Annotated in this window: 56 protein-coding genes, 1 tRNA gene and 1 pseudogene (1 of these 58 cut by a window edge); 26 read left to right on the top strand and 32 right to left on the bottom strand. The window is 73.3% G+C overall.

Features of this window, described 5'->3' with window-relative positions; genetic code table 11:
* The 4 genes from ACI79D_RS13410 to ACI79D_RS13395 form a co-directional block, all read left to right on the top strand.
* Positions 1-423: the 3' portion of a TasA family protein gene (locus tag ACI79D_RS13410; protein ID WP_456918916.1), read on the top strand. The gene continues 198 nt to the left of window position 1, outside the view; only the last 423 of its 621 coding nucleotides appear in the window; the start codon falls outside the window, past its left edge; it ends in the stop codon at positions 421-423.
* 34 nt (positions 424-457) lie between these two features.
* The gene (locus tag ACI79D_RS13405; RefSeq protein ID WP_456918915.1) at positions 458-1,066 is read left to right on the top strand and encodes a signal peptidase I; all 609 of its coding nucleotides are present in this window, start codon (positions 458-460) and stop codon (positions 1,064-1,066) included.
* Positions 1,063-1,659, top strand: coding sequence for a hypothetical protein (locus tag ACI79D_RS13400; protein ID WP_456918914.1), 597 nt, complete (start codon positions 1,063-1,065; stop codon positions 1,657-1,659). The genes ACI79D_RS13405 and ACI79D_RS13400 overlap by 4 nt, the downstream gene beginning before the upstream one ends.
* Before the next feature lie 129 nt (positions 1,660-1,788).
* Entirely contained in the window at positions 1,789-2,382 is a 594-nt protein-coding gene (locus ACI79D_RS13395; RefSeq protein ID WP_456918913.1) for a hypothetical protein, read from the top strand.
* 66 nt (positions 2,383-2,448) lie between these two features.
* Here the strand turns inward: ACI79D_RS13395 and ACI79D_RS13390 are convergent, their stop codons facing one another.
* The 3 genes from ACI79D_RS13390 to ACI79D_RS13380 form a co-directional block, all read right to left on the bottom strand.
* Positions 2,449-3,147, bottom strand: coding sequence for a response regulator (locus ACI79D_RS13390; RefSeq protein WP_456918912.1), 699 nt, complete (start codon positions 3,145-3,147; stop codon positions 2,449-2,451).
* 222 nt (positions 3,148-3,369) lie between these two features.
* Positions 3,370-4,083: a class I SAM-dependent methyltransferase gene (locus tag ACI79D_RS13385; RefSeq protein WP_456918911.1), complete on the bottom strand. Its 714-nt coding sequence runs from the start codon at positions 4,081-4,083 to the stop codon at positions 3,370-3,372.
* Positions 4,070-5,737, bottom strand: coding sequence for a DUF222 domain-containing protein (locus ACI79D_RS13380; RefSeq protein ID WP_456918910.1), 1,668 nt, complete (start codon positions 5,735-5,737; stop codon positions 4,070-4,072). The genes ACI79D_RS13385 and ACI79D_RS13380 overlap by 14 nt, the downstream gene beginning before the upstream one ends.
* A 349-nt stretch (positions 5,738-6,086) precedes the next feature.
* On the opposite strand from ACI79D_RS13380, the gene ACI79D_RS13375 reads away from it, so the two are divergent.
* Positions 6,087-6,380 carry a flagellar FlbD family protein gene (locus tag ACI79D_RS13375; protein WP_456918909.1) on the top strand — a complete coding sequence of 98 codons (294 nt, stop codon included), beginning with the start codon at positions 6,087-6,089 and terminating at the stop codon, positions 6,378-6,380.
* Here ACI79D_RS13375 and ACI79D_RS13370 read toward each other — a convergent pair.
* Positions 6,358-6,600, bottom strand: a complete 243-nt coding sequence (locus ACI79D_RS13370; RefSeq protein WP_456918908.1) for a hypothetical protein — start codon at positions 6,598-6,600, stop codon at positions 6,358-6,360. The genes ACI79D_RS13375 and ACI79D_RS13370 overlap by 23 nt on opposite strands.
* Positions 6,601-6,914: 314 nt before the next feature.
* On the opposite strand from ACI79D_RS13370, the gene ACI79D_RS13365 reads away from it, so the two are divergent.
* Positions 6,915-9,122 (top strand): SpoIIE family protein phosphatase, encoded by a 2,208-nt coding sequence (locus ACI79D_RS13365; protein WP_456918907.1) that lies wholly within the window; start codon positions 6,915-6,917, stop codon positions 9,120-9,122.
* Between the two features lie 4 nt (positions 9,123-9,126).
* On the opposite strand, the gene ACI79D_RS13360 is transcribed toward ACI79D_RS13365, so the two are convergent.
* The 10 genes from ACI79D_RS13360 to ACI79D_RS13315 form a co-directional block, all read right to left on the bottom strand.
* Positions 9,127-9,339, bottom strand: a complete 213-nt coding sequence (locus ACI79D_RS13360) for a hypothetical protein (RefSeq protein ID WP_456918906.1) — start codon at positions 9,337-9,339, stop codon at positions 9,127-9,129.
* A complete protein-coding gene (locus tag ACI79D_RS13355; protein ID WP_456918905.1) occupies positions 9,336-10,382 on the bottom strand; it encodes a helix-turn-helix transcriptional regulator in 1,047 nt (348 codons plus the stop codon). Before ACI79D_RS13355 ends, ACI79D_RS13360 begins: the two co-directional genes overlap by 4 nt.
* A complete protein-coding gene (locus tag ACI79D_RS13350; protein WP_456918904.1) occupies positions 10,337-10,576 on the bottom strand; it encodes a hypothetical protein in 240 nt (79 codons plus the stop codon). The genes ACI79D_RS13355 and ACI79D_RS13350 overlap by 46 nt, the downstream gene beginning before the upstream one ends.
* Before the next feature lie 357 nt (positions 10,577-10,933).
* On the bottom strand, positions 10,934-13,087 hold the full coding sequence (locus ACI79D_RS13345; RefSeq protein WP_456918903.1) for a putative bifunctional diguanylate cyclase/phosphodiesterase: 2,154 nt from the start codon (positions 13,085-13,087) through the stop codon (positions 10,934-10,936).
* A gap of 261 nt (positions 13,088-13,348) precedes the next feature.
* Positions 13,349-14,245 carry a LysR family transcriptional regulator gene (locus ACI79D_RS13340; protein WP_456918902.1) on the bottom strand — a complete coding sequence of 299 codons (897 nt, stop codon included), beginning with the start codon at positions 14,243-14,245 and terminating at the stop codon, positions 13,349-13,351.
* Between the two features lie 67 nt (positions 14,246-14,312).
* Positions 14,313-14,987 (bottom strand): DUF1345 domain-containing protein, encoded by a 675-nt coding sequence (locus tag ACI79D_RS13335; RefSeq protein ID WP_456918901.1) that lies wholly within the window; start codon positions 14,985-14,987, stop codon positions 14,313-14,315.
* A gap of 91 nt (positions 14,988-15,078) precedes the next feature.
* Positions 15,079-16,245: a zinc-dependent alcohol dehydrogenase gene (locus tag ACI79D_RS13330; RefSeq protein WP_456918900.1), complete on the bottom strand. Its 1,167-nt coding sequence runs from the start codon at positions 16,243-16,245 to the stop codon at positions 15,079-15,081.
* A 5-nt stretch (positions 16,246-16,250) separates the two neighbouring features.
* Positions 16,251-16,736 (bottom strand): hypothetical protein, encoded by a 486-nt coding sequence (locus ACI79D_RS13325; RefSeq protein WP_456918899.1) that lies wholly within the window; start codon positions 16,734-16,736, stop codon positions 16,251-16,253.
* Positions 16,733-17,308, bottom strand: a complete 576-nt coding sequence (locus tag ACI79D_RS13320; RefSeq protein WP_456918898.1) for a type 1 glutamine amidotransferase domain-containing protein — start codon at positions 17,306-17,308, stop codon at positions 16,733-16,735. Before ACI79D_RS13320 ends, ACI79D_RS13325 begins: the two co-directional genes overlap by 4 nt.
* Position 17,309: 1 nt before the next feature.
* Positions 17,310-18,464 carry a glutathione-independent formaldehyde dehydrogenase gene (locus ACI79D_RS13315; protein ID WP_456918897.1) on the bottom strand — a complete coding sequence of 385 codons (1,155 nt, stop codon included), beginning with the start codon at positions 18,462-18,464 and terminating at the stop codon, positions 17,310-17,312.
* A gap of 443 nt (positions 18,465-18,907) precedes the next feature.
* Between ACI79D_RS13315 and ACI79D_RS13310 the strand changes: the two genes are divergently transcribed.
* Both ACI79D_RS13310 and ACI79D_RS13305 read left to right on the top strand, forming a co-directional pair.
* On the top strand, positions 18,908-19,144 hold the full coding sequence (locus ACI79D_RS13310; protein WP_456918896.1) for an ANTAR domain-containing protein: 237 nt from the start codon (positions 18,908-18,910) through the stop codon (positions 19,142-19,144).
* Positions 19,145-19,309: 165 nt separating this feature from the next.
* Positions 19,310-19,417 (top strand): annotated as a pseudogene (locus ACI79D_RS13305) (hypothetical protein); the annotation flags it as partial.
* A 274-nt stretch (positions 19,418-19,691) separates the two neighbouring features.
* Here the strand turns inward: ACI79D_RS13305 and ACI79D_RS13300 are convergent.
* From ACI79D_RS13300 to ACI79D_RS13290, 3 genes are all read right to left on the bottom strand, one after another.
* Positions 19,692-20,294 carry a hypothetical protein gene (locus ACI79D_RS13300; RefSeq protein ID WP_456918895.1) on the bottom strand — a complete coding sequence of 201 codons (603 nt, stop codon included), beginning with the start codon at positions 20,292-20,294 and terminating at the stop codon, positions 19,692-19,694.
* A 16-nt stretch (positions 20,295-20,310) separates the two neighbouring features.
* The gene (locus ACI79D_RS13295; RefSeq protein ID WP_456918894.1) at positions 20,311-21,459 is read right to left on the bottom strand and encodes a zinc-dependent alcohol dehydrogenase; all 1,149 of its coding nucleotides are present in this window, start codon (positions 21,457-21,459) and stop codon (positions 20,311-20,313) included.
* A 296-nt stretch (positions 21,460-21,755) separates the two neighbouring features.
* Positions 21,756-22,523, bottom strand: a complete 768-nt coding sequence (locus ACI79D_RS13290; protein WP_456918893.1) for a glycerophosphodiester phosphodiesterase — start codon at positions 22,521-22,523, stop codon at positions 21,756-21,758.
* 518 nt (positions 22,524-23,041) lie between these two features.
* On the opposite strand from ACI79D_RS13290, the gene ACI79D_RS13285 reads away from it, so the two are divergent.
* The gene (locus ACI79D_RS13285) at positions 23,042-23,797 is read left to right on the top strand and encodes a type 1 glutamine amidotransferase domain-containing protein (protein ID WP_456918892.1); all 756 of its coding nucleotides are present in this window, start codon (positions 23,042-23,044) and stop codon (positions 23,795-23,797) included.
* Between the two features lie 192 nt (positions 23,798-23,989).
* On the opposite strand, the gene ACI79D_RS13280 is transcribed toward ACI79D_RS13285, so the two are convergent.
* Positions 23,990-26,530 (bottom strand): ATP-dependent Clp protease ATP-binding subunit, encoded by a 2,541-nt coding sequence (locus ACI79D_RS13280; protein ID WP_456918891.1) that lies wholly within the window; start codon positions 26,528-26,530, stop codon positions 23,990-23,992.
* A gap of 302 nt (positions 26,531-26,832) precedes the next feature.
* Between ACI79D_RS13280 and ACI79D_RS13275 the strand changes: the two genes are divergently transcribed.
* From ACI79D_RS13275 to ACI79D_RS13260, 4 genes are all read left to right on the top strand, one after another.
* Positions 26,833-27,006, top strand: coding sequence for a hypothetical protein (locus ACI79D_RS13275; protein ID WP_456918890.1), 174 nt, complete (start codon positions 26,833-26,835; stop codon positions 27,004-27,006).
* 445 nt (positions 27,007-27,451) lie between these two features.
* Positions 27,452-28,480: a hypothetical protein gene (locus ACI79D_RS13270; RefSeq protein WP_456918889.1), complete on the top strand. Its 1,029-nt coding sequence runs from the start codon at positions 27,452-27,454 to the stop codon at positions 28,478-28,480.
* Positions 28,481-28,771: 291 nt separating this feature from the next.
* Positions 28,772-29,311 carry an SRPBCC family protein gene (locus tag ACI79D_RS13265; protein ID WP_456918888.1) on the top strand — a complete coding sequence of 180 codons (540 nt, stop codon included), beginning with the start codon at positions 28,772-28,774 and terminating at the stop codon, positions 29,309-29,311.
* Positions 29,308-30,483, top strand: a complete 1,176-nt coding sequence (locus ACI79D_RS13260; protein WP_456918887.1) for a zinc-dependent alcohol dehydrogenase — start codon at positions 29,308-29,310, stop codon at positions 30,481-30,483. The genes ACI79D_RS13265 and ACI79D_RS13260 overlap by 4 nt, the downstream gene beginning before the upstream one ends.
* On the opposite strand, the gene ACI79D_RS13255 is transcribed toward ACI79D_RS13260, so the two are convergent.
* Entirely contained in the window at positions 30,473-31,426 is a 954-nt protein-coding gene (locus tag ACI79D_RS13255; RefSeq protein WP_456918886.1) for a LysR family transcriptional regulator, read from the bottom strand. The genes ACI79D_RS13260 and ACI79D_RS13255 overlap by 11 nt on opposite strands.
* A gap of 198 nt (positions 31,427-31,624) precedes the next feature.
* Between ACI79D_RS13255 and ACI79D_RS13250 the strand changes: the two genes are divergently transcribed.
* Both ACI79D_RS13250 and ACI79D_RS13245 read left to right on the top strand, forming a co-directional pair.
* Complete coding sequence (locus ACI79D_RS13250) at positions 31,625-32,638, top strand: response regulator transcription factor (protein WP_456918885.1); 1,014 nt, start codon at positions 31,625-31,627, stop codon at positions 32,636-32,638.
* A gap of 177 nt (positions 32,639-32,815) precedes the next feature.
* Positions 32,816-34,183, top strand: coding sequence for a DUF2254 domain-containing protein (locus ACI79D_RS13245; RefSeq protein WP_456918884.1), 1,368 nt, complete (start codon positions 32,816-32,818; stop codon positions 34,181-34,183).
* On the opposite strand, the gene ACI79D_RS13240 is transcribed toward ACI79D_RS13245, so the two are convergent.
* The 4 genes from ACI79D_RS13240 to ACI79D_RS13225 form a co-directional block, all read right to left on the bottom strand.
* Positions 34,180-36,357: a fibronectin type III domain-containing protein gene (locus ACI79D_RS13240; RefSeq protein ID WP_456918883.1), complete on the bottom strand. Its 2,178-nt coding sequence runs from the start codon at positions 36,355-36,357 to the stop codon at positions 34,180-34,182. The two genes, ACI79D_RS13245 and ACI79D_RS13240, sit on opposite strands and share 4 nt — an antisense overlap.
* 578 nt (positions 36,358-36,935) lie before the next feature.
* A complete protein-coding gene (locus ACI79D_RS13235; protein WP_446766332.1) occupies positions 36,936-37,217 on the bottom strand; it encodes a winged helix-turn-helix transcriptional regulator in 282 nt (93 codons plus the stop codon).
* On the bottom strand, positions 37,214-37,618 hold the full coding sequence (locus ACI79D_RS13230) for a VOC family protein (protein WP_446766331.1): 405 nt from the start codon (positions 37,616-37,618) through the stop codon (positions 37,214-37,216). The genes ACI79D_RS13235 and ACI79D_RS13230 overlap by 4 nt, the downstream gene beginning before the upstream one ends.
* An 89-nt stretch (positions 37,619-37,707) precedes the next feature.
* Entirely contained in the window at positions 37,708-38,580 is an 873-nt protein-coding gene (locus tag ACI79D_RS13225; protein WP_456918882.1) for an alpha/beta fold hydrolase, read from the bottom strand.
* A gap of 480 nt (positions 38,581-39,060) precedes the next feature.
* On the opposite strand from ACI79D_RS13225, the gene ACI79D_RS13220 reads away from it, so the two are divergent.
* The 3 genes from ACI79D_RS13220 to ACI79D_RS13210 all read left to right on the top strand — a co-directional run bounded on the left by ACI79D_RS13220 (position 39,061) and on the right by ACI79D_RS13210 (position 41,764).
* A complete protein-coding gene (locus ACI79D_RS13220; protein ID WP_456918881.1) occupies positions 39,061-40,287 on the top strand; it encodes an epoxide hydrolase family protein in 1,227 nt (408 codons plus the stop codon).
* A gap of 266 nt (positions 40,288-40,553) precedes the next feature.
* A complete protein-coding gene (locus tag ACI79D_RS13215) occupies positions 40,554-41,252 on the top strand; it encodes a maleylpyruvate isomerase family mycothiol-dependent enzyme (RefSeq protein ID WP_456918880.1) in 699 nt (232 codons plus the stop codon).
* 107 nt (positions 41,253-41,359) lie between these two features.
* Positions 41,360-41,764 (top strand): tyrosine-type recombinase/integrase, encoded by a 405-nt coding sequence (locus ACI79D_RS13210; protein WP_456918879.1) that lies wholly within the window; start codon positions 41,360-41,362, stop codon positions 41,762-41,764.
* On the opposite strand, the gene ACI79D_RS13205 is transcribed toward ACI79D_RS13210, so the two are convergent.
* The 4 genes from ACI79D_RS13205 to ACI79D_RS13190 form a co-directional block, all read right to left on the bottom strand.
* Positions 41,756-41,828 (bottom strand) — tRNA-Ala (locus ACI79D_RS13205). The genes ACI79D_RS13210 and ACI79D_RS13205 overlap by 9 nt on opposite strands.
* Before the next feature lie 84 nt (positions 41,829-41,912).
* Entirely contained in the window at positions 41,913-42,326 is a 414-nt protein-coding gene (locus ACI79D_RS13200) for a VOC family protein (protein ID WP_456918878.1), read from the bottom strand.
* Between the two features lie 20 nt (positions 42,327-42,346).
* Positions 42,347-42,754 (bottom strand): helix-turn-helix domain-containing protein, encoded by a 408-nt coding sequence (locus tag ACI79D_RS13195; RefSeq protein WP_456918876.1) that lies wholly within the window; start codon positions 42,752-42,754, stop codon positions 42,347-42,349.
* A gap of 23 nt (positions 42,755-42,777) precedes the next feature.
* The gene (locus tag ACI79D_RS13190; protein WP_456918875.1) at positions 42,778-43,545 is read right to left on the bottom strand and encodes a M23 family metallopeptidase; all 768 of its coding nucleotides are present in this window, start codon (positions 43,543-43,545) and stop codon (positions 42,778-42,780) included.
* A 405-nt stretch (positions 43,546-43,950) separates the two neighbouring features.
* On the opposite strand from ACI79D_RS13190, the gene ACI79D_RS13185 reads away from it, so the two are divergent.
* From ACI79D_RS13185 to ACI79D_RS13170, 4 genes are read left to right on the top strand one after another with little or no spacing between them, the layout of a single operon-like run.
* The gene (locus ACI79D_RS13185) at positions 43,951-45,534 is read left to right on the top strand and encodes a mannitol dehydrogenase family protein (protein ID WP_456918874.1); all 1,584 of its coding nucleotides are present in this window, start codon (positions 43,951-43,953) and stop codon (positions 45,532-45,534) included.
* A gap of 20 nt (positions 45,535-45,554) precedes the next feature.
* On the top strand, positions 45,555-46,340 hold the full coding sequence (locus ACI79D_RS13180) for an HAD family hydrolase (RefSeq protein ID WP_456918873.1): 786 nt from the start codon (positions 45,555-45,557) through the stop codon (positions 46,338-46,340).
* Complete coding sequence (locus ACI79D_RS13175; RefSeq protein WP_456918872.1) at positions 46,337-47,464, top strand: CDP-glycerol glycerophosphotransferase family protein; 1,128 nt, start codon at positions 46,337-46,339, stop codon at positions 47,462-47,464. The genes ACI79D_RS13180 and ACI79D_RS13175 overlap by 4 nt, the downstream gene beginning before the upstream one ends.
* Complete coding sequence (locus ACI79D_RS13170) at positions 47,454-48,269, top strand: phosphocholine cytidylyltransferase family protein (protein ID WP_456918871.1); 816 nt, start codon at positions 47,454-47,456, stop codon at positions 48,267-48,269. The genes ACI79D_RS13175 and ACI79D_RS13170 overlap by 11 nt, the downstream gene beginning before the upstream one ends.
* Before the next feature lie 19 nt (positions 48,270-48,288).
* Here ACI79D_RS13170 and ACI79D_RS13165 read toward each other — a convergent pair whose 3' ends face one another.
* The 5 genes from ACI79D_RS13165 to ACI79D_RS13145 are packed head-to-tail and all read right to left on the bottom strand — an operon-like array spanning position 48,289 to position 53,257.
* Complete coding sequence (locus ACI79D_RS13165) at positions 48,289-49,365, bottom strand: hypothetical protein (RefSeq protein WP_456918870.1); 1,077 nt, start codon at positions 49,363-49,365, stop codon at positions 48,289-48,291.
* The gene (locus ACI79D_RS13160) at positions 49,362-50,018 is read right to left on the bottom strand and encodes an SCO family protein (protein ID WP_456918869.1); all 657 of its coding nucleotides are present in this window, start codon (positions 50,016-50,018) and stop codon (positions 49,362-49,364) included. The genes ACI79D_RS13165 and ACI79D_RS13160 overlap by 4 nt, the downstream gene beginning before the upstream one ends.
* Positions 50,015-50,791: a YcnI family protein gene (locus tag ACI79D_RS13155; protein ID WP_456918868.1), complete on the bottom strand. Its 777-nt coding sequence runs from the start codon at positions 50,789-50,791 to the stop codon at positions 50,015-50,017. The genes ACI79D_RS13160 and ACI79D_RS13155 overlap by 4 nt, the downstream gene beginning before the upstream one ends.
* Positions 50,792-50,822: 31 nt before the next feature.
* Positions 50,823-52,616, bottom strand: coding sequence for a copper resistance CopC/CopD family protein (locus ACI79D_RS13150; protein ID WP_456918867.1), 1,794 nt, complete (start codon positions 52,614-52,616; stop codon positions 50,823-50,825).
* A complete protein-coding gene (locus ACI79D_RS13145) occupies positions 52,613-53,257 on the bottom strand; it encodes a zf-HC2 domain-containing protein (protein WP_456918866.1) in 645 nt (214 codons plus the stop codon). The genes ACI79D_RS13150 and ACI79D_RS13145 overlap by 4 nt, the downstream gene beginning before the upstream one ends.
* An 86-nt stretch (positions 53,258-53,343) precedes the next feature.
* Here ACI79D_RS13145 and ACI79D_RS13140 point away from each other — a divergent pair, with 86 nt between their 5' ends.
* The 4 genes from ACI79D_RS13140 to ACI79D_RS13125 all read left to right on the top strand — a co-directional run.
* On the top strand, positions 53,344-53,892 hold the full coding sequence (locus ACI79D_RS13140; protein ID WP_456918865.1) for a sigma-70 family RNA polymerase sigma factor: 549 nt from the start codon (positions 53,344-53,346) through the stop codon (positions 53,890-53,892).
* A 105-nt stretch (positions 53,893-53,997) separates the two neighbouring features.
* Positions 53,998-54,615: a DUF47 domain-containing protein gene (locus tag ACI79D_RS13135; RefSeq protein WP_456918864.1), complete on the top strand. Its 618-nt coding sequence runs from the start codon at positions 53,998-54,000 to the stop codon at positions 54,613-54,615.
* A gap of 6 nt (positions 54,616-54,621) precedes the next feature.
* Positions 54,622-55,623, top strand: a complete 1,002-nt coding sequence (locus ACI79D_RS13130) for an anion permease (protein ID WP_456918863.1) — start codon at positions 54,622-54,624, stop codon at positions 55,621-55,623.
* Between the two features lie 321 nt (positions 55,624-55,944).
* On the top strand, positions 55,945-56,290 hold a 346-nt coding region (locus ACI79D_RS13125; RefSeq protein ID WP_456918862.1), incomplete at its 3' end, for a sulfite exporter TauE/SafE family protein.

Raw genomic sequence — 56,290 nt, 5'->3', positions numbered from 1 at the left:
TCCGACCTCATCCCGGGTGACTCGGTCAACCGCCTGGTGGCCCTCAAGAACGACGGCACCTCGGCGCTGTCCTCGGTGTCGCTGAAGGTCACGTCCAGCACGTCCAACGTGCTGACCACCGACAAGACCAACGGCCTCCAGCTGTCGCTGCAGGCCTGCTCCGGGACCTGGGTCCAGGGCGGCAGCCCGACGGCGCCGAGCTACTCCTGCTCGGGCGGCACAGCGCGCAACGTCCTCACCCCGGGTGGCGTCCTGCGCGCCGACGAGGCCCTGCAGAGCCCGGCCAGCCTGACCCCGGGCAGCACCGACCAGCTGGTCCTGAGCATCTCCCTGCCCACGGGGGCGGGCAACCAGTTCCAGGGCCTGAGCAACACGCTCTCGCTGACCTTCACCGGCACGCAGCGCAACGGCACCGCCCGCTGACCGCCGTCCCGCCGAGCTGACCGGAGAGCCCGACATGACCGCCGTCCTCCCCCTCGCCGCGCCGGGGGCAGCCCGCCCGCTGCCCCCGGTGGCCCGGCCCGCCCTCCGCGTGCTCGCCCCGGTGACCGCCTTCGCCGGCCGCTGGCTGGTCCGGCTGCTGGTCCTGGTGGCGGTCGTGGCCTTCACCGGCCTGGCCATCGGCCCGCACGTGCTCGGCTACCGCACCATGACCATGCTCACCGGCTCCATGGCCCCGGCCATCGACCCCGGCGACGTCGTCATCAGCACCCCCCTCGCCGTCTCCGACGTCACCGAGGGAATGATCATCAGCTACCACATCCCCATCGACGACCACCGCGTCGTCACCCACCGCGTCACCGACGTCACCCACGCCCCCGACGGCACCGTCACCGTCCAGACCCAGGGCGACGCCAACGACACCCCCGACCCCTGGACCGCCGTCCTCCAGGGCGACACCGCCTACCAGGTCCAGGCCGTCATCCCCGAACTCGGCCACCTGCTCACCGCCCTGCGCACCCCCTGGATCAGCCACGCCCTCGTCTACGGCGCCCCCGCCCTCCTGGCCGGCTGGCTCCTGCTCACCATCTGGCGCCCCGCCCGCGACGAGGAGGACGACGCGTGACCACCGTCCGCCGCACCCTGGTCCTGCTCGTCCTCACCGTCGCCGTGGTCGTCGGCGCCTCGCTGCCGGCCCAGGCCCTCTTCGCCGACACCGCCGCCGCGCCGGCGATGAGCCTCGGGACGCTGACCGTCCAGCCGCCGACCGACGTCGACGTGGACACGACCTGCTTCACCACGACCGTGGTCACCAAGCGGACGTACCGCACCAACTCGTGGGGCGGGGACACGCTGACCGGCTACTCCCAGTCCTCCACCACGCAGCGCAGCAACAAGAACGTGGACGGCGAGACGACGGATCGCACCAATGGGCCGGGCTGGAACGAGTACACGATCACGACGACGTCGAAGGACACCGAGCTCTACGCGAGCGCGACCTGGACCCGCAGCACGTCGGCGAAGGTCGCCGGTTACCAGATGACCGCGCACCTGGGCAACGGCCACACGTTCACGATGACGCAGGGCGCCAACGCCACGTCGATGAGCGCCAACGCCGACGCCGACTACCTGTCCACCTCGCTGAAGCTGACCATCGACACGGTCACCACCTACGGCTGGACGGCGAGCTCGGCCCTCTCCAAGACGCTCACCTGCTGAACCGGGCGGCGCAGCCGCGGCCTTGCGGAACTCTTGCGGTTCCCTCGCGCGGTGCGTGCGGTCCGGACAGCAGAGTCGTCCCTGACCGCCGGGACACCGAGTCCCGCACCGGACAGAGAGGGAGGGACCGTGAGCGCCGTCCGCCGCACCGTCGTCCTGCTCGTCCTCACCGTCGCCGTCGTCGTCGGCGCCTCGCTGCCGGCCCAGGCCCTCTTCGCCGACACCACCGCGGTGACGACCGCGCTGGGCACCCGCACCGTGCAGCCGCCCACCAGCGTGCGCGTGGACACGGACTGCACCACGACGACGACCGTCATCAAGCGGTACTACCGGGTCACCAGCACCGGCACCACGATGTACGCCTGGAACCAGACGTCCACCACGGCCACGGCGAAGAGCAACGTGCAGAGCGACACCACGACGCCGCCCACCTGGACGAGCGCCACCGAGTACAACACGACGCAGACGATCAAGGACACCGAGCTCTACGCCACGGGCAGGTGGAAGGGCAGCACCTCGCCCGGCGTCACCGGCTACCGGATGGCCGCGATCATGGCCAACGGCGCCAGCTACCCCCTCGACGACGTCGGTCCGACCGCGACGACCATGGTCGGCCACTACGACGCCGACGTCGTCGACCTCGGGGCGCGGCTGGCGATGGTCACCCTGACCAGCTACGGCTGGACGGCCAACTCGCAGCTGAGCAACGTCGTCACCTGCTGACCGCAGACACACGACGGGCCCGGACCTCAGGTGAGGTCCGGGCCCGCTGTCGTGTCGGAGGACGGGCTACGCCACCAGCCGGTAGCCCACCCCGCGGACGGTGCGGATCTCCGGCGAGCTGAGGCCCGCCGCCTGCAGCTTGCGGCGGAGGTTGGACATGTGCGCCTCGACCAGGCGCACGCTGCCCTCCCAGTCGGTCTGCCAGACCTCACGCAGCAGCGTCTCCCGCTGCAGCACGCGGCCGGGCCGGGAGGCGAGGGCGGCGAGGAGGTCGAACTCGGTGCGCGTCAGGTCGACCACGGCGCCGTCCACCCGGACCTCGCGGCTGTCCTCGTCCACCTCGAGGTCGGCGAGGCGGAGGACGGACTCCTCGACCGGCGCCGGGCGCGGCGCCGGCACGCGCGGCCGGCGCAGCATCGCCTGCACGCGGGCGACCAGCTCGCGCGGGGAGAACGGCTTGGCCATGTACCCGTCGGCGCCGACGGCCAGGCCGATCAGCAGGTCGACCTCCTCGGCGCGCGCGGTGAGCATGAGGACGTAGCACTCGCTCTCGGCGCGGATCTGCCGGCACACCTCGGTGCCGTCCGCGTCGGGGAGGCCCAGGTCCAGGACGACGACGTCGGGCGCCGCGCGCCGGACCTCGGCCAGCGCCTCGGCTCCGGACGCGACCGCACGGACGTCCATCCCCGCGCGGCGCAGGACCGTGCAGACCAGTTCCCGGATCTCCTCGGTGTCCTCCACGACGAGCACGGACTGCTCGGTCACGACCTTCCTCCATCCGCTCGCGCTGGTGGGACCCGGCGACGGAGCTCCCGTCACCTGAGCGGGTGATCGGCGCTGCCTGCGGGTGCCTTGAGCGATGGGGCCGGGGCTCCCCCGAAGGGAGGAGGGCTCCGTGGGGTTGTGACTCCGGTCGCGTCCGAGCGCGCGGGCCGGGGACTCCCCCGCTCGGGCAGGCGTCCCGCCCGACGAGGCGGGAGTCTTCGCTCAGCCCGCGCTGACGCGCCGCAGCAACCGGACGGCGACCGACCCGATCGGCGTGGCGGGACGCCGGGAGACGCCGTCGACCACGAGGCCCCGCCGGGCGGCGTGCTCGGCGACCGCGTCCACGACGGCGACCTCGGCACCCGGCCGCATGACCGAGAAGGCCACCACGACCCGTCCCGGAGTGGCCAGCGCGCGGTCGACGACGGCCCAGGTCGCCGCGGCACCGGAATCCCAGAAGGCCCGGACGTCGAACGCGACCACGACGTCGAAGGACCCCCTGGGGCCGAGGTCGGCGTCGAGCAGTGGTGCGGTCAGCAGGTGGACCCGGCCGGCCTCGACCGCGACGCGGTTGCGCCGGACGGCCGAGGCGACCACGGCCGCCGACCGGTCGATCCCGACCACCTCGGCCCCGCGGTCGGCGAGCAGCGCGACGAGGGCGCCCGACCCGCAACCCACCTCGAGCACCCGCTCTCCCGGCTCGGCGGCGACCACCTCCGCGGCCCAGGCCATCCGTTCCGACGGTGCGGTCACGGTCAGCTCACCTTCGACGAAACGTCCATGGTCAGCTTCCTCTCGATGGAACGCCCGGATCAGCTCCCCTGGGCGGTGACCGCCCCCGACCCGGTCCGGGGCCGCACTTCCGGGGCCCCGCCGGCTACTGCCGTCGGGTTCCCGCGGGAACGCGATCCCACCGTCGTCCTCACGCCGCCACACCGGCCTGCGCTGCGAGCCGGCGGACGAAGTCGCGGTGCCCCATGAGGACGCTGACCACGTAGCCGAGGTCGATCCGCTCGCCGTTGACGTGCGGCGCGTCGGGCAGGTCCGGCGCACCGTCGGGGAAGAGCAGCTCGGTCACCGTCGCGCTGCCGCCGGCAGCCGCCGGGGGCTCGTCCGTGCCGCGCGAGCCGGGCCCCTCGACGCCCCGGAGGCGGGCGGGTGCAGCCTGCGGGCGGCGTCCGGCCTGCTGGTCGATCGGGTGGATCCCGCCGAACCGCTCCCCGGCGCCCACACCGCCGGAACGCCGAACACCCTCCGGTGCGGCCGGGCCAGGGTCGGCCGGCACACCCGACGGACGGGACGGACCGGACGGGTCCGACAGACCCGCCAGGCCGGCGTCGAACGCGGCGTCAGCAACACCCCACACCCGGCGGCCGTCGGGAGTGGTGACGACCAGCTCGCCGTGACGGCGGGTCATGACCAGGTCCAGGTCGTGGACCAGGCCGTGGTCGGCGTCGCAGAGCAGCACCATGTTGTCCACGTCGGTGCGCCCGCCGAAGATCCAGTGCCGCAGGTGGTGGGCGTGCAGCCGCTCGATCCGCACCTCGGGGCAGCCAGGCCGGGCGCAGCCGCCGTCGCGCCGGAGCAGGGCGCGTCGCTGGGCGCGGGTCGCCAGGCGTCGGCCCCGGCCCACGGCCAGCGGCTCCCGCCCCGCGGCGAGCATCGTCACGACGGTGGCCTCGCACAGCATCCGGCGCACGTCCGTGGCGTGCAGGGCAGGGCCACCCTCGAGGTAGGCCCGGCCGGCGGCGGCGTCGTCGGCGACCACGGCCGCGTCGACGTGCACGACGACCTCCCGCCGCGGTGGGTCACCGGCCCGGCGGTCGGCATCGGCCGCGGCGTCGGCGAGCTGGGCGAGCGCGGCACACCGGCGCACGGTGGTCCGCTCACGGGCCATGGCGACCTCGTCGGTGTCGTCGACGCGTTCCGGCGCGGTCGAGGCCGGCGCAGCGGCGGGCCCGGCCGGAGCACCGGCGGCGGCCGCCCGCTTGGCCTGGGCGCGGTCCCGCCGGGCAGCGCGTTCGGCCAGCGAGTCCACCCCGGCGAGGAACCGAGCCCCCTGCTCGGCGTCCAGGCGCAGGTGGACGGTGAGCATGCCGTCGTCGTCCCACCAGTACTCGAACTGCCGCTTGGCGGCGACCCGATCCCGGTCGGCGGCGTCCGCACGCCGCCACTGGCGCACGACGCGTTCGGTCTGCGAGGCGGTGGCCTCCAGCGCGAACTCCAGCAGCTCGGCCTCGGTGTCCGGCTCGGCGACGCGGGTCAGGGCGCGCACCTTGGAGTAGGACAGCCGGCCGGCCGCGAAGGCGGCACCGATCCGGGGCAGGGCGATGAGGACCCGGGCCACCCGGACGTGCTCGCGCGCCGTCCCCGGCGACATGCCGCACTGCCACGCCAGCCAGTGGGCACATGAGCGGATGCCGTAGGCGCCCCAGCCCTCCCGGCGGTCGAACTCGGCCACCAGCGTCAGCCACGCCGCGGTGGCCGCGGCCAGCCGCACCGCGCCGGACGTGATCCGCCGGGCCAGTTCCGCCAGATCGGTTCCGGCGGGGTCGGTTCCGGCGGACGCAGGCCCCTCATTCGTACGCATGTTCGAAGCCTAGGCGCGGGGAGTGACAATCCTGCAGGTCGCGGCGTCGAGGCTTTCCTGCGGGAACGTCTCGACGGGCGCGGGAGTCGGTTCGCTCGACAGCGGAGGACGCCAGCTGGAGCCCGCCCCGCGTCCCCGCGGGAACGCCCGGCCACGGCGCAGGAGCCCGAGGGGCGCGGGCGGACGGTGCGAGCCCGACCCGCCCCGCGTTCCCGCGGGAACGCTCACCCCTTGGGGGCGGCTCCCACCACCGGACTCAAGGGCGAGCACCCACCCGCCGAAGGTGAGGCTGCCCGACACCCAGGGACCGCCGCCGGGACCCGATGCCCCGCCGAGCAGGAGGACCGCCATGATCGGCCTCATCCGCCGCAGCGGCGACTACTGCCGCCTCGACCCCGACGCCATCGAGCGCGTCGAGGCGACTCCCGACACGGTCGTCTTCCTGACCGACGGCGCGCGGTACTGCGTCGTCGAGACGATCGACGAGATCATCGAGAAGATCCGCGACGACCGCGCCGGCGTCATCGCCGCCTGCTACGTCCTCGACCGCGGCGAGGACCCCGACCCGCTGGGGCTGGGCCGCTCCGCCGTCGCACCGGAGGCCCACGCGCCCGGCCCGGTCATCCCGGTCCGTCTCCCGTAGCCGCTGCGCCCCGGCGGCAGGCGACCGACAGCACGTAGTCGAACCACCGCTGCCCCTCGCCCTCGTGCAGGGGGACCGGCCCGACGAGCACCGCGGTGGACCAGTCCGGCGTCCCCACGTCGCCGCGCGCGACCTCGTGGTCGATCTCCGCCCGCAGGCCGACCAGGGCGCTGCGCCCGTCGGGATAGGGCAGCGCGATGGCCGAGGACACCCAGGTCACGCACTCAAGGGTCGACGCCGTCACGCTGCCACTCCTCGGTATTCGTCGACGGACCCCCCGCCGGACGACGCCCACTCTCGGGCGCGCCCCGCACGACCTCCCCCGCCGCGGCGCAAGGCTCCCGCAAGAAGCGCGGGCCGACGCCGGATGCGCGGGCCGACGCCGGATGCGCGGGCCGATGCCGGACACGGGACGACGCCGGACCGCGGACGGCACCCGACAGCGGGGGTGACGGCGACCGCGGAGCGGGCGATGATGTGGCGGTCACGAGAGCCCGTGACGACGTTGCGAGGTCTCGATCCGCGGAGCGCTCGATGACGAGCCGGCAGCGCTCTCCCCAGCCTCCGTGGCGGCTCGTGCTCGTCGTGGGCGCCGCCTACGCCGCCGGATCGGCGGCGTCCTTCGCGCTCTTCGAGGCCTCGGCCGTCGGCGCGGTGCTCTTCCCGCCCGCCGGGGTCACGTTCGCTGCGCTGGTCCTCACCCCACCGCGCCGGTGGCCGTGGGTGCTCGGCACCGCGGCCGTCGTCGAGGCCGCCGTCGACCTGTACTTCGGGCTGCCCGCCCCGTCGGTGGCCGGCTTCGTGCTGGCCAACGTCGCCGAGCCCCTGGTGGGTGCGCTGCTGCTGCGCCGGTTCGTCCGGCGGATCGACCTGCGGCGGCGTCGCGACCTCGGCGCGTTCATCGGCTGCGGCGTGCTCGCCGGACCGTTCGTGGGTGCGCTGATCGGCGCGACCACCAACCACCTGGCGATGGGCCGCGACTGGTTCGACGCCTTCTTCCCGTTCTGGGCCGGCGACGGCCTGGGCGTCCTCACCGTGGCCGGCACGGTGCTCACCTGGCGCACGGACGGCGCCTGGCCCACGCTCGGGACGACGGTCCGGCGGGTCCTGCTGGTGACCCTGGCCGCGGGGGTCACCGTGCTGGCGTTCTGGCCGACGGTGGTGCCGCTCAGCTACGCCACCGTCCCGCTGCTGATCGCCTACGCGTTCGTGTACGGCGTCCCCATGGTGACCGCCGCCGGGCTGGCCGTGACCCTGACCGCGAACGTGGTGACCGCCGCGGGCCGGGGCCCCTGGGCGATCCTGGCCGGGGTCCCCAACCTGGAGATCGCCAGCCTGCAGCTGTTCCTCGCCGTCGCCGTCCTGACCGCCTGGCTGCTGGCCGTCGAGATCGAGGAGCGGCAGCGGGCCCGGACCGTCTCCGAGCGGGACCGGGCGGTGCGCCGCCGGGTGGAGGCCCTGCAGGAGGTGACGGCGGGGCTGGCCAACGCGGCCACGTCGGACGCGATCGCCCAGGTGCTCGTCCGGCGCGGCATCGGCCTGGTCGCCGACCAGGGCGTGGTCGGCGTCCTCACCCCGGACGGCTCGCGGCTGCGCACCTGGCGCACCGTGCCGGACGACTCCGCACCGGTGGAACGGGACCTCCCGCTGGACGCCCCCGCCCTCCTCGCCGTCGCCGTCGGCTGCGGCCGGCAGGTCCGGGCGCAGTTCCCGGCGCTGCACGCCACCTTCCCGGCCGGCCTGGCCGGCGAGCCGCCGGACGGCAGCTGCAGCGCGCTGGCGGTGCCGGCCCGGATCGGCGAGGTGACCGTCGGTGCGCTCGGCTTCGGGTTCGGCTCGGACGCCGCGGGCGACGCCGAGGTCGCCGCCGTCGCGAGCACCCTCGCCGAGCTGATGGCCCAGGCGCTGCTCCGGGCGCGGCTCTACGAGCAGGAGCACGAGGCCGCCCACCAGTTGCAGCAGGCCTTCCTCCCGGTGCTGCCCGACCACCTGCCCGGGGTGGCCGTCGCCGGCTGCTACCGGCCGGCCGACCAGGAGCACGACATCGGCGGCGACTGGTACGACGTCTTCCCCCTGCCCGGCGGGCGGGCCGCCATCGTCGTCGGGGACATCGTCGGACACGACCTGCCCGCCGCGGCCGCGATGGGCCGGTTGCACTCGGCGCTGCGGGTCATCGCCGGCGGCCGGCACGCCGGACCGCGGCAGGTGCTCGAGGCGCTGGACGAGGCCTGCCCGAGCATCCCCGGGGCGGCCTTCGCCACCCTCGCCTACGGGGAGTACGACCCCCGGACGTGCGTCCTGCGCTACGCCTGCGCGGGCCACCCTCCCCCGCTGCTGGTCACCGACCGCCGGGCCCGGTACCTGCAGGGCGGCCGCTCCACCCCGCTCGCCGTCACCGACAAGCCCCGCGCCGAGGCAGAGCTCGCCGTCCCGCCCGGCTCGGTGCTGCTCTGGTACTCCGACGGCCTCGTCGAGCGCCGGGACAGCGACCTCGACGCCGGCATGGGCCTGCTGTCGGCCGTCGCCGAGGGGATCGACGCCGACGACCCGGCGGTCTGGCGGGACGTCGTCATGGCCGAGCTCACCGCCGGCCGGCGCCTGCAGGACGACGTCGTGCTGCTGTGCCTGCGCCTGGACAGCGACCGGACGGCGGACGACGACGCCCCGGCCGACCGGGAGCTGCTGCACCCTCCGGGGATCCGCGCTGGGCTGCACCTGGTGCCGGGGGAACGCACCGGCTGACCGCTCACGAGCCGGTGTCGCCCAGCCGGTGCGCCAGCCGGCCGCTGCGGTGCACCGCCAGGATCCGCTTCTCGGTGGCGTGCCGATCGGCCGGGTCGGTGAACACCAGGAGGACGTCGTCGGTCTGCAGGCGGGTGTGCGGTGCGACGGCGAACGTCGCGCCGTCCCTGGCCGGCAGCCCGGGCGTCGCGCCGTCCGGCAGCCGCAGCTCGTTCACGTGGACCCCGTGCAGGCGGGACCCGGGCAGCACGCGGACCTGCAGGAGGTCGCCTTCCGCGAGCAGGTCGAGCATCGGCGGGCGGTCGAGGGGGGCTGCGCGCACGAGCAGGCAGGCCACCAAGCCGCACACCCTGGCGGTCGCGTTGGGCGACAGCCGGCCGCGAACGGCACCACCCGGCGCAGCGCGGCCAGCACCGCCTGCGCCCGCTCCTCCTGACTGATCGGCCCGACCCCGGCGACCTCGGCCGCGACCCGTGCCCCGCGTGGTGGCAGCTCAGCCATGCCCGGCTCCGTGCGGCCGATCACGGAGAGGGCGGCACGAACAGCCCCGCCCGCGACGGTGCACGGGGCGACGATGAGTGCGCGGGCGATCGCCGCGTTCGACGCCCCCTCGACCAGCAGCCCCAGGACCTCGAGTTCGCGCGGCGTGAGCCCGCGCAGGTCCCCGGGCGGTGCCGGCAGCACCAACCCGGTCAGATGGAGCGGCAGGTCCGCGGGAGGAGCCATCGCGGTGATGCGCAGGTGTCCGTGCGGGGCGTGCCGGCCGCCCAGCGGCCACAGGAAGGACGTGTAGGTCCGGCCGGCGGCGAGGTGCTCGCGGGCGGCGATCAGCGCCGGCGAGCCGGCGGCGAGCAGCGCGTGCCCGTCCAGCCCCGGCAGCGGCGCGATCTCGCCGTCGGCGTGGAGCACCACCGCGCCCCGCGCTCCCTGCACCAGGCCAACGGCCGCGGTCAGGCAGTGCAGCGGGTCGATCGCGTAGGCGAGCGCCGCGGTGACCCGGGCAAGAACTGGGCGCATCTGCGGCAGCGGCGACTGCTCCCTGTCCGTCAACAGCGCGAGGTAGCCGAACGGGCGCCGGTCGGGCGCGAACAGGGACACGGCCATCGAGTCGCGGTAGCCCGCGGGGAGCAGCTGGTCGGCCCAGGTGGGCAGTTCCTCGATCGGGTAGGGCAGGTCCGACGGGGTGATCGGAGCGGTGGCGCGGTGGCTGCTGGTCACCTCGACGTCGCGGATGTGTGCGGAGCTCTCGAGGAACGCCACGATCGAGTCGGTGAGATCCGCGCCGCCAGCGTGGTGTAGACCGAGTGGTGCAGGTCGGCGAGGGCCAGCCACGCGCCCTCGAAGGGAACGACGCGGCGGAGTACCGCCAACAGCTGCTCGGCGCGGCGGGGCAGCGTGTCGGCGGAGGCGGCCACCTCGGTCATCTCCCGACGGACCACCGCGTCGTCACTCACGGCGGCTCCCCTCGTCCGTCGGGCGAGCTGCGCGGGAGTCGTCGAGGACCGCGCACCTCGGCCTGCGCCGACGAAGAACGACGGTTCGCCGGCCCGCTCCGTGGCGGTCGACCGATGCCGCGCCCACCGCCGCACGGGGGCGCGCCGAACGCTACGCCCCGCCAGATCCGCGAAGGTCCGCCCCGGCGTCCGACTCGGCGCGCCCCGACCGCAGCGCCACGGCAGATGGCAAGGAACGACAGTTCCGCGACGCAACGGCACGGAGGACCCGGCCGCCGCCCGTACGAGCTGGCGTCGGCCGGGCCGCCCCACTCCTACGCGTCCGGGACGCGGGACCGGGCCGCACCGGCGCGCTCGCTACCTCGTCGACGACGACGTCTGGCCAGGGGCCCGCGCCACGGTGGGGTGCAGGCCGGTCCGCCAGCGGAAGGACGCCTCGGCGGGGAGCGTCAGGGGCAGGTGCTCGGGCGCGGACGGGCGGGCGAGGAGGTACCCGCTGGCGGAGTCCACCCCGAGGGCGCTGAGCGCGGTCAGCTGCGGCAGGGTCTCGACCCCCTCCGCGATGACGTGCGCGCCGATGGCCTGCGCCAACGTCACGATGCCGGCCACCAACGCCTCGCCGCGAGGTGTCGCGAGGTCGTGGACGAAGGACCTGTCCACCTTGATGACGTCGACGGGGAACTCGCTCAGGCGGGCCAGCGAGCTGTAGCCGGTCCCGAAGTCGTCGATGGCGATCGCCACCCCCAGGTCGCGTATCCGCCGCAGCACCTCCCCCGGCCGGGAGCAGTCGGCGAGCGCCGACTCGGTCACCTCGATCCCGAGGCGATGCGCGGGCAGGCCGGCACGGTCCAGCTGGGCAGCGAGCCGGGCGGGGAACCCGCGGTCGGCCAGCTGCTGCGGGGACACGTTGACCCACACCCGCAGCTCAGGGAGGTGCGCCCACCGGCCGGCCTGCTCGAGGGCCCGGGCGAGGACCAGCTCGCCGATGCGGTGGATCAGCCCCGTCTCCTCGGCGACCGGGATGAACTCCTGTGGACCGACGAGGCCACGGACGGGATGCCGCCACCGGACCAGGGCCTCGACGTGGCAGATCCGCTCGACCCGGAGGTCGAAGGCGGGCTGGTACTCCACCAGCAGCTCGTCCCGGTCCAGGGCGTGGCGCAGGTCGTTCTCGATCGCGACCCGGTGCATCGACTCCACGTGCATCTGCTCGTCGAACCAGACAGCCCGTTCCCGTCCGGTGTCCTTGGCGCGGTAGAGCGCCGCGTCGGCCTCCCGGAGCAGGATGTCGAGATCGGCCGGACCGGTCGCCGTGGCCAGGCCGACGCTGACGGTGACCAGGAGGCGCGCACCCACTTCGACCGGCTCCCGGCTCACCTCGATCACCTCCTGGGCGAACCGGCCGGCCTCCTCGGCGGAGCGGTCCACCAGGACCACCACGAACTCGTCGCCACCGAAGCGGGCCACGAGATGAGCCGGACCTGCCAGAGCGGCGAGCCGCCGTGCGAACTCGCTCAGCAGGTGGTCCCCTGCGCCGTGCCCCAGGCTGTCGTTGACCAGCTTGAACCGGTCCAGGTCGATGAAGGCGACGGTGAGCCGGGCCTCCGGCTGACCGACCAGGACCCGGTCCACCTCCTGCAGCAGACCGGCGCGGCTCAGCAGACCCGTCAGCTCGTCGTGCGTGGCCCGGTGGGCCAGGTCGCGCTGCGCCCGTTCGGCTGCCGCGCGGGCCGCCCGCTCGGCGGCCAGCAGGCGTTCCCGCTCCTGCTCCATGGCGCGCCGCTCGGAGATGTCCCGGAAGTAGATGGCGATCCCGCCCCGGCGCAGGGGGTACACCCGGGCCTCGCACCACAGATCCGCCCCGTCGTAGCGCGCCTCGAGGGTGGCGGGTCGTCCGGTGCGCGCGACCTGGCGGTAGGTCCTCTCGAACTCCGTGCCGAGCAGGGCGGGGAACCGGACCCAGATGTCCTCGCCCACGACCTCGTCGCGCACCAGTCCCAGCCGGGCCTCGGCCTGCGCGTTGATGTACGTCATCCGCCAGTCTGCGTCGACGCCGATGTACATGTCGCTGATCGACTCGAGGCTGTCGACGAGCTCGGCCGCCGTCCGCGTGGTCGCCTCAGCCCGCGCCGCCTCGGCCTCCGCGGTGCTCACGTCCCGGAAGGACACGTACGCGCGTGGGGAGTCCCCGTCGAGGAACGTGGCGGTGGTGACCTCGGCGGGAAAGGTGGACCCGTCGCTGCGGCGCAACCGGAACACCCCGCGGAACGCACCCTCCCGGGCCCGGGTCTCGAGCGCCTCCCTCCACCGGGGGTCACGCCGGTCGACGACCCCGTCCCGGCCGAGCTCGATCAGCTCGAGCTCCGTCCGGCCGAGCAGCTCGCAGGCCCGCCCGTTCGCGCCGAGGGTGCGCCCGTCGGCCGAGGTGATCAGCACCCCGTCGAGACCGTGGACGAACAGTGCCTCGTAGACGCTGCTGCGCAGCGTCGAGGAAGCCGACTCGAGGATCACATCGGCGTATCGGCGGATCGACGGTTGCGGTTGACCGTGTTCCGCAATTCGGGTGAGCCGGTTCTGCCGGGACGCCCCGTGCCTCGGAGCGACGATCACGGCCTCCCGGGGTCGCGTGCGGTGGCCGGCAGGCGGCCGGCGCGTCGTGCGGTGACCCTCCGAGTATCGGTAGCCCGGCGAGGGGGGTCGACCGGACGACGGCGCGCGACGCCGATGGGACCGATCGACGCGGGCGATGGCTGCCGCGGCCCGTGCCGCGGATCAGCCTCCGAGACGCTCCCGGCACTGCCGCCGGTAGGCGTCCAGGAACGCGCGACCGGCAGCCCCTCGGAGCGCCTCGTCCCTGGTCGCGATGCCGAGTTCCCACGTCGGCGCATCGGCGAGGGTGGCGACCGCCAGGTCCCCGAACAGCGTCTCGTCGACGCAGGCCAGCGGGCCGCAGGCGATGCCCATCCCGCGGCGGACCATCGTCAGGACGCCGAACCACTCGTCCACCTCGAGACGCACGCAGCGGGGCAGGTCGCGCTCGGCGAACACCCGATCGAACAGGTCGCGGACCCACCACCCTCGCGGCAGGTCGATCAGCGGCTCGTCGAGCACGTCGCCGAGTTCCACGCCCCGGGCGCCCGCGAGCCGGTGCCCCGGCGGGCAGAGCAGGACCAACGGCGTGCTGAGCAGGGGATCGAAGCGCAGCGCGGGCGTCGTCCGGTGTGTGAGCGGAGTGATGGCGAAGTCCGCCGTGCCCTCGGCGACCAGGCCGAGGAGGTCGCGCGCGCCGTCGTGGAGCACGCTGATCGCCACCCCCGGATGCCGCTCCTGGAAGGGCCTGATCGTCTCGAAGACGTCGACGTCCCTCGGCACGGCCACCGTCGCGACGCGGACGGACCCGCGGAGCAGACCCGCGATCTCGGCGACGGCGTCACGAGCCCGTTCGGCGTCGTGCAGCGCCGCCCGGGCGGGTTCGAGGAGGGCACGGCCGGCGTCGGTCAGCTCGGCTCCCTTGCGGCCGCGGGTGAACAGGTCGGTGCCGAGCTCCTTCTCCAGTCCCAGCAGGGACGCCGACAGGCTCGACTGGACCATGTACAACCGCGCCGCGGCGCGGGTGAACGAGCCCTCCTCGACCACCGCCAGGAAGTACTCCAGCTGCCTGAGCTCCACCCCGACCGCCTCCGTCCACCCTCTCGGAACGTCCAGCCCCCCGAGGGTGCCCGACCCGGCCGCGGCACTATCCCTGCTGCCCCAGGTTGGTGACGAGGTTGACGGCCACGGCTATGACGACGGTCCCGAACAGGTACGAGAGCAGAGCGTGCCCGAGGGCGACCTTGCGGATCGACGTGTCCTCGAGCTGGGTGTCCGGCACCGCGAAGCTCATGCCCACGGTGAACGCGACGTAGGCGAAGTCGCTGTAGGCGGGCGGTTCCCGCTGGCCGAAGTCGATGCCGCCGTCCCCGCCGGAGTAGTACCGGCGCGCGTACTTGAGGGCGAAGACCGTGTTGACCAGCGCCCACGACAGGATCACCACCAGGACGCCGAGCACCACGGTGGCGACGCCGACGGCGTCTCCCGAGCTGGACCGGACGAGGGCCTCCACGACGGCGGCGAGGCTGGCCACGGCCGCACACAGCACGGCAGTGTCCGTGACCCGGGTCTGCCCCTCCTCCTCGGCCAGCCGTTTGGTCCCCGCCGCGTCGCGCGGCCAACTGATCCGCCACACCCAGAGCAGCAGGCCGCCGGCGGCGACGGCCCAGCCGACGAGCACCGCGATCTCCGGGACGCCGGCGACCACGGTCAGCCCGGCCGCGAGGAGGCCGCCGCCGAGACAGACCAGCAGGCGGCGCCACGACAGGATCGTCGGCCGCCGGTGCGCCTCCACCGCCGTCCCGCCGCCTGCAACGCTCACCCCGTGGCCCGGCACCGGGCCGGCGAGGGGCCGGTCCCGGTCCACCGCCCGGCTCGGCGCCGGGGACCGGGGCGGTCCGCCCGTCGGCGCCTCAGCCACCCGGACGGAACACGGCACGGACGCACCCGTCCTCCTTCTCCTTGAACATCCGGTAGCCCTTCGGCCCGTCGTCGAGCGGCATCACGTGGGTGGCCAGGTGCTCGGTCCGCACCTCGTCCCGGCTCATGCGGTCGAGGATCTCCGGGATGTAGCGGTGCCCGTGCTGCTGGGCGCCGCGCAGGGTCAGCGCCTTGTTCATCACCGCCCCCATCGGGAACTTGTCCACCAGGCCGCCGAACACGCCCAGCGCGAACACCGTCCCGCCCTTGCGGCAGGCGTAGATCGCCTCCCGCAGGGCGGTCGGCCGGTCCGACTGCAGCCGCATCTGCTGCTTGACCTGGTCGTAGAGGAACTGCGGGCCGTTGCTGTGCGCCTCCATGCCCACCGCCTCGATGCAGACGTCCGGTCCCCGGCCACCGGTCATCTCGCGCAGCTCGGCGGGGACGTCGACCTCCTCGTAGTCGAGGGTCTCCGCCCCGATGTGCGTGCGGACCTGCTCGAGCCGGTTGTCGTACCGGTCGATGACGACGACCCGTTCGGCGCCCATGAGCATGGCCGCGCGGGCCGCCATCTGGCCCACTCCCCCGGCGCCCCACACCGCGACGACGTCACCCGGCCGGACCTCGGCCTGGTGCGCCCCCGTCCAGCCGGTGGGTGCGGCGTCGGAGGCGAACAGGGCCCGTTCGTCGGAGACGCCGTCGGGGATGGCGAAGGCCCCCTGGTCGGCGTAGGGCACCCGGATGTAGGGCGCGTGGCTGCCCGCCCAGCCGCCCATCGCGTGCGAGTAGCCGAAGCAGCCGCCGATGGACTGCCCCCACAGCGCCTCGGTGATCCCCGGGTTGGGATTGCCGTTGTCGCACAGCGACCACAGCTCCTGCTTGCAGTACCAGCACTGCCCGCAGCCGATGAACGAGGCCACCACCACCCGGTCACCGACCCGGTGCTTGGTCACCCCGGGCCCGACCTCGGCCACCGTGCCCATGAACTCGTGCCCGAGCACGTCGCCGGCGCGCATGGCGGGGATGTAGCCCCCCAGCAGGTGCAGGTCGGAGCCGCAGGTCACCGACAGGCCGACCTCGAGGATGACGTCGTGGTCGTTGAGGATCGTCGGCTCGGGGACGTCCTCGACACCGATCTCGTTGACGCCCCGCCAGGTCACCGCCTTCACCGCACACCTGCCTTCGGCGCAACCTTGGTCCACGCCTCCAGGAGCACGCCCCCCGGAGTCGCCGTCCGCTTGCCGTGCGGTGCCGGGTCCACCGCGAGCACCTCACCGACCTCGATGAGCTGCTTGGCCCGGCGCAGCGCCGACCGCAGGTCGGCCTGAGGGTCGCTGCCGCTCAGCCGGCTGAGCGCGCCGCCGGAGGGCTGGTTGCGCAGCCGGGCGCCGAGCTCGGTGCCCTTGCCGTCCGCGGCCGCGCGGACGCGGACCTCGATGCGGTCACCGAGCTCGGCCAGGGGTGCGGGCAGCTCGGCGGTGTCCACGTCGGACGGTTCGCGGAACACGGTCACCACGAGCCACCCGGACGCCGGCTGGCCCCCTCCGGCCGGCCGGGCGGCGGACGGGTCGATGGCCGACCGCACCTGACGGACGACGCTCCCGCCGGCGCGGGCGGCGAGGGACGCCACGTTCCCGATGGACGAGGTCATGCCCGCCCTCCCGCGGTGGCGGCCTGCGGGGCGCGGGCGAACTCCTGCACGATGCGCTCGCAGAAGGCCGGCAGGTCGTCGGGCGACCGGCTCGTCGTGATGTTGCCGTCGGTCACGACCTCCTCGTCCACGACCTCGGCGCCGGCGTTGCGCAGGTCCGTGCGGATGCTCGGGAACGACGTCAGCCGTCGCCCGCGCGCGACGTCGGCCTCGACGAAGTTCCACGGGCCGTGGCAGATGCTGGCCACCGGCTTGCCCGACTGCACGAAGTCCCGGACGAAGGCCACGGCAGCGGGTTCCATCCGCAGCTTGTCCGGATTCACGGTTCCTCCGGGCAGGAGCAGGGCGTCGTAGTCGTCCACCGAGGCGGCCCCGACCAGCCGGTCGACGCCGAAGGTGCCGGCGTCCTCCAGGTCGTTGTTGCGAGCCTGGATCTCGCCGCTCTTGATCGAGACCACGTCGGTGCGGGCGCCGGCGTCGTCCAGGGCCCGCCGCGGCTGTTCGAGCTCGACGCGCTCCACCCCGTCGGCCGCCAGGATGGCGACCCGTCGTCCGTTCAGCTCTCCTGCCATGTCAGGCACCTGCCATCGCCGGGTGCAGGACGACCTTGGTCCAGCCGTCGTCCCGGGCGTCGAAGTGCTTGTAAGCCTCGGGTGCCTGGTCCAGGGGCAGCTCGTGGCTGACGATGAACGACGGCTCGGCCTTGCCACCGGCGATGAGGTCGCGCAGCTGCCGGTTGTACTTCTTGACCGGCGCCTGGCCGCTGCCGATGTGCTGGCCCTTGAACCAGAACATGCCGAAGTCGAAGGCGAGCTTGCCCTGCTTCGCCAGCTCGTCGCTGGCGCCGGGGTCCTCCGGCACGAAGACGCCGACCGTGCCGATCGTCCCGGTGAAGCGCACCGAGGCGACCAGCCGGTTCATCGTGAGGTTGGCCTGCTCCTGCCCGTCGGGCTCGTGCGCCTGGTAGCCGACGCACTCGCAGCCGTTGTCCGCGCCCAGCCCCATCGTCTGCTCGAGCACCGCCTCGACCGGGTCGACCTTCGAGTCGTCGATGGCGATCGCGCCGATGGACTCGGCCAGCCGCAGCCGGTCGGGGTGCCGGTCGACGACCATCACCTTGCCTGCCCCTCGGATCGTCGCCGAGAGGGCGGCCATCAGGCCGACGGGGCCGGCGCCGAAGATGACCGTCTGGTCGCCGGGCTTCACGCCGGCCATCTCGGTCGCGTGGTAGCCGGTCGGGAAGATGTCGGCGAGCATCACGTAGTCGGTCTGGCGCTGCTCGGCGTCCTCACCGAGCCGCAGGCAGTTGAAGTCGCCCCAGGGCACGCGCAGCAGCTCGGCCTGCCCACCGGCCCAGGGGCCCATGTCGGCGAATCCGTACGCGGCGCCGGCCATCTTGGGCTCCGGCTGCGCGGTCAGGCAGTAGTTCGTGAGCTGGCGCTCGCAGTTCTTGCAGTGGCCACAGGCGATGTTGAACGGCAGGACGACCCAGTCGCCCACCCGGACCTTGTCGACCCCGTCGCCGACCTCGACCACCTGGCCCAGGTTCTCGTGCCCGAACCAGCGACCGGTCTCGAAGTCGGTCCGGCCCTCGTACATGTGCAGGTCCGAGCCGCAGATGTTCGCCGAGGTGATCCGCACCAGGACGTCGGTCGGCCGCTCGATCCGGGCGTCCGCTACGTCCTTCACGCTGACCTGCCGCGGACCCTCGTAGACCACTGCCTTCATGCTGTCTCCCTCGTCGCAGGTGTGCCCCGCCGCCCGTGCTCAGGCCGGGACCCCGATTGCACCCGGCGCAGGGTGGCGCCCGGTATCGGCAGACATGCCGATACCGACCCGGTGCATCCGATCCAGCAGCCGTAATGGGTCGGCCTGCCGATGGAGACCCGCCCGGCAATGCGCCACAGTGCCGAGCACAGGGCTCACGGACGACGGTTCAAACCTGGGCCCGGCGGCCGTGGCGGAGCACGCGAGGACGGACCATGCCGATCGAGAGAACCGATCGAGTCGCGACGGGAGTCGTCCCAGGGTGGTGCCGTACCACGACGACGCCTTCCGGAGGGACGTCGCGGAGGAGTCGCCTCGGATGCCGCGAGGGCCGGGACGTACCAGGAGGCGCCCGGCGCCTGGCGACCGCCCGGGGTGGTGCGCGCCGGGCGCGGTGGTGCGCGTTGTCCGCCGTCCTGGCGGATCTGCGTGCCCGGGTCCTCGCCGCGGAGACCAGAGCGACCAACCTGGAGGTCGCACTGGCGACCAACCGGCGGATCGGTATCGCCGTCGGCATCCTGAGGTGCCGGTTGGGGGTCACCGAGGACCAGGCTCTCGCCGTCCTCAGCAAGCACAGCCAGGACCGGAACGTGAAGGTGTGGGACCTCGCCGAGGAGGTCATCTACACCGGGAGCCTCTGACGGTTCGCCCGTCCTGAGAGTCCCCGGGGCGCGACATCGGCCGATCGACCGATGCCCACGCGCCATGAACGGTCCTAGCGTCCCAGCTGCGGTCGAACGACGGAATCCCGACAACCGGCGCCGGACGGCACCTCCGGGAGCGGACATGGACCACGCGACCCGGACGAGGGCCGGACCGGGGCCGCCGCCGTCGTCACCACGGTGCGGGAGGCAGTGACGCCCGGGGAGTTCGACGACGTCCTGTCCCAGCTGCCGCAGATGGAGGAATGGTGAGCGAGTCAGAGCTGGAAGAAACCGGGACCGGGGAAGCCGCCAAGCGCATCGGTCAGGCGCCCACGACCACGGACGTGACCGATCCGGAGCGGTCCTCCCGGAACACCGCCGCCGGCTCGGGTTCCGAGCCGGGCGAAGGGCCCGTCCGGCCGGACGCCGACGAGGGGGTGGACCCCTCGGCCAGCATCGAGCCGCACAACGAGGGACTCGTCTGACCACGACGGCCCCGCAGCCGCCGGCTGCGGGGCCGTAGCCCTGATCGGCGCAGGCCCGCTCAGTGCACCGGCCGCTGCCCGTCCGACCCCACGTGCGCCAGCGACTTCGCCACGCTCCGGGCGCCGGCGTAGACCGCCCCCGCCGCGGCGACCCACGGACCACCGACGATCACCGGGTCGAGCACCTGGTGCTTGAGGTCCGTGCGGTGCTGCCCGATCCGCGACCGCAGGCCGTGGTGGGTGAACTCGGCCTTGACCCCGGTCTCGGTGATCGGGTTGTCCGGGCGCAGCGTGAGCAACGACTTCAGGTGGTGCTCCCACGCATCCACCCGGTCGCCGAGGATGAGCAGCAGCCAGTGCGCCGCGCGACCCTCGCTGTAGCGGTAGGCGTGACGGCGGATGGCCCCCGAGACGCCCGAGAGGGGCTGGGCGGTCCCGAAGACCGGGGTGAGCATCTTGTGCTCGACCGAGCGCTCCCGCGGATACCTCTCCGGCTGCCGCTCGGGGAACTCCCAGTGCGCGCCGGTGAAGTCCTCCTGGAACTGCAGCTTCGGCACCGACGGCCGGTCCCTGGGGTCGAGGTCGACGCCCCAGCCCGGGATGCGCTTGCGCAGTTCCTCGGGCGACTCGGCGATCGGCGGCTTGTCTGGTGTGTAGGTCATCGGGGTCTCCTGTCGCTCAGGCCGCGGTCGGGACGACGAGGGGCTTGATGCAGCCGTCGAGCTTGGCCGAGAACATGTGGTAGCCCTCGGCGATGTCCTCGAGGGGCACCCGGTGGGTGGCCAGCTCGCTGGGCTTGAGGTAGCCGTTGCGCACGTGCTCGAACAGCCGGGGCCACTGCCGTTTGACCGGGCACTGGTTGGTGTGGATCGTCAGCCCCTTGTTCATCGCGTCGCCGAACTTGACGGCGCTGAAGAGCGGGCCGTAGGCGCCCATCACCGAGATGGTCGCGCCCTTGCGGACGGAGTCGATCGCCCAGTTCAGCGCGACCGGGGAGCCGCCCTGCAGCTTGAGCTTGGACGAGGTGACGTGCTGGATGAAGTTGCCGTCCGCCTCGGCGCCCACGCAGTCGATGGCGACGTCCGCGCCGAGGTGGTCGGTGGCCTTCTTCATCTCCAGGACGATGTCGCCGTACTCGGTGAAGTTGTAGGTCTCGGCATGGGCGAAGGTGCGCGCCTTCTCCAGCCGGTAGTCCAGGTGGTCGATGACGATGACCCGGCCGGCGCCCATCAGCCAGGCCGACTTCGCCGCCACCAGTCCGACCGGCCCGGCGCCGAAGACGATGACGACGTCGCCCTCGACGATGTCGCCGAGCTGCGCCCCGAAGTAGCCGGTCGCCGTCATGTCGGTCAGCAGCACCGCGTCCTCGTCGGCCATCCAGTCCGGGATCTTGGACGGGCCGACGTCGGCGAACGGCACCCGCACGTACTCCGCCTGGCCGCCGTCGTACCCCCCGGTCGAGTGCGAGTAGCCGTAGATGCCGCCGACGGCGGTGGCGTTCGCGTTCACGTTGTGGCAGTTGGAGTACAGACCTCGCGCGCAGTACCAGCAGGTGCCGCAGAAGATGTTGAACGGCACCATCACCCGGTCCCCGACCTGCAGGTTCCGCACCGACGACCCCACCTCGTCGACCACACCGATGATCTCGTGGCCGAACGTGTGACCGATCCGGGTGTCCGGCATCATGCCGTGGTAGAGGTGCAGGTCCGAGCCGCAGATCGCGGCGAGCGTGACCCGGACGATCGCGTCGTTGGGGTGTTCGATCGTCGGCCGGTCCTTCTCCTCCATCCTGACCTTGTAGGGACCTCGGTAGACCATCGCTCGCATCGGATCCCCTCCTGGGGCTCGGGCCCCGGGGCTCGTGAGGCACCAGCGGCCGGCTCTGCTCACCGGCTCCCCGACTCTGCGCCCGCTGTCCCACCGCGGCCACCGCACATCCGGGTTTCCTGCGGGGCTCCACCGAAAGATCGGTAGATCTACCGATGGGCGACGTCCCTCCGTATCGCTTCGAGGCGGGGGTCGAGTCCACCAGGGACCCCCGGTACGCGGTGGTGCCGCAGCGCGAGCGGCTGGACGCGGCCGGGCGCGGTCTCCGCTGCAGCGGCTGAGCAGCTGGTCCTCGGCTAGGTGGAAGGGCTCAGGGCGACCAGCGCCTCCGGGAGGTCGTCCACGACCACGGCGTCGGTACCTGCGGACACCAGAGACCGGGCCAACGCGATCTGCGGGCACCAGACCAGCAGTTGCCGGCCGCAGCGGTGGAGCAGTGACAGCAGACGCGCCAGGAGCCCCGAGTCGATCCGGCCGGCGACCCTCCCCTCCCACAATGAGCCGACGTGGAGGGCCAGCACCTCGACGTCCATGTGGACGCACGCCGCCGCCGCCATCTCCACGGGAAACCGGTGCCAGGTCAGCAGCCCGAGGGGCACCCGCGGCGCCGTCGCACGCAGGAGCCCCAGGGCCGACGAGTCGAACGAGGAGACCATCAGCGGCCGCCGCGGCGCTTCTGCTGCCACGACCGGCGCGAGGAGGCCTGCGGTGGTCTGCCCGGGCGACCGCAGACAGTCGTCCATCGAGGACTTGAGGTCCAGGTTGAGCCCCACCTGGGGCGGGAGCTCGTCCAGCAGGGTGCTGAGCCGAAGCGTGCCGCGACGGTCCGCCTCCGCCCCCGTGATGTCGTCGAGCCGGGTGCCGTCCGGGTACACGGCGTCGTGGGCCACCACCAGGACGTCGTCGCCCAGACGCCGGACGTCGGCCTCCACCCATCTCGCCCCACTGCGCACGGCGGCAGCGAAGGAACTGAGGGTGTTCTGCTGGTGCCCGTCGACGACGCCGCAGCCGAGCCCGCGGTGCCCGATGACGGCAGGCCCCTCCCCGAACACGTCCGGGGACACGGGTCGTGCTCGGCCGGCCGTCGTCACGGGTGCACTGCGAGGTGCCGACGGCAGGTGCAGAGGTCCCATGCCGCGAGATGGAGCACGCGGTCCCCCTCCCTCGTGGCGTGGACGCGACCGCCGGCGCGCCTGGCACGGCATGCCGGTGCGGGGGTGCTGCGGGAACGCCGGTTCCCGTGAGGCAGCCGCTCGTCCAGGATGCTCGGAGCCGGTGCCCGGGCGCCGTCGGCACAACTGCCCATCTTCGGCCCCGAGCGGCCGGCACTCCCCCGGACGGCGGCCGTGGCCGTGGTGGGCGTGCACCGCTCACGGTGGTGGCCTCCGGGCGTCACGAGCAGGACGGAGGGCGGGTCGCGCGTCAGTTCGCCCGGGAACGTGTCCAGCTGTCGGGTGCGGGTACCCCGCTGACCGCTGAGCAGCCCGGCCAGGTGAGAACAAGGCCGTGGCGCCCCGATCGAGGCTTCCGCTGCCAGGGGGAGTTCCGCGATATCCGCGCCATCGAGCGACAGGGGGACGACATGCCCACCAGACGCCGGCTCAAGGGCCGCACGATCGCTGCCCTGGCGGCCGACGGCTTCGAGAAGGTCGAGCTGATCGTTCCACTGCGAGCCCTGAAGGCGGCCGGCGCCGAGGTGGACGTCGTGTCGCTACGGCGCGGACGGATCCGCGGGGTGAACCTGCACATGCCGGCCAGCCGGGTCCGCGTGGACAAGACGGTCGGCGAAGCCGATCCCGGCGACTACGACGGGTTGCTGCTGCCGGGTGGGTTCATCAATCCCGACCTCCTCCGGCAGTCCGCCCAGGCACGGGAGTTCGTCCGCGCGTTCGCCGCGAGTGACAAGCCCATCGCCACCCTCTGCCACGGACCGTGGGTGCTCGCATCGGCGGGCCTCGTGGACGGGCGGACCCTCACCTCCTGGCCCGGGATCCGCGACGATCTGGTGAACGCGGGGGCCACCTGGCTCGATCAGGAGCTCGTCCGGGACGGGAACCTCACCACGAGCAGAGGGCCTCAGGACATGGCCGCCTTCGTCCCCGGAATGCTCGACGCCTTCGCGGGGACGTCGCCGGAGCCGGCGACGACAGCACCGCGCCGTGAGTCCGATCGGCAACGCGAGGCGCCCGTCGGCTGGGCCGTCGGCGCGCTGCGGTGGTCGCCGAAACCGTCGGCCGCCGCCGTGCTGGGCATCGGCTTGGCCGCGGCCGCCCAGCGCGCTCTGCGCGGCCCGGACGGGCAGAGCTGGAGGGCCCAGGCGGCAGGTCGTGCCCGGTGATGTCCGCGACCGTGGTGGCTGCTGCGCGCGGTGTGTGATGCGGCTTCGGGCGACGGCCCCGTCCCAGCCGGACGCCGACGAGGGGAAGGATCCCTCGGCCGGCATCGAGCCCCACGACGAGGGACTCGTCTGACCACGACGGTCCCGCAGCCACCGGCTGCGGGCCGTCGCCCGATCAGCGCAGGCGAGCGTTCACGCCTGCGCCGTCGCGGCCTCCCGCGCGTCGTCCACCTCCAGGTCCAGGTCGCCGTCCCGGACCACGACGCGCACCCGCTGGCCGCTGCGCACCCGGCCGTCGAGCATCAACCGGGAGAGCCGGTTGTCCAGCTCACGCTGGATGGCCCGGCGCAGCGGGCGGGCGCCGAACTGCGGTTCGAACCCGCGCTCGGCGAGCCAGCTGACCGCCTCCGGGGTGAACTCGACCTCGATGCCCTGGGCCCGCAGCCGCCGGCGGGTCTCGTCGAGCAGGAGGTCGGTGATCCGCTCCAGCTGGGTGTGGTCCAGCTGCTGGAACACCACGATCTCGTCGATCCGGTTGAGGAACTCCGGCCGGAACGACTCGCGCAACCGCCGCATGAGCCGGTCGCGGAGCCCCGCGTCCGACGACGCACCGTCGCCGGCACCGAAACCCAGCGGGGCGTTGCGGCCCTGGATGAGCTCCGACCCCAGGTTGCTCGTCATGATCAGCACGGTGTTCTTGAAGTCCACCGTGCGGCCCTGCGAGTCGGTCAGCCGGCCGTCGTCCAGGACCTGGAGCAGGGTGTTGAAGACGTCGGGGTGGGCCTTCTCGATCTCGTCGAAGAGCACCACCGAGTACGGCCGGCGCCGCACCGCCTCGGTCAGCTGCCCGGCGTCCTCGTAGCCGACGTACCCGGGCGGTGAGCCGACCAGCCGGCTGACCGTGTGCCGCTCCTGGAACTCGCTCATGTCCAGGCGGATCATCCGGTCCTCGTCGCCGAACAGCGCCTCGGCCAGCGCCCGGGCCAGCTCGGTCTTGCCCACGCCGGTGGGCCCCAGGAACAGGAAGCTGCCGATCGGCCGGTCCGGGTCCCCGAGCCCGACGCGGGAGCGGCGCACGGCCTCGGCCACCACGCGCACCGCGTCCTCCTGGCCGACGACGCGCTCGTGCAGGTGCTCCTCCAGCCGCAGCAGGCGCTCCATCTCCTCCTGGGTGAGCTGGCTGACCGGGATGCCGGTGGCCCGGGACACGACCTCGGCGATGTCCTCGACGCCGACCTCCGGCACACCCGACGCGCCCACGCCCGGACCCTCGCCGCCGCCGTCCCGGGCCTGATCGAGCCGCTGCTGGGCCTCGGCGACCTGGTCGCGCAGCTCGGAGGCCCGCTCGTACTGCTCCGCGGCGACCGCTTGGTCCTTCTCCCGCTGCAGCCGCTCGACCTCCTGCTCGAGCCCGCGCAGGTCGGTCGGTGGGGTCTTCACCCGGCGGCGCACCCGCGCCCCGGCCTGGTCGATCAGGTCGATCGCCTTGTCCGGCAGGTGCCGGTCGGTGATGTAGCGGTCGGAGAGCTCGACCGCGGCCCGGATGGCGTCGTCGGTGAACCGCACCTGGTGGTGGGCCTCGTAGCGGTCCCGCAGGCCGCAGAGGATCAGCACGGTGTCCTCGACGCTGGGCTCGGGCACCAGGATCGGCTGGAAGCGGCGCTCCAGCGCGGCGTCCTTCTCGATGTTGCGGCGGTACTCGTCCAGCGTGGTGGCCCCGATGATGTGCAGCTCCCCGCGGGCCAGCGCCGGCTTGAGCATGTTGCCCGCGCCGCCGGAGCCCTCGGACGCGCCCGCGCCGACGACGGTGTGCAGCTCGTCGATGAAGACGATGACCTCGTCGCTGTGCTCACGGATCTCGTCGATGATCTTCTTGATCCGCTCCTCGAAGTCACCGCGGTACCGCGTGCCGGCCACCAGCCCGGTGAGATCGAGCTCCACCAGCCGCCGTCCGCGCAGCGTCTCCGGGAGGTCGCCGTCGACGATCTGTGCGGCGATGCCCTCGACGATCGCCGTCTTCCCGACGCCGGCCTCCCCGATGAGCACGGGGTTGTTCTTGCGTCGCCGGGAGAGCACCTCGACGGTCTGCTCGATCTCCGACTCCCGGCCGATCACCGGATCGATCTCCCCGTTGCGCGCCATCGCGGTCAGGTCGCGGCCGTACTCGTCCAGCGTCGGGGTGCTCGACGGCGGCCGGCCGGAACCGCCCTGCCCGCCGCCGGCGCCGCTGACGGCCTGCTGCAGGGCCTCCGGCGTGACCCCCCGCTGGCGCAGCAGCCGCCCGCCCGGCGAGTCCGGGTTGACCGCCAGCGCGAACAGCAGGTGTTCGGGACCGATGTAGGTGGAGCCCAGCGCCCGGGAGATCTGGTGGGCGTCGAGGAGGGCTCGCTTGGCCGCGGGGGTGAGGGCCGGCGTCTCGGCGCGCGGCTCGCCGCGACGCGGCAGGCCGTCGAGCTCGGCGCGCAACTGCCCCGGGTCGGCGCCCGCGCGGCTGATCAGCTGCCGGGTGGGCTCCTCCTCGGCCATCGCCCACAGCAGGTGGTCGGTGTCGAGGTCCGGGCTGCCCACCTCGGCGGCCCGGCGCGCGGCCGCGTTCACCAGTTCCCGGGCGTGCTCGCTGAGGAACTGGGTGATGTCGACGCGCTGGCGGGGCTGGCGCGCGCCGCCCATGTAGCGGGCGAAGAAGTCGTCGAAGGGGCTGCCGTACGGGCCTGGAAAGTATCCGCTCGTCATCGCTCGTCCGTCCCGGGAGTGGCGTGGTCCCCTAATGCCCTACTCGCCCTGGGACGGCATCTCCATCGGTCATCCTGCCGAGAGCCCGTCCAGGGACGCGGACCGTCGGCACCGGGCGCCCGGGGCTTCCCGGGTCCTCCCCCCGCCGCCGTCTCTCCCACGTGCCATCGGAGCCGTCGATGCCGGCCAGCGGGACGGCGTGATTTACCTGGCACACAACCGGACGGAACCTGGGTCCTGGAAGGCGACTGTCGGGCACCTCGGCCCGCCGGCCTCCACCGCCGCAGTCGGGAGGATCGTCGGTGACTGAGCACGTGACGTGGGAGACCTGCCCGGACTGCGGGCGGTTCGCCGCCGTGGGCTGGCTCGACGGCGAGCCGGTCGGGTTCGACTGTCCCCGCGGCTGCCGGCTGCCGACAGACCTCGTCTCCTCGACGTTCGGACGACGGCGTCCCGGGCGTCGGTACGTCCGGTAGGCGTTCCTAGCCCCGGTCCCGGCTCCAGCAGCGAGGGACGAGCCGACGATGAACCCGATCTCCCCTCGCCGACGGCACGACCGAGACCTCTCCGAGGGTCCAGTCCTGAGCCTCGCGCTCGGTGCCGCCATGTGCGTGCTGGACCACGCGTGGATCTCCTCACCGGTGAGATGCTCTCCGCGCACGAGGGATCTCTCCCGATCCTCGACGGTGATCCCTGTCCGGAGCCCCACCCGGGTGTCGACGGAACGCGCCGGTGGATTGATCGCGAGTTCTCGTTGGGTGCCATCGACGGGGGCGATGGATCGAGCGCTGTCGGCCGATCCCGGGACCTGCTGGCTGCATCGGTCGCTCTGCCGATGCCGGACGCCGGTGCGCGGGTCACCCTGGACCTCCACGGCAGTGCTGACCGCGCGGCGATGCGTTCGAAGGGAGGGCGGCCCGGATGAGCGGCGAAGGAACGAGGCGCCCGGGACGACGGCCGGAGTTCGCGGGGATCGCCGCGTCGGCAGCGACCGTGGAGGAACGCGCTGCAGAGGTCCTGCACCGGCTCGGGCGGACCCTCCCGTTCGACGCCGGCTGGCTCGCCGTGCGCGACCCCGAGCAGCACCGGCACGTCCCGCTGGCCACCACGGGCGCGGCCGCGCCCCTCCGCGACTACTTCGGCCGTCCGGAGGCCGACGAAGAGGTGGACCAGCTGGGACTCAACCGGCGCCGGCCGCCGATGCTGGCCAGCGAGATCCCGAGCCCCCTGTCCGAGGTCCGCGCGTGGGCCGAGCACCTGCTCCCGGCCGGGTTCCGTGAGGGTGTGGCCGCCGGCCTGTTCACCGCGGACGGGCGGCACATCGGCTTCCTCGGCCTGCTCTCCGCCGATCCGGCGCGGCCGGATCAGGCTGACCGGGACGCCGTCGCGGCTGTCACCGCGGTGATCGCCGAGGCCCTGGACCGGACCTGGGCCATGGCCGAGACCGCCCGGATCGTCGGGAGGGCCGGCGCCGGCGTCGTGCTGACCCGCGGCGGCGACGTGCTGCCGCTCCCGGGTCTGCCGGACGACCCTCTGCTGGTGCCGGGCTCACCCATCGTCACGGTCGCCGCGGAGGAGTTGACCACGAGCGGTGCCCACGCCACGTTCCTCGCTCCTGCTCCGGGCACCGACGGCGAGCAGCTGATCCGGGTCACCGCGCTGGACTTCGCCCGCCCGGACCTCGACCACCTCTCCGCCGCGGTGCTCCTGTCCCCACCGGGCGACCTGCACGGCCTCAGCCCTCTGGATCTCCGGGTCCTGGGCCTCCTGGTCGAGGGCGTCACCGCCATCCCGGCCCTCGCGCAGTCACTCGGCGTGGCCGCGGAGGCGGTGGCCGACTCCCTGGGACGAAGCCTGGTCGCCCTGCGGACCAGCAACCTCACGGCGGCCACGGTGCGCGCCCTGCGCGGCGGGACGCGCATCCCGCCGGGGGTGACGGGGCCCTCCTGAGCTGATCCGTAGCGCAGCCGGGTTATCGGTCGTTCTGCCGATGGCGCGGGCTCGGGCTCCCGGGATGTGATGCCCCCGAGGGCGTCTTCTCGGAGGTGCGATGACACCCAGCCCCACAGCCACTCCCTCGCCCCGGCCACGGGGCCGTCCCTGAGACACGACCCGCTGACCCGCGGGCTCGGCATGGCCAGCGCTGCACTCGTACTCCCGCAGGTGACCAGACCAGCGGACTTCGCACGGCACCTCTGCGCAGTCGTCACCAGAACCAGACGAAGGGAGAGCCGGACCCCGATGGAGCTGACCTCGACAACGACCGTCACCAGGCCACCGGAGGAGGTGTACGCCTTCTGGCGGCAGCTCGACCGGCTGCCGACGTTCATGGCGCACCTCGACGAGGTGCGCGCCACGGACACCCGGCGCAGCCACTGGAGGGCGAGCGCGCCGTTCGGCCGGTCGGTCGAGTGGGACGCCGAGACCACCGAGGACGTCCCCGGGCAACGCATCGCCTGGCGCTCGCTCGACGGCGCCGACGTCCCGAACGCCGGCGAGGTCCGCTTCGTGCCCGCACCGGGCGGGCGGGGCACCGAGGTGCACGTGAGCCTGAGCTACGAGCTGCCCGGCGGCGCGCTGGGCAAGGCCGCGGCGAAGTACTTCGGCGAGGAGCCCTCCCAGCAGCTCGATGACGACCTGCGTCGGTTCAAGCAGGTCGTGGAGACCGGCGAGGTGATCCGGAGCGACGGCGCACCGCGGGGCAAGCAGGCTCGCGAGGAGTTCCCGCAGCACCCCGCCCGCCCGCTGACCGACGAGGAGCTCAAGGAGGTCCTGGCGTGAAGGCCAACTGCTGGGTCAGCCCGAACACCGTCGAGGTGCAGGACGTCCCCGACCCGAAGATCCTCAACAGCCGGGACGCGATCGTGAAGATCACCTCGACGGCGATCTGTGGCTCCGACCTGCACCTGCTCGACGGCTACGTGCCGACAATGCAGAAGGGCGACGTCATGGGCCACGAGTTCATGGGCGAGGTGGTCGAGGTCGGCCCCGGGGTCGACCGCGACAAGCTCCGGGTCGGCGACCGCGTCGTCGTCCCCTTCCCCATCGGCTGCGGCGCCTGTTTCGCCTGCCAGAACCAGCTGTGGTCCTGCTGCGAGAACACCAACCCCAACGCCGGTGCGGCCGAGAAGATGTTCGGCCACCCGGTGGCCGGCATCTACGGCTACTCCCACCTCACCGGCGGCTTCGCCGGCGGCCAGGCCGAGTACGCCCGGGTGGTGCTCGCCGACGTGAACCCGCTCAAGATCCAGTCCGACCTCTCCGACGAGCAGGTGCTCTTCCTCTCCGACATCCTGCCCACCGGCTACATGGGCGCCGAGATGTGCGAGATCACCGACGGCGACGTCGTCGCCGTGTGGGGAGCCGGGCCGGTCGGCCAGTTCGCGATGGACAGCGCCCGGGTGCTCGGCGCGGCGAAGGTGATCGCCATCGACGACGTCCCCTACCGGCTGGAGATGGCCGCCTCCCAGGGCTACGAGACGATCGACTACTCCGACACCGACGTCCGCTCGGCCCTCCTGGAGATGACCGGCGGCCGCGGCCCGGACAAGTGCATCGACGCCGTCGGCATGGAGGCCACGCACGGCGCCGCCCACCTGCACCTCTACGACCGGGTCAAGCAGGCCGTCCGGTCCGAGACGGACCGGACGCACGTCCTGCGCCAGGCGATCACCTCCTGCCGCAGCGGAGGCATCGTCTCGGTCATCGGCGTGTACGGGGGGTTCATCGACAAGTTCCCGGCCGGCTCGTGGATGAACCGCTCCCTGACCCTGAAGACCGGGCAGTGCCACGTCCAGCGGTACATGCGCCCGTTGCTCGAGCGCATCGAGCGCGGCGAGATCGACCCCACGCGGGTGATCACGCACCGCCTGCCCCTGGCCGAGGCACCGCACGGTTACGACATCTTCAAGCACAAGCAGGAACGCTGCGAGAAGGTGGTCCTCAAGCCCTGAGCGACGTCCCGGTACCGCCACTGCGGCGCTCGGGAGCCTCGATGGCGGGACCGGAGTCTCGCGCCGATCGCAGCAGGAAGTCGATGACCCTGCGGACGGACTGTCCGGCGGGCGCCCGCCAGACGGCCTCCAGTTCCAGCCGCAGGTCCGGGTCGAGGCGCCGGATCTCGACCCCGTCGATCCCCGCGCCGTCGGGAACCCCCAGGATGCCGGCGGCGACGCCGACGCCGGCCGCGACCGCGCGCAGCACCGCCGCGGGGCTGTTCAGCAGGTCCGGTTCGACGACGACCTGCCCGGGGCCCGCACCGCCGGGGAAGAAGTGGTCCACCGTGCGGTCCCAGACGCCGGCGAACGGTTCGCGCGGGAACATGACCAGCACCTCGCGGGCGAGAGCAGCCACCGGCACCCTCGCCGAGTCAGCTGCCCGGTGGCCCAGCGGGACGACCACCCCGAAGCGCACCGAGCCGAGGACCACGCCGTCGAGGTCCCGGTCGATGGGCGCCCGGCTCCAGACGACCGCCGCGTCGGCGCGGGCCTGGCGGACGGCCTCCAGAGCGTCGTCCCCCCGGCTGGAGCTCACGGAGACCTCGACCCCGTCGATGCCCTGACTCAGGCTCCTCAACGGACCGTCCAGGACCAGGTCGGCCATGTTGGCCACCCGGAGGGTCAGCCGCTGGCGGCCCGTCCCGGCGGCGCGCACGTCCGCTCGGGCCCGCTCCACCTCGGCGAGGATCACCCTGGCCCGCTCGACCAGTGCCTGCCCGGCGACCGTGAGCTCGACCCGCTGCGGCGTGCGCTCGAAGAGAGGAGCGCGCAGTTCTCGTTCCAGGGCCTGGATCTGCTGGGACAGCGAGGGTGCGGCGATGTGCAGCCGGTGCGCTGCACGGCTGAAGCGCCCTTCCTCAGCTACCGCCAGGAAGTACCGGAGCTGGCGCAACTCCACCGGCCAACGCTAGCTCCGGAAGCTGCGCACCGCGTCCGCGGGCACCGTTGTTAGCCGGTACCTCACACCCGTACGACCTTTCGGTCATCGTCACCAGGACTAAGCCGCCCAGCTTTTCGGTATCGGGGTCAGGGGAAGGGCGTCGGCAGCGTTGAGAAAGCAGCGAGTCCCGCCGAGGCTGCGGTCCCAGGAGCGCCGATGAAGGACACCGCGAGCCTCGAACTGGCAGAGATCGCCGACTCGACCAGTCCCCTTCCCCAACGCTCGCAGGAGATGCTGCAAAACCTTCACCGCCTCGTGCCGTTCGACGCCGCGTGGCTGGCCCTGGCCGACCCGATGAGCAGCAGCTACACGTCCGTTGCCAGTACCGACATCGACGAGAGCACGGTGCAGTACCTGAGCGGTCCCGCCGCGGCGCATGACATCGAGGTGACCCACACCGACCCTGCGCACCTGCCGCTGAGCTCGTCCGACCTGCCCTACCCGGTCGCCGACCTGCCGACCTGGGCCGAGTGCCTCCTCCCTGCGGGCTTCCACGAGTCCCTGGGCGTCGCCCTGTTCGACGGAGGGCAGCGCCACGTCGGCCACCTGGCGCTGCTCTTCAGCAGCAAGGAGCCGCCGCCCCCGGTCATGCGGCGCCGGTTGCACCAGCTCACCCCCGTTCTGGCGCGCGGGTTGGGCCCGTTGCGCTCGCTGGCCGCGGCAGCGCGGGTGGTGCGGGGGGCGACCGCAGGCATGGTGCTGTGCCGCGACAGCGCCACCCGGCCACTGCCCGGCCTCGACGGCGACGCACTGCTCGCCGAGGGATCGCCCGTCGTCACCATCGCCCGCTCCTGCATCGACGAGGGCCGGGTGTTCGGGTCCTTCCTCTGGCCGCGCGGAGGCCGCCACGCACCGGACGGGCACGTCCGCGTGACCGTCCTGGCCAGTCCCGAGCAAGCAACGGCGAACCTGCTCGGAACGGTCGTCCTCTCCCCCGTGACCGACCTGCGGGGGCTGACGCCGCGCGAGCTCGAGGTGCTCGGGTTGCTGATCGACGGGTGTTCCAACCAGCAGATCGCCCGCGCGCTGGTCGTGGCCCCGCGAACCGTCGCTGCCCACCTCGAGCACATCCTCGTCAAGCTCGATGCGCCCACGAGGACGCTCGCCGCGGTGCGGGCCGAGCGCGAAGGCCTCTACGTGCCCCTGTTGCCGTCGCCCTGCCGGGCCTGAACGGGGCGTTCTGCCGATGGATCTGCTCCGTCGGCATCGGTTCCATGAGCGGACCGGGCGCTCCGTGAGGTCGCCGGGTCAGGCGTGTCCGCACGAGCGCATCCGTCCACACGGAGGGCAGACCATGATCGGGAACGAGACGTCCATCGAGGCGGCGGCTCGGCAGGCCTCCAGCGCATGAGCAGGCTGCGGCTCCAACTCTTCGTCCGCAGCAGCATGTGGCTGCTGCCGATCGGTTGCCTGGCCGCGGGTGCCCTCCTCGCCGTCGGAACGCTCGCCGTGGACCGGGCGACGGGCTACCGGCTCGTCCCGCAGAGCCTGACCGGGACGCCGTCCGACGCCCAGACGATCCTGTCCTCCTTCGCCACCGCCATGGTGTCGCTGACCACCCTCGTCCTGACGGTCACCCTGGTCGCGGTGCAGCTGGCGATGGGCCAGTTCTCGCCCCGCATCGTGGGGGCGCTGCTCACCGACCGCTGGAGCCAGCTGGCCATCGGGTTGTTCGGCGCGAGCTTCCTGGTCACGGTGCTGACCCTCCGCGAGATCCGCGGCTCCGACACCGGCACGGTGCCCGGACTGTCGATGCTGCTGTGCTACCTCCTGGTGTTCGCCAGCATCGTCGTGCTCATCCTGTTCGTGCACCACGCCGGCCAGGGCCTGCGAGTCGCCGGCCTGATCGACCTCGTCGGCGACCGCAGCCGCGAGTTCATCGTCCGCGAGCACGGTGAGCTGCCCGCCGTGACCGGCGGCCCCGACGGGATCGTCGCCGCGCAACCCGGCAACGTGATCCGCGTGGACCGCCCCGCACTGGTCGCCGCCGCCCGGCGGGCGGACTGCGTGCTGGAGCTGGTTCCCGTGGTCGGGGACTTCGTCGTCGGGGGCGCACCGCTGTTCCGAGTGCACCCGGGCACCCGGTCGCCGGTGAGCGCGGACGGGGACCCGGCCCATCGGCTCCGGGCCCCCGACGTCACCCGCCACGTCCTGCTCGCCGGAGAGCGCGTGCACACCGAGGACCTCGCCTACGGCTTCCGGAAGCTCGTCGACATCGCCGTGCGGTCGATCGCACAGCCGTTCAACGACCCCACGACGGCGGTCCAGGCGCTGCACCGGCTGCACGACCTGCTGCGTCAGATCGCCGCTCGCCCGCTGCCCTGCGGTGAACACCGCGACGAGGACGGCGTGGTGCGCCTGGTCGAGCGGACCGTCAGCTGGGACGGCTACGTCCGGCTGGCCTTCGACGAGATCCGTCTGGCCGGGGCGTCGGAGCCGCAGGTGACCCGGAAGCTGTGCGCGGCCCTGGCCGACCTCAAGAACGTGGCATCGCCCGACCGGCAGGAACCGCTGGACCGCCAGCTCCGGTTGTTGAACGGGGCAGTCCGACGCGCCCACGAGGACGAGGAGGACGTCCTGGCGGCGCTCACCCCGGACACCGAGGGCATCGGGTCGGGGGTCGACGTCACCGCCGCCCCACGGCCTCGGTCGGCGCCATCGAGCCCAGCGCCGCGACCGCCGCATCCTCCGGCGTCCACACGGCGAACGGCTTAACCCGCCCGGGGGATCACCGTGGCGCTGCGGGCCGATGCGGCGCTGGCACCGACGGCGTTGTTCGCGATGACGCTGAAGCTGTACGCGTCACCGTTGGTCAGGTGCGTCACGGTGGCTCTGGTCGCGCCGGCGGCGGCCGGAGCGGTCCCGAAGAAGACGCCGTTCCGGTACATGCGGAGGGTGTAGCCGGTGATGGCCGCGCCCCCGTTGTCGGCCGGCGGCGACCACCGCACCACCACGTAGCCGTTGCCGCTGGTCGAGGTCCCGATCCGCGGGGCCCCGGGACGGGTGGCCGGCGTGACGGCCGCGCTCCGTGCGCTCGCTGCGCCGGTCCCGGCGGCGTTGGTCGCGGCCACACTGAAGGTGTAGGCGGTGCCATTGGTCAGCCCGGTCACGGTGCACCGCGTCGCGCCGGTGGTGCTGCACGTGCGGCCACCCGGGCTCGCCGCCACCCGGTACCCGGTGACCGGGCGGCCGTTGGTCGACGGCGCGGACCAGGACACCGTCGCCGATCGGTTGGCGCCCACGGCCCAGAGGTTCGTCGGCGCCCCAGGTGGCCCGGCCGGGGTCACCGCGGTGCTGGGCCTGGAGGCAGGACCGACGCCGGCCGCGTCGGTCGCGGCCACGCTGAAGGTGTAGGCGCTGCCGTTGGTCAGCCCGGTCACGGTGCACTGCGTCGCGCCGGTGGTGGTGCACGTGCGGCCACCCGGGCTGGCGGTCACCCGGTACCCGGTGATCGGGCGGCCGACGGCCGGCGGCGCGGTCCACGACACGTCGGCGCCGCCGGCGCGGGCCGTGGCACGGACGTTCGTCGGAGGAGCCGTCGCAGTGACCGTCAGCGAGCGCGGGAAGGCCGAGGGAGGAGGTCCCTCGCTGTCGTGGCCGGCCAGGTCGCCGAGGGCCAGCACGACGTCCCACCTGCCCGGCTGCGCCGTGGCTGGGACGGGGACCGTGGCCCGCCAGAGGCCGTCCCTGCCTGTCCCCGAGACCAGCTCGAGCATGCCCCAGATGCTGTCCGAGCCGTCCTCCCGCTCGAAGGTCACCCACGCCCACGAGCTGAGCCCGGACGCGTCGGCGATCCGCGTGGTGACGGTCACCTCGGCCAGGCCGCTGGCCGCGTTCACCGCCTTCGGGGTGAAGTCGAAGGACACGACCTTCGGCGGGCTGGTGTCGACGGCGGTAACGGTGGTCCTGGGCCGGGGCACGGTCACCTGGGTACCGGCGCGGGTGACGTCGAACAGCCGCGTGGTCCAGGTGTGGGTGACCGTCTGGGCGCCCCGGTGGATGCCCGCGACGGTGACCGTGAAGGACCGGTCGGCGCCGCCGCTGCGGTATCCGGTGCGGACGTCGAAGACCAAGGTGTTCGGCCCCCGGTCCGCCATCACCGGTTGCACGGTGACCGGGAGGGCCCGCCCGGCCTCGTCGACCACGCGGACGGTCGCGTCCGAGAAGTCGGCGCTCGGGTTGCTGAGCGACCAGTGGCCCTCGGGCTCCGCTTGCACGGGGAGGTAGCCCGCGCTCGGCCACGGGATCCACTCCGGCGCCGCCGGGTCGGGCGCGCGGTCGGCACCGATGACGTACAGGGCGTTGGTGCGGTCGGTCTGCCCGGAACCGAGCGTCCGCTGGTTCGGGTCCAGCAGCCAGCGGCGGTGTCCCGCGGAGGCCACCCCGGCGTCGTCCATGTACGCCGAGGCGACCGCTGCCGCCCCGGTCGTGACGCCGAGTGCGAGGTTGCTCTTCCCGGCCGCGGCGGCACCGGCAGCCGTGTAGCAGGCCCACGACCTCGGCGGCTGGTGCGACAGGCCGTTGTTGGCCGCCATGATCAGTGCGGCCTGCTGGGCCTGCGCGGAGAGCGCGGCGTCGAAGCGCACGCGTGGCAGGTCTGCGAGATCCCGGAAGAGGTTGACCATGGTCAGCGTGGCCTGCTGCGCGGCCGCCGACGGAGCTCCCGGCTGGCAGCGCTGCACCGACCCGTTCCACCTGGTGGGCACTGCGAGGGCCGGCACGGCGACGTCCTTCCACGCCTTGACAACCGCGGATCGGGAGAACCCGTCGATGGCGTCGGGCAGGGTCCCGGCCCGCGCCTCACTCGCGGGCACGACCGCCATGGCGGTGCCCATGAGCAGGCCGGCGAGGAGCGCCACCAGCGATCGAATCCGCAGGAAACGGGTCACCGGACGGTCCTCGGCGCCGGCCCTGCGGAACTGGAGTACCCGAAGGAGGGAATCAACCCCGCTACCGGCAGGTCGGGCATCTACGCGTCCCGCCCCAAGCGGCCCACTTAGGGACACGCTGGGGGACGCCGCTCGGACGCCTCTGACGCTCGAGCCTCGCCTTCCACGGACGAGGGACCGGCTAGGCCCGATGGCGCAGTCCCCGTCACGATGCGCTGGTGCCGACTGATGTACGCCCGGACTGGCCTCGGTTCCGATGGATCCTGACCACGGCCTTTCTCGGGGTGGCGCTGGCGGGTGCTGTCGCCAGTTGGCTCATGGAGGGTGAACCCCGGTTGGGGATTCCTGGGGATGGCCACCGCTCTCTTGGTCGGCCTCGTGATCAACGTGGTGCTACAGGTTCGAAGACGACGCTCTGACCGGTCCTGACGCCGCCCGTAGGTCTTGCCGCCTAGGGTGCCGGGGTGTCTCTGAAGCCGCCCTCTCGGCGAGCCAGCCGGTGTCCCAGAGCGGCCCACCATGAGACCGGCCCCGCAACGGGCTGAGCCCCTGTAGCGCGTCGCGACTCCGCGCCACACCTAGGCCTGCTCGGCGCCCCAGCGTGCGAGCGCGACGATCGCCTCGCGTAAGGCAAGCCCGCGATCGGTCAGCGCGTAGGCCCGGGTGTTGTGCCGGAGCGGCAGACGGGTCAGTACGCCGGCCGCTTCGAGCTCGCGCAGGCGGGTCGCGAGCATGTTCGTGGGCACTCCGAGGTCGCGCTGCAGATCGCCGTATCGCTGCGGCCCGTCGAGCAGCCGCTCCACGATGAGCAGTGCCCACCGGGCTCCGACGATCTCGAGGGCCGCGGCGAGGTCGCTCACGCGGTCGGATCGGCGTCCGGCTTCATCCAGAACGGCGAGTAGTGGTAGCCGTCGAGGTCGTCGAACTGGCGCTGGTACATGAACGGGTAGTCGTCGGTGTCACCGATCCGCCCGCCTGCGGCGCCGGCGCGCTCGGTGAGCTCGTCGACCGCTTCGCGGCTGCCGAGGTCGAACGAGACCGTGACCTTGGAGGGCGTGTGGGGTCCGCCGACCAGTTCCTCGACGCCGCCGACGCTCGCGTACATCTCGCGGCTGCCGAGCATGACGTACTGCTCGGGCGCGATCGCGAAGCAGGACACGTTGTGATCGGACATCTCGGCGTTGAGGGTCCAGCCGAGGGCGGTGTAGAAGGCGGTCGCGCGCTCGACGCTCTCGACCGGGCAGGTGATGAAGAGGCTCATGCGGGCGACACTTGCAAAATGCAAGTGGGACGTCAAGTTCGGGCCGCGCGCTCAGGTTGGGTCGTGTTCATAGGGAGCCACCAGACTCGTCAGCCCGGCAGGTGCGCCCGGAGCCAGCCGATGACGTCGGCGGTGACCTCGTCGCGGATGGTCTCGTTGACCAGTTCGTGCCGGGCGTCGGGGTAGAGAGTGGCCGTGACGTCGGTGAGGCCGGCCGAGCGGTAGCGGTCGGCCAGTGCCATGACATTGCTCCCGCCCGGACCGCCGACTGGGTCCCGGTCGCCGGAAATCAGCAGGAGCGGCAGGTCCGGCCGGATCTGCGACGGCTCGGCGGTGCGCTCGGCCTGCCCCAGGACGCCGCCGATGATCGCGTCCTCGGTGGGAAACCCGCACAGCGGGTCGGCCACGTACGCGTCGACCTCTGCGGGGTCGCGGCTGAGCCATTCGAAGCCGGTGCGCGGCTCGAAGCCGGCGTTGAACGCGGCCAGCCCCGGCTGGTCGGCGGGTAGGCCGGCGAGGACGCCGCCGAGGCCGTCGAGGGTCGTCGAGCCGCTGAGCACCACGCCGTCGTAGCGGACGGGCTCGGCCAGGAGTGCGATCTGCATGCCCATCGAGCCGAGCGAGTGGGCGAAGGCGAACAGCGGCACGTCCGGATGCTGCGAGGCCAGCAGGCGCGCGTGCGCGCCGATGTCGGCCACGAAGCCGTCGACCCCGGCCGCGCCGAAGCTGCCCAGCGGGACATCCTCGGACACCGACGCTCCGTGGCCACGGTTGTCGGCGGCCGACACCAGGAACCCGGCCGCGTTCAAGGCCCGGGCGAACCGGTCGTAGCGGGGCCCGTGCTCGGCCAACCCGTGCACCAGCTGGACCACCCCGACGAGGCCGCCCGTGACGTCGTCCCATGCGTACGTGGCGATGGCGAGCCCGTCGGCCGGGGACGGGAAGCTGGCGGTGGTCGGCATGCTGGCATCATCCGAGGGCTGGGCGCTGCTCGCATCCGTCGTGTCACAGATCCTCCGCTCGCGAGAGCGTCGGAGAGCACGGCGTCGCCCGCCTCGTCGGCGGTCTCGCGAGCCACGCGTCGACCACTGCGACGGCTGGCTCGTCTCGGCCTACGAGGAGGGACTGGGACCTCCGCCTGTCGCAGTAACCGGGGCGTCCTTGAGCGGCCCATTCAAAGGACACGTCACGAGACGTCAGGGACAGGCCAGGCGCGGCCCGGTGGCGGCTTCGTGAGGGTGCCGGGAATACGTGCTGAGAGCATCCCTGACCCTCGGTGCCCACATGCCGGGATGGGCCGTTCGTCCCTGCTGCTGACCCCGATGGCCAGGGCCAGGGTGGGCCTTGTCCTGGAAGCCGGCAGATCCTGCCGGTGCCGCTGTGCGCTCGCTCGTCTGGCGCGGTCTGCGACTTCCCCGCATCCGAGTTGAGGGCAGGGCATCGTGACCGCAGTCGCAGAACAGACCGGCAAGGCCATCCGCCCGTTTCGGGTGGACGTGCCCGACGAGGCGCTCACCGAGATGCGCCAGCGCATCGACGCGACGCGCTGGCCATCCAAGGAGCTGGTGACCGATCGCTCGCAGGGCGTGCAATTGGCGACGATCCAGGCGCTCGCCCGCTACTGGGTGACCGAGTACGACTGGAGGCGGTGCGAAGCCAGGCTGAACGCGCTGCCGCAGTTCATGACCGAGATCGACGGGGTGGACATCCACTTCGTCCACGTGCGGTCGCCGCACGAGGGCGCGATGCCGCTGATCATGACGCACGGCTGGCCCGGCTCGGTGGTCGAGCTGCTCGACACCGTCGGCCCGCTCACCGACCCGCCCTCGCACGGCGGACGCGCCGAGGACGCGTTCGACCTCGTGCTGCCGTCCCTGCCCGGCTACGGCTTCTCCGGCGAGCCGACCGAGCTCGGCTGGAACGTCGGCCGCACCGCCCAAGCGTGGGCGGAGCTGATGCACCGCCTCGGCTACAGCCGCTACGTCGCCCAGGGCGGCGACGTCGGCGCCACCCTCACCGACGTGATGGGCCGCCAGGCACCCGAGGGGCTGCTCGCCATCCACCTCAACGTGCTCGTGACCGTGCTTGGCGGGCAGTTCCCGACTGACACCGACGAGGAACGCGCGGCGGCCGCCGCGCTGACGACGTTCCAGGCAAGCGGCGCCGCCTACTTCCAGGAGATGGCCACGCGGCCGCAGACGATCGGCTACGCCCTGCTGGATTCCCCCGTCGCCATGGCCGCCTGGATGTGCGACCACGACACCGACAGCTACTACAAGATTTCCCGCGCCTTCGTCGACGGGCAGCCCGCGGGCAACCTCACCCGCGACCACATCCTCGACAACATCACGCTGCACTGGCTGACCGGCACCGGAGCCTCGGCGGCCCGGTGCTACTGGGAAGACTGGGGAGTCGACGCAGCCCAGACCCGGGCCAGCCTGCTAGCTGCTGCGGTCTCGGTCCCGGTCGGGTTCACCACGTTCCCCGGCGAGGTCTGGCCGGTGCCGCGAAGCTGGGTCCAGGCGGCCTACCCCAGCCTGACCTACTTCAACTGGGTCGACAGGGGCGGCCACTTCGCCGCTTGGGAGGAGCCCGAGCTGTTCGCGACCGAGGTCCAGGCGGCGTTCCGCCCGCTCCGCGCACCGCAGATCCCCGAGCCGCGTCGCTGATCACCGCCCGGCGGCTGTCGGGAACCGTCTGTCTCTGAAGCCGCCTTCAGAGACACCCCTCGCAGCCCGACGAACCTGCCCGCGATGTTTCACGCCATCGCCACGTCACTGGAGAACACACGAGATCAAGAGGGACACACCTCATGCATCCGTGACTCTCCAGCTCGTTGTGACAGGTTCTCGGAACGTCGCTTCGCGCACTGACCACATGGCTAGCGAGGCAGCGGCTACGACCAGGGATGCCGGCGAAACGTGAAGCGCTTCAGGTGTCCTCCAAGCAGGCCGATGACTACCTGCCGCGCCGTCGGTCTGACGTGAAGACGCGTCGGCAGGAGGACGGGATGACAGATGTCTGGTCGATGGTGCACACGGAGCGTGGAGCGCTGATCGACGACCTCAAGGACGTTGATGACGCGCGGTGGGAGGCGCAGTCGCTCTGCGACGGGTGGACCGTGCACGACGTGGTCGCCCATCTCGTCGACACCGCCCACACGACGCGGGTCCGATTCGTGGTCGGCCTCGCCGGGGCGGGGTTCGACTTCCACCGACTGAACGCCCGCGGCGTGCGGCGCCACCGCGGTGCAACACCGCAGGAGACGCTGGAGCGCCTCGCTCGAGCGGCGTGGCGGAGGTCGACCCCGCCGGCGCCGCTCGACAGCCGGCTCGTGGAGGAGGTCGTGCACGGTGAAGACATCCGCCGCCCCCTCGGACTGACGCGCACCTACGCGCGCGAGGCCGTCGTCAGAGCGCTCCGCCTGCAGGCTCGTACCCCGGCGGCCTTCGGTGGCGCCAAGGAACTCGTGGCCCGCGTCCGGCTGACCGCCGCAGACACCGACGTGTCCCTCGGTCAGGGTCCGGCAGTGAGCGGCCCCGCCCTCTCACTACTCCTGGCCGTCTCCGGGCGGCGAGCGGCGCTGGGCGATCTCGAGGGACCCGGAGTCGCGGCACTGGCCGCAGCCACCTGACGATCTGCCGCGGTCCATGCCCCGTCGCAGCCAACGCCCGCTCGCGCTGACCATGCCGCTCGTCGCCGAGCTGCACCGGCAACAAGGCCGTCCAGAACGAGGAACGGATGCTGGCCGGCTCGGAGTGGCACGACGAGGACCTCGTCTTCGCCCAGCCCAACGGCCGGCCGATCGACAAGAAGACCGACTACGACGAGTGGAGCCGTCTGCTCCGGTCCGCCGGCGTCCGCCACGTCCGCCTGCACGACGGGCGGCACACCGCCGCCGCCTTGCTGCTGAGCGAGAACGTCCATCCGCGGGTGGTCATGGAGCTGCTCGGCCACAGCGAGATGCGCACGACGATGGACATCTACAGCCACGTCATGCCGGCCCTGGCCACGGAGGCGGCGGACCGGATGAGCACCCTGCTGCTGCCAGCTGAGGTGGGCAAACTGCAACCACACCTGCAACCAGAGACGACTCAGGCCGCCCTCCCGGAGGAGGACGGCCTGAGTCGATCGGGGTGGAGCTGAGGGGACTCGAACCCCTGACCCCCACACTGCCAGTGTGGTGCGCTACCAGCTGCGCCACAGCCCCTCGCCTGACCCGGTCGGTGTTCCCCGGGCCGTCGACAACTGTACAGGGCCGCGTATGCGCTCTGACGCAGGGGGTCGGGGCGCGTCAGCCCTGCTTCATCTGGGCGATGCGGATGTGGTTGCCGAAGGGGTCGCGCAGGCCGAAGTCGATGCCGTAGGGCTGGTCGACCGGTTCCTCGGTGATCTCCACGCCCTTCGCCTTCAGCTCGGCGTGGGTCTTGTACGCGTCGTCGCAGGCGAAGAAGAGGTGGCCGCCGGCGACGCCCTTGCTGATGGCGTCGCGCACCTGCGCGGCGGTCTCCTCGCTCATCGAGGGCGGTCCGGGCCGCTCCAGCAGGACGGCGCGGTCGGGCTGGCCCGGCAGGTTCACGGTGAGCCAGCGCATGGGCCCGAAGTCCATGTCGGCCTGGACCTCGAAGCCGAGCTTGCCGACGTAGAAGTCGAGCGCGGCGTCCTGGTCGGGGACGTAGATCTGGGTGATGGTGATCGCGGTCAGCATGGGCACGACGCTAGGGACGGTCACGTGCCCGGCGCTTCTCCGAAACTGCTCGGCCGCAGCCACGCCATCGCGAAGCACGAGGGCGCCGGGGGCAGCGGCCCCCGCCGCCGGTACACCGACGGCGGCTCGCCGACGACGTCCCGGAACACCCGGCTGAACGTGCCCAGGCTGCTGAACCCGACGTCCATGCAGATGTCGGTCACGCTGCGGTCGGTGGAGCGCAGCAGGAACATCGCCCGCTCCACCCGCCTCCGCTGCAGGTAGCGGTTGGGCGTCTCGCCGAACGTGGCGCGGAAGGTGCGGATGAAGTGCGCCTCGGACACGTGCGCGATCCGCGCCAGGGTCGGGACGTCGAGGGGCTCGGCGTAGGACCGGTCCATGGCGTCCCGGGCCCGCAGCAACCGCCGGTTCGCGTCCTCGGCCGCCACACCCGCATCCCACCACGCGGCGGTCAGACCTCGACGCCGCGCTCCTCCAGCCACGGCAGCGGGTCGATCCGCTTGCCGTCGATGCCCCCCTGGTGCACCTCGAAGTGCAGGTGCGGGCCGGTGGACTGGCCGCGGTTGCCGAGCAGCGCGATGGTCTCCCCCGCCTCCACGAACTGCCCGGGCTCGACGAGGATCTCGTCCATGTGGCCGTACACGGTCACGTCGCCGTTCTCGTGGAGGACGTAGACCGCCAGGCCGAACCCGCTGGCCGCCCCGGCCCGCAGGACGACGCCGTCCATGGCCGCGTACTCCGGCGTGCGCATCGGGGCGGCGAGGTCGATGCCGAAGTGGAACGTCCCCCAGCGTGCGGCGAAGGTGCTGGTGAGACGGGCGCCGGCGACCGGCAGGACCGCCTTGGGCCGGGCCGCCTCACGCGCCGCCTCCGCAGCGGCCGCCTCGGCGGCCGCCCGCGCCGCGCGGGACGCGGCGACCTCGGCGAGCCGGGCCTCGGCCTCGGCGACGGAGATCGACGCCTGCGGGAGGAGCTCGAGGTCCTCGTCGGTGGTGACCAGCTCCTGCTGGGCGGCGAGCACCGACGTCGGCTCGGCAGCGGCGTCCGGCACACCGGCGACCCCGGTGATGCCGGCGATCAGCCCACCGGCGACGACCGCGGCCAGCAGCAGCGGCCCCCGGCGGGGTCCCCGGGTGCGCCGTGCCGCCCCGTCGGGGGCCTCGGACCTGCGGACGACCGACCGGTCGCCGGTGGTCGTGGCGCGACGTCGACCAGCCATGCACCTACCCGTCTCGTGGGGGAAGAACGCCCGTCGCCGGGCCGGAGGGGTTGCCTCGATACAAACACTCCGTGACGCATTCGTGACCCTCTGATCGGCGCGCCGTCCGGGACACGCCGTGCGACGTGCCTCACGTTCCCCACTCGTCACGCGGCCGTGTGATCAGCGTCCCGTTTGGAACCCGTCCGTTCCGGCTAGTCCTCTCTCCCGGCGTGAAACCACCGCGCCTGGACGTCCCACTTCGTCCGCCGCGGTGTCCCTCGCACGAGGCCCGATTCGCCACGATCGGTGCTCCCCGTGTACTGATGATCGACGCCGCACCAGCCGTTGCCCTCGATGGGACGACGGCACCGGACTGCGCGAAGGGGGCGACCGCACCACCTGGACGAGAGAGGCTGATGCTGCATGACGAGGCCGGAGCGCATGCCGGAGTCACCAGCAGCGGCCCTCGCGGAGGGTGCGACCACCCCGCTGCTGCCCGGCGCCCGCCCGGAGATCCGGCCGCTGAGCCAGGAGACCCTGCACAGCCACGGCGCGCGGCTCATGGTGCCGACCTACGACCGGGCGGCGCTGACACCGGCCGTGGTGCACCTCAGCGTCGGGGGCTTCTCCCGCGCGCACCAGCTCATCTACTTCGACGAGCTGGCCGAGCGGCGGATCTCCGACGACTGGGGCGTCGTGGGGGTCGGCCTGCGCCACCGCACCATGCACGAGGCCCTCGCCCCGCAGGACCACCTCTACACCGTCGTCGAGCGCAGCCCCGACGGTGAGCGCGCCCGCGTCGTCGGAGTGATGGTCGACTACCTCTTCGCCCCGGACGCGCCCGCGGCGGTCCTCGACCGGCTCGCCGACCCGCGCACCCGCATGGTGACCCTCACCATCACCAGCGCGGGGTACCCGCTCGACCCGAACACCGGCGAGTTCGACCCCGACGAGCCCGACATCGGCCGCGACCGGGCGCGGCCGCACGAGCCCACCACGGTCTTCGGCTACCTCGTGGAGGCCCTCGACCGCCGCCGCCGGGCCGGGACGCCGCCGTTCACCGTCGTCTCCTGCGACAACCTGCACCGCAACGGCGACGTCACCCGCACGGCCGTGGTGGGCCTGGCCCGACTGCGCGACGAGGTGCTGGCGCGGTGGATCACCGACCGGGTGGCCTTCCCCAGCAGCATGGTCGACCGGATCACCCCGCAGACCGCCGCCGAGGAGCGGGCCGCGGTCGCCGAGCGCTACGGCGTCGACGACCGCTGGCCGGTCATCACCGAGCCGTTCTCGCAGTGGTTCATCGAGGACACCTTCAGCTACGGCCGCCCGCCGCTGGACGAGGTCGGCGTCCGGTTCGTCCCTGACGTCGGCGACTACGAGCTGATGAAGACCCGCTTGCTCAACGCCGGCCACTCGGCGCTGGGCTACCTCGGGTCGCTGGCCGGCCACGCCCGGATGGACGAGCTGATGGCCGACCCGGTCTTCGCCGAGTACGTGACCCGGCTCATGGACGACGAGGTCACCCCTCTGCTCCCCCAGCCCGACGGGGTCGACCTCGCCGAGTACAAGCGCACCCTGGTGCAGCGCTTCGCCAACCCGGCCATCGCCGACGGGTTGCCCCGGCTGTGCCGGCGCGGCTCGACGAAGCTGCCGCACCACCTGCTGCCCTCGCTGCGCCGGGCGCTGGCCGAGCGGCGGCCGGCGGCTCTGCTCACCCTGGCTGTGGCCGGCTGGTGCCGGTACCTGCGCGGCACCGGCCCCGACGGCCGGCCGCTGCCGATCGAGGACCCGCGCGGCGAGGAGCTCCAGGCCCTGGCGCTGGCCGGCGGCACCGACCCGCGGCCGCTGCTGTCGCTGCGGCCGGTGTTCGGCGACCTCGGCGACCTGCCGGACTTCGTCGCCGACCTGCAGCGCACGCTGCAGCGCCTCGACCGGCTCGGCGTCCGGGTGACCGTCGCCGCCGCCCTGGCCGACACCGGCCCGGCCCTCACCCTGCCCCGATGACCCCCGGGAGGACTCCCCCGATGCCCGCCCTCCCCGAGACGCTCGTCGCCCGTCTCGAGGCCCTGCTCTGCGACGCCGACGGCAACCTGTTCCCCTCCGAGGAACCGGCGTTCGTCGCCTCCGCGGAGGTCACCAACCGCTTCCTCGCCTCGCTCGGGGTGGACCTCCGGTTCACCGCCGAGGAACTGCGCCGGGCCACCACGGGCATGAACTTCCGGACGACGTCGCGCCGGCTGGCGGAGGAGGCCGGCCGCCCCGAGGTCGACGTGGAGCCGTGGGTGGCCGAGGAGAAGCGGGCGGTCACCGCCCACCTCGGCGCGACCCTCACCCCCCACCCGGAGACGACCGACGCGCTCACCGCGCTGTCGGGGCACCTGCGCCTGGCCGCGGTCAGCTCCAGCGCCCTGACCAGGCTGGCCGCCTGCTTCACCGCCACCGGCCTGGACGAGCTCATCCCGCCCGCGGTCCGGTTCAGCGCGGAGGACTCGCTGCCGGTCCCCACGAGCAAGCCCGATCCCGCGGTCTACCTGCACGCCTGCGAGCGGTTGGGCATCGCGCCGGAGGCCGGTCTCGCCGTCGAGGACTCCGTGCCGGGCGCGCTGTCCGCCGTCCGCGCCGGGTGTCCCACCGTCGGCAACCTGCTGTTCGTGCCCGAGGCCGAGCGGGCCGACCGGGCGGCCGCCCTGCGCGACGCCGGCGTCGTGGCGATCGTCGAGTCCTGGCAGCAGCTGGCCGACCTGCTCCTGCCCACCCTCAGCCGCCGGTCGGCGACCGGCGACCTGCTCACCACGGGAGGTGACCGGTGAACATCGTCTACGTGGCCTTCCGGGGCCACTTCTCCGACAGCCCGCGGGCCCTGTACGAGGCCCTGCTGGCCGGGGGCGTCGACGCGACCCACACCTGGCTGGCGGCGCCGCACACCCGGTCCACGTTCCCCGACGACGTGGCGACCGTGACCTTCGGCAGTCCCGAGTCGATCGCCGCGCTGGAGGGCGCGGACGTGGTCATCTCCAACGACCACATCCCGCTGGACTGGGAGAAGCGGCCGGGCACCACCTACCTGCAGACCTGGCACGGCACGCCGCTCAAGCGGATCCACAACGACGTCCGGTGGGCGCCGGAGGGCCGGCTGGCCTACCTCGAGCACGACATCGCCCGGTGGGACCTGCTGCTGTCGCCCAACGCGGCGAGCACCGAGCGGCTGCGGCGCGCGTTCGGCTACCGCGGGCCGATCCACGAGACCGGCTACCCGCGCAACGACCTGTTGAGCAGCCCGCAGCGGGACGAGGTGCGGGCCGCGGTCCGGGCCGACCTGGGCGTCGCCGACGACCAGACCGTCGTCCTCTACACCCCCACCTGGCGTGACGACCTGGTCTTCAACAAGACCGGGCCGCAGGACTTCGAGTTCCCGGTCGACCTCGACGACTTCAGTGCGCGGCTGGGCGCCGACCACGTGCTGCTGCTGCGGCTGCACAACATGGTCATGGACCGGCTGGAGATCGTGGACGGCTCACCGGTCCGCGACGTCTGCAGCCACCCCGACATCCGCGACCTCTACCTGGCCGCCGACGCCATGGTCACCGACTACTCGTCGACCATGTTCGACTTCGCCATCACCGGCAAGCCGATGCTCTTCTACACCTACGACCTGGAGTACTTCCGCGACGAGCTGCGCGGGTTCTACTTCGACCTGGAGGAGGTCGCGCCGGGGCCGCTGCTGTCGACCAGCAAGGAGGTGGTCGAGGCGGTCGCCGACCTGGAGGCGGTAGCCGCAGCGCACGCCGAGCGCTACGCCCGCTTCCGCGAGACCTTCTGCCACCTCGAGGACGGGCACGCCACCGAGCGCGTCCTCGACCTGCTGTTCCCGACCGGCGCACCCGCCGCCGGAGCCGACACCACGACCCGAGGAGGGGACGACAGTGCTCGCTGACCGCGCCACCACCGCACGCCTGGGCCTGACCCGCACGCTGAGCACGGCCCCGACCCCGGCCGCCGCGCCGGTGCCGGCGCCCGTCCAGGTCGTGATCCTCGCCGCCGGCATGGGCACGCGGCTGGGCCGGCCCTGGCCCAAGCCGCTGACCCCGCTGCACGACGGCCGCAGCATCCTCCAGCGCCAGCTCGACGGGCTGCGCGCGGTCCTGGGCCCGGCGGCCGACGTGACCGTCGTCGTCGGGTTCAAGGCCAAGCGGGTGATGCAGGCGGTGCCGGACGTCCGGTTCGCCTACAACCCCGACTACGCGGTCACCAACACCTCGCAGAGCCTGCTGCGCGCGCTGCGCGCCACCCGCGACGGCGGCGTGCTCTGGCTCAACGGGGACGTCGTCTTCGACCCGGAGGTGCTCGAGGCGGCGCTGCCGGCGCTGCGTGCCGACGAGAGCTTCGTGTGCGTCGACACCTCGACCGTCGCCGACGAGGAGGTCAAGTACACCCTCGACGCCGACGGCTGCATCGCCGAGCTGTCCAAGACCGTCGTCGGCGGCCTCGGCGAGGCGGTGGGCATCAACTACGTGTCGTCGGCGGACAAGCCCGTCCTCGTCGAGCACCTGGCCGCCTGCGCCGCGCAGGACTACTTCGAGCGCGGCATCGAGACGGCGATCCTCGGCGAGGGGCTGCGGTTCCGGCCGCTGGACATCTCCCGGTTCTCCGCCGTCGAGGTCGACTTCGAGGCCGACCTCGAGCGGGCCAACGAGATGTTCGCCGCCCGGGGTCGGCTGCACCCCGTCCCCGAGGACTGATCCAGCGGCCCCCTGCCGATCAGCCGACCGGCAGGGGCTCCTCGGCCGGCCGGGAGCCGGGGCGGCCACCGGTCTCCCGGAAGCGGCGGGTCGCGGCGATGCCGCCGACGACACAGCCGGCCCCCAGTGCCACGAGCAGGGCGACGGCGACCCGGCCCGGCAGGGCCGGGCCGCTGGAGAGCACGTGGGCGGTCCACAGGACGTCGACGTCGGGCAGCCCCTGCACCAGCAGCAGCCAGCCGAGGACGACGGCCAGCAGCCCGGTCATCGCCCCGCGCCCACGCCGGGAGGCGACGAACCCCAGGACCGCGACCGCCACGGCGGTGAGCGCGGGCAGCAGCGCCGAGACGACGGCCCCCGCGTGCGACGACGTGCTGGCCGCCGGCTCCGGGGTCATCGCGGCGTGCCACAGCGCGGCGGCCCCGCCCACGAGCAGCAGCCCGCCGAGCAGCCGCGGCCCGCGGGCCAGCAGCCCGGCGGCCCCGGCCACCAGGGCGACCGCGGCGTAGACCGGCCACACGACCCACGGCGAGGGCGGCGGGCTCCAGGTAAGCTCGCCGCGCACCTGGACGGCGGTGCCGGCGTAGGACACGGGGACGACCCACTCCGACACCAGGTGGTCACGAGTCGGGTCGGCGGCCACCGCCGGCGGCAGCAGCCCCTCGCTCATCCAGTGGGTGCGGTGGTCGTGCCACACGTACTGCGGCTGCGTGGAGACCTGCACCCACTCCGGCTCGGCGTCGGGGTCGGCGTTCGCCGGCAGCGCCGTCCGGCCGTACCGGTCGAGGTTGATGTAGGTGGCCGGGCTGTTGGCGTTGCGCCAGACGCCGTCCGGGCCGATCCGCAGGTAGGGCTCGTCGGAGTAGCCGGGCACCTCGACGTCGTGGGCGGTCGGGTTGACGACCTCGAACTCGTCGCCGAACGACAGGGCCCGCACCTCGACGCCTGGCATCGCGGGCTCGACGGCCAGCACGCGCGCGTCGAAGTCGCTGCCGGCGGCCCCGCCGCCGACGTGCGCCTGCGCCGGGCCGGCCACCAGCAGGGCGGCCAGCGTCCCGAGGACGACGACCAGCAGACGCCCGGTCGCGCGGCTCACGCCCCCGCCACCAGGTCGAGGTCGCCGGCGATGTCGCGGCTGGTGTTGCCGGTGTCGAAGGCCACGTGCGCCAGGTCGTCGGCGCCGTACAGCAGCAGCAGCGAGGAGTGCAGCCGGCCCTGCTCCTCGGCCAGCGGCACGCCGGTGGCCAGCTGCGCGCGGTCGACCGCGGCCTGGTCGCCGGTCAGCCCGACGAAGCGGTTGGGCAGGTCGCCGTCGAACCGGCCCAGGTACTCGGCGAGCACCTCCGGGGTGTCGAACGCCGGGTCGGTGGTGACGAAGACCACCTGCACCCGCTGGGCCAGCGCCGGGTCCAGGCCGCGCAGCGCGACGGCGACGTCGGCCATCGTCGTCGGGCAGACGTCGGGGCAGTTGGTGTAGCCGAAGAACAGCAGCGTCGGCGTGCCGGCGGTCGCGGCCGCGAAGTCGTAGGCCTGGCCGGCGGTGTCGGTGAGCGTGAACGAGGGCCGCTGGTAGGGATCGGGCAGGTCGAGGCCGGCATAGCGGTCCTCGGGGCCCTCGACCACGGCGACGCCGCCGGAGTGGTCGTGCCCCTCGCCGTCCTCGGCGGCGGCGCCACCGCCGCAGCCGGCCAGCAGGAGCCCGGCGCACAGCGCCAGCACGGCCGGACGGCTGCGGCGGAGCGGGGTCACGAGGACACGGTACGACGGCCGGCCCGCCACCCCAGGGCGACGCCGCCGAGGCCCAGGAGCAGGGCCACGATCGACAGCACCAGCGCGACCGTGCCGGTGCTCGAGCCGCCGTCGCCCGCCGCCTCGGTCGAGGCCGCGGGATCGGTGGCCGTGTCACCGGACGCCGGCTCGGCCGCACCGGCACTGGCCGGCTCCTCGCCGCCGGAGCCCGTCGAGCCGCCGGCCAGCGCCAGCACCGGCGCGGGGCGCTCCGGCTCCGGCTGGCCATCGACGGTCGGCTCGATCCACGCCGCCTCGGTGCCGTCGCTGTAGGTCTGCACCGTCGGGAAGGCGACCTGGTCGACGTCCGGGATCGGCCCGCCCGACAGGGAGAACTCGGCGAACTCCCCCGGCCGGATCCCGCCGCCGTCCGCGGCCCGGAACTCCACGACCGAGACGTAGCTCGTGACCTGCTCACCGTGGCTCTCCAGCGGCGTCTGCAGGTCCGAGGTGGTCATCGTCACCGTCCAGCCGGGCTCGGCCTCGTAGCGCAGCGAGGCCATCGCCGCCTCCTCCGGGATGGAGATGCGCAGCGCCACGGTGCTGGCGGTGTCGCTCTCGTTGGGCACCCGGAAGGTGAGCTTGCCGAAGCCGCCGGGTGCGGCGTCGGCCGACGAGACGCTCACGTGCGCCGAGGCGACGCCGGCCGTCGCGACGGCGGCGGCCAGGGCGGTGAGCAGGGCGAGGACGACGACGCCCAGCCGGGCGAGCGGTCTGGGCAGCGGTGCGGACATGGTTCTCCTGTCGGAACGGGGTCGTGCGGGGTCAGCGCACCGCGAGCGTGGTGCTGGCGGTGCTGGCGGTGAACTCGTCGAGGCGGACGGTGACCGCGAGGGTCCAGGTGCCGGCGCCCGGGATGGCCATCCCGTCGCCGACGTAGTGGCCGGGCCCGGCCGGCTCCAGGGCGACGTCGATCGGGCCGATCTCCTGCTCCGGCTCGGTGAGGGTCACCCGGATGTCGGCCGGCTGGGCGAGCAGCCCCGACTGGTCGAAGAGGTAGACGTGCAGCGTGTTGGGTCCGCTGGTGGCCGGGTCGACGGAGACCTGGACGCTGCCGTTGGCACCCGCGGCGGTCTGCAGCGGCAGGGTCACGTCGACCGGCTGGGCGACCTCGGCGCGCGCCGGAGGGGTGCCGACGAGCACCGCCGACAGCGCCAGGACGACGACGGCGATGCCCAGCTCCACCAGCACCGAGCGGCGCAGCACGGGCCGCTCGACGGCGGCGGCCTGCGCCTGGACCTCGGCCCGCGCCCCCGCGGCCGAGGCGACCACCGGGTGCGGTTCGGGGTCGGCGGTCGCGGAGAACGCGTGCGCGGTCACCCGGCGGCGCCCGGCCGGCCGCGGGCGGGAGATCCCGAGGTGCTGCTGCACCCACACCCGGGAGATGCCGGCCGCGGCGAGCAGCAGGAGCACCAGGGCCAGCTTGGCCACCAGCACCCAGCCGTAGGTCGTCGTCACCAGGGCGGCGGGTGAGCCGACCTCCCGCACCGACTGCACGACGCCGGTGACGACGAGCGCGGTGACCGACCCGGCGGCCAGCCGGGAGAACGGCGGCAGCGCGCGGGCCAGGTCGGCCGCGGGGGCGTCCTCGCGCAGGACCCCGGCGAGCAGGCCGACCAGACCACCCAGCCACACGGCCATGGCGGCCGTGTGCACGGTCGCCGCCGCCACGGCCAGCACCGGCCAGGGGCCCGCGACCGGGTGCCCGACCGCGGCGGTGGCGAGCACCAGCCCGGCCGCCGCGAGGCCGGCGACGACCAGGACGCTGCGCTCGGGCGCCTGCCCGCTGCCCCACGACGGCCACAGCGCGAGCAGCAGCGCGACCGCCAGCACCGCCCGGACCAGCAGCGTGATGCCGTTCGCCGACGCCGCCGTGGCGCCCAGCAGCGCCGGGTCGGCCACCGAGCCCAGCCCGCTGCCCGCGGCGTAGGGCCCCTGCAGCAGGAAGGTGAGGACGGCGCCCGCGGCGACCGCGGCCAGCCCGCCGGTCACCAGCCGGCGCAGCCGCCGCGAGGCCCAGCCGGAGGGCCAGCCGGTCAGCAGCAGCACCGGCACCCCGATCCCGAGCGCCAGGCCGGCGTAGCCCAGCCAGCGGGCGACCGGCAGGAGTGCAGCGACCACCGGGTCGCTGTCGGCCTCGCTCGCCGAGCTCCCCGCCGGAACCAGCTCCCCGTCGCCGACGACGAAGGAGTACGCCCCCGAGATCGGGTGCGAGTCGGCCGACACCACGCGATAGGTCACCAGGTAGCCGTCGTCGGGCAGGCCGCTGCGCAGCGGCACGGTGAGCGTCGCGCCCTCCACCGCCGCCGTGCCGGTGTCGGCCCGCTGGCCGTCGGAGGTCAGCACCCGGGCGTAGCCGGCGCCGAGCGAGACGCCCTCGCTGAACCGCAGCGTCACCTGCGAGGGCATCGCGGCGAGCCGGGCGCCCTCTCCCGGATCGGTGGAGACGAGCTCGGCGTGGGCGGCTGCGGGCGGCGCCGTCACGACCCCCGCACCCAGCCAGGCCCCGAGCAGGCCCAGCAGCAGGAGCAGCGCCGCGGCCGGCGAGCGGCGCGTCACGCCGGCACCCGCTCGCGGGCGACCGCGGGGACCGCCCTGCGCCGGCGCCCCCGCCAGGCGACGGTCGCCACCAGGGCGACGCCGACGAGCAGGACGAGGTGGGCCAGGGCGCGGTCGGCGTGCACGTGGCCGGCCCGCAGGTCGGCGACGGTGAGGACGGCGAGCAGCACGGCCGCCGTCCCGAGGAAGGGCAGCGCGCCGGCGGCCAGGCGCGGAGCGGCGGCGACGGCGAGGAAGGCCGCCGCGATGCCGAGGTTCCAGGCACCTGACTCGTGGGCCATGTGCACCGGCGCGCTCATCGCGGCCGCGCCGGAGGCGAGCGCCGGCCAGGCGAACCCGGCCTGGGCCACCCCCACCGCCAGCAGGGCCAGCCGCAGGGCCGTGGCGGCCAGCCGGGCACGCGCGGCCGCTGCGGCTCCCGGCAGCTCCCGGGGCAGCGCGCCCAGGACCGCGGCGGTGAGATCCGGCACAGCCGGGGCCGGGGCCAGCCGGGCCCGCCGGGTGACCAGCTCGGCGCGACGGGCCCAGACCGCGCAGGCGGCGCACGACGCGAGGTGGGCGTCGAGCTCGCCGGCCGGCAGACCGGGGTGCTCACCGTCGAGTCGCGCCGACAGCGCCTCGCGGTAGGGGGTGCACTGCATGATGGGGTAGTCGTCGTCCGGGGCCGGTTGGTTCCCCCCGATTTCGGGAGCAGCCCGGCCGGTGGCTTCCCGGGAGGATGGACGGCGTGGACGAACTGGAGCGGCTGGCCTCCGCCGCCGTCGACGGCGACCCCCTCGCCGCGGCGGCGCTGGTGCGGGCCACCCAGTCCGACGTCTGGCGGTTGTGCGCCGCCCTCGGCGACCGGCAGTCGGCCGACGACCTGACCCAGGAGACCTACCTGCGCGCCTTCGGTGCCCTGCACCGGTTCGAGGGCCGGTCCTCGCTGCGCACCTGGCTGCTGGCGATCGCCCGCCGGGTCTGCGCCGACGCGGTGCGCTCCCGGCGGCGCCGGCGGCTCACCCTCGTCCGGGAGGACGCCGACCTGGAGGGCCTCGAGCGCACCGACGGCGCCGACCACGTGGGCGAGGGCGCCGTCGTCACCGACCTGCTGGCCCGGCTGGCACCCGACCGGCGCGAGGCGTTCGTGCTGACCCAGCTCCTGGGCCTGCCCTACGCCGAGGCCGCGGAGGTCGCCGGCTGCCCGGTCGGCACGATCCGATCGCGGGTCGCCCGGGCACGGGCCGACCTGGTCGACGCCCTCTCCGGAGGGGAAGCCGACGCCGCGCGGGCGTGACACCTGCGTGAACCCGCGGTGAACGGGCACCTATGCTGCCCGACGGCCGTGTGACCGCCAGGCCGGCGGGTGACGGTCCCCCTAGCCGATCGGGAGCCCCACGTCGTGCCCTTCAGCCTGACCCCCAAGGACTCGAGCTTCTACCCGCTGTTCACCGCCTCCGCGGAGAACCTGGTGACGGCCACCGCCGTCCTCAGCGAGTTCATCCACGACCACGCCCGCCGCGGCGAGCTGGCCGACAAGCTGCGCGAGCTCGAGCACGTTGGCGACCAGTCCACCCACGCGATCTTCCGGCAGCTGAACTCGAGCTTCGTCACGCCGTTCGACCGTGAGGACATCTACAACCTGGCCAGCGACCTCGACGACGTCATGGACTTCGTCGAGGCCGCCGCCGACCTGGTGATCCTCACCGGCCTGGGCACCCTGCCGGCCGAGATGACCCAGCAGGCCGCCCTGCTGCAGCGGGCCGCCCAGACGACTGCCGAGGCGATGCCCCGGCTGCGGACGCTGAAGGACCTCTCCGACTACTGGATCGAGGTCAACCGCATCGAGAACGAGGCCGACAAGCTGTACCGGCGGCTGCTGTCGCGCCTCTACAGCGGCGAGTTCGACGCGCTGGAGATCCTCAAGCTCAAGGAGGTGGCCGACCAGCTCGAGGAGGCCGCGGACGCCTTCGAGCACGTGGCGAACGTGGTCGAGACGATCACCGTCAAGGAGTCCTGACCCCCTATGGACGCCGCCTTCGTCGCGCTGGTCGTCATCGTCCTGGTGGCCCTGGCCTTCGACTACACCAACGGCTTCCACGACGCGGCCAACGCCATCGCCGTGGCGGTGTCGACGAAGGCGCTGACCCCGCGGGTGGCCCTGGCGCTGGCCGCGGTGATGAACCTGATCGGCGCGCTGCTCTCCACCGAGGTGGCCAAGACCGTCGGGGCGGGGATCATCGACCCGCCCGAGGGCACCGAGGGCCTCGAGATCGTCTTCGCCGCGCTGATCGGCGCCATCGTCTGGAACCTGATCACCTGGTGGTTCGGGCTGCCCTCCTCGTCCTCGCACGCGCTGATCGGTGGACTGGTCGGCGCCGCGTTGGCCGCCGCGCACACCGTCCAGTGGATGGGCGTGCTCGACAAGGTCGTCGTCCCGATGATCGTGTCACCCATGGTGGGGTTCGGCCTGGGCTACCTGTTCATGCTGCTGATCCTGTGGTCCTTCCGGGGGGCGCACGTCGCCCGGGCCAACCGCGGCTTCAAGTACGCGCAGGTCCTCAGCTCGGCGACGATGGCCCTCGGCCACGGCCTGCAGGACGCGCAGAAGACCATGGGGGTCATCACCCTGGCGCTGTTCACCGCCGGGGAGATCGAGGACTTCACCGTGCCGCTGTGGGTGGTCCTGGCCGCCGCGCTCGCGATCAGCGCCGGCACGTACGCCGGGGGCTTCCGCATCATGCGGACGATGGGACGCCGGATCATCCAGCTCACCCCGGCCGGTGGCTTCGCGTCCCAGACGGTGGCCTCCAGCGTCATGGTCACCACCGCGACGGTGTTCGCCGTCCCCGTCTCGACGACGCACATCACGACGACGTCGATCATGGGCGTCGGCGCCACCCGACGGCTCTCGGCGGTCCGCTGGGGCGTGGCCGGCAACATCGTCGTCGCCTGGGTGGTCACGCTCCCGGCCGCGGCCGCGGTCGCGGCGTTGGCCTACTTCCTCACCGACCTCGTCGTCGGCTGACCCACCGGGGGGACTCCCTCCGCCACGGGCCCGGCAGGCGCGTCCTGCCGGGCCCGTCGCATCCCCCGCCCAGAGGACGGTGTCCCGCTGGCTGGGACCGCGGTTGACGCCAATCCCGATCGATCTGGTAGACATATCGCCGTGGCGGTGACGACGGTGCTCCTCGTGGGGCGGATCCACGTCGACCTGCTGCGTGTCTGCACCGCCCGCTGTCCGGGCTGCTGACCTCCTCGCGCTGTCGCGCGACCCCCTCCCCCGCTCGTCCCGCGCTGTGCCGCGCCCTGCCGCGCGCCCGCGACCTCCCCGGATCCGGAGAACCCCGTGAAGAGCCTCGTCCTGCTCGCCCTGGTCGGTCTGGGTGCGCAGTTGGTGGACGGCAGCCTGGGCATGGCCTACGGCGTCACCTCGACCACCCTGCTGCTGGCCATCGGCACCAACCCGGCCACCGCCTCGGCCACCATCCACCTCGCCGAGATCGGCACCACCCTGGCCTCGGGCCTGTCGCACTGGAAGTTCGGCAACGTCGACTGGCGCGTGGTCGCCAAGGTCGGCGTCCCCGGCGCCGTCGGCGCCTTCCTCGGCGCCACCGTGCTGGCCAACCTCTCCACCGAGGTCGCCGCCCCGGTCATGTCGCTGATCCTGCTCGCCCTCGGCGTCTACCTGCTGA

The sequence above is a fragment of the Geodermatophilus sp. SYSU D00708 genome, from assembly GCF_054050115.1.
The sequence above is the reverse complement of the archived record's forward strand: the minus strand, read 5'-3'. Positions and strand labels throughout refer to the sequence as shown.

Coding starts and splice junctions, on each gene's coding strand:
- ACI79D_RS13405 (WP_456918915.1), top strand. CDS start 458: ATGACCGCCGTCCTCCCCCTCGCCGCGCCGGGGGCAGCCCGCCCGCTG.
- ACI79D_RS13380 (WP_456918910.1), bottom strand. CDS start 5,737: ATGCGTACGAATGAGGGGCCTGCGTCCGCCGGAACCGACCCCGCCGGA.
- ACI79D_RS13375 (WP_456918909.1), top strand. CDS start 6,087: ATGATCGGCCTCATCCGCCGCAGCGGCGACTACTGCCGCCTCGACCCC.
- ACI79D_RS13365 (WP_456918907.1), top strand. CDS start 6,915: ATGACGAGCCGGCAGCGCTCTCCCCAGCCTCCGTGGCGGCTCGTGCTC.
- ACI79D_RS13325 (WP_456918899.1), bottom strand. CDS start 16,736: ATGACCTCGTCCATCGGGAACGTGGCGTCCCTCGCCGCCCGCGCCGGC.
- ACI79D_RS13320 (WP_456918898.1), bottom strand. CDS start 17,308: ATGGCAGGAGAGCTGAACGGACGACGGGTCGCCATCCTGGCGGCCGAC.
- ACI79D_RS13315 (WP_456918897.1), bottom strand. CDS start 18,464: ATGAAGGCAGTGGTCTACGAGGGTCCGCGGCAGGTCAGCGTGAAGGAC.
- ACI79D_RS13300 (WP_456918895.1), bottom strand. CDS start 20,294: ATGACCTACACACCAGACAAGCCGCCGATCGCCGAGTCGCCCGAGGAA.
- ACI79D_RS13295 (WP_456918894.1), bottom strand. CDS start 21,459: ATGCGAGCGATGGTCTACCGAGGTCCCTACAAGGTCAGGATGGAGGAG.
- ACI79D_RS13285 (WP_456918892.1), top strand. CDS start 23,042: ATGCCCACCAGACGCCGGCTCAAGGGCCGCACGATCGCTGCCCTGGCG.
- ACI79D_RS13280 (WP_456918891.1), bottom strand. CDS start 26,530: ATGACGAGCGGATACTTTCCAGGCCCGTACGGCAGCCCCTTCGACGAC.
- ACI79D_RS13270 (WP_456918889.1), top strand. CDS start 27,452: ATGAGCGGCGAAGGAACGAGGCGCCCGGGACGACGGCCGGAGTTCGCG.
- ACI79D_RS13265 (WP_456918888.1), top strand. CDS start 28,772: ATGGAGCTGACCTCGACAACGACCGTCACCAGGCCACCGGAGGAGGTG.
- ACI79D_RS13250 (WP_456918885.1), top strand. CDS start 31,625: ATGAAGGACACCGCGAGCCTCGAACTGGCAGAGATCGCCGACTCGACC.
- ACI79D_RS13245 (WP_456918884.1), top strand. CDS start 32,816: ATGAGCAGGCTGCGGCTCCAACTCTTCGTCCGCAGCAGCATGTGGCTG.
- ACI79D_RS13230 (WP_446766331.1), bottom strand. CDS start 37,618: ATGAGCCTCTTCATCACCTGCCCGGTCGAGAGCGTCGAGCGCGCGACC.
- ACI79D_RS13225 (WP_456918882.1), bottom strand. CDS start 38,580: ATGCCGACCACCGCCAGCTTCCCGTCCCCGGCCGACGGGCTCGCCATC.
- ACI79D_RS13210 (WP_456918879.1), top strand. CDS start 41,360: ATGCTGGCCGGCTCGGAGTGGCACGACGAGGACCTCGTCTTCGCCCAG.
- ACI79D_RS13200 (WP_456918878.1), bottom strand. CDS start 42,326: ATGCTGACCGCGATCACCATCACCCAGATCTACGTCCCCGACCAGGAC.
- ACI79D_RS13190 (WP_456918875.1), bottom strand. CDS start 43,545: ATGGCTGGTCGACGTCGCGCCACGACCACCGGCGACCGGTCGGTCGTC.
- ACI79D_RS13185 (WP_456918874.1), top strand. CDS start 43,951: ATGACGAGGCCGGAGCGCATGCCGGAGTCACCAGCAGCGGCCCTCGCG.
- ACI79D_RS13180 (WP_456918873.1), top strand. CDS start 45,555: ATGCCCGCCCTCCCCGAGACGCTCGTCGCCCGTCTCGAGGCCCTGCTC.
- ACI79D_RS13155 (WP_456918868.1), bottom strand. CDS start 50,791: ATGTCCGCACCGCTGCCCAGACCGCTCGCCCGGCTGGGCGTCGTCGTC.
- ACI79D_RS13145 (WP_456918866.1), bottom strand. CDS start 53,257: ATGCAGTGCACCCCCTACCGCGAGGCGCTGTCGGCGCGACTCGACGGT.
- ACI79D_RS13130 (WP_456918863.1), top strand. CDS start 54,622: ATGGACGCCGCCTTCGTCGCGCTGGTCGTCATCGTCCTGGTGGCCCTG.